The sequence below is a fragment of the Acidobacteriota bacterium genome, assembly GCA_020845575.1.
GTDB lineage: Bacteria > Acidobacteriota > Vicinamibacteria > Vicinamibacterales > Vicinamibacteraceae > Luteitalea.
On sequence record JADLFL010000072.1, the window covers coordinates 115,344 to 166,331 of the forward strand.

Annotated in this window: 39 protein-coding genes (1 of these 39 cut by a window edge); 22 read left to right on the forward strand and 17 right to left on the reverse strand. The window is 68.6% G+C overall.

Going from position 1 to position 50,988, the window contains the following annotated elements:
• Together IT182_18685 and IT182_18690 are read left to right on the forward strand one after the other, a co-directional pair.
• On the forward strand, positions 1-2,107 hold the 3' portion of the coding sequence (locus tag IT182_18685) for a DUF2339 domain-containing protein (protein MCC6165376.1). Its footprint begins 215 nt before the window's first position; only the last 2,107 of its 2,322 coding nucleotides appear in the window; its start codon lies beyond the left edge, outside the window; it ends in the stop codon at positions 2,105-2,107.
• 35 nt (positions 2,108-2,142) lie between these two features.
• Positions 2,143-3,207, forward strand: coding sequence for a response regulator (locus tag IT182_18690; GenBank protein MCC6165377.1), 1,065 nt, complete (start codon positions 2,143-2,145; stop codon positions 3,205-3,207).
• On the opposite strand, the gene IT182_18695 is transcribed toward IT182_18690, so the two are convergent.
• Together IT182_18695 and gltB are read right to left on the reverse strand one after the other, a co-directional pair.
• Positions 3,204-4,628 (reverse strand): glutamate synthase subunit beta, encoded by a 1,425-nt coding sequence (locus IT182_18695; protein ID MCC6165378.1) that lies wholly within the window; start codon positions 4,626-4,628, stop codon positions 3,204-3,206. The two genes, IT182_18690 and IT182_18695, sit on opposite strands and share 4 nt — an antisense overlap.
• Positions 4,628-9,253, reverse strand: coding sequence for a glutamate synthase large subunit (gene gltB / locus IT182_18700; GenBank protein MCC6165379.1), 4,626 nt, complete (start codon positions 9,251-9,253; stop codon positions 4,628-4,630). Before gltB ends, IT182_18695 begins: the two co-directional genes overlap by 1 nt.
• Positions 9,254-9,502: 249 nt before the next feature.
• Between gltB and IT182_18705 the strand changes: the two genes are divergently transcribed.
• From IT182_18705 to IT182_18715, 3 genes are all read left to right on the forward strand, one after another.
• Positions 9,503-11,089 (forward strand): NAD(P)/FAD-dependent oxidoreductase, encoded by a 1,587-nt coding sequence (locus IT182_18705; GenBank protein ID MCC6165380.1) that lies wholly within the window; start codon positions 9,503-9,505, stop codon positions 11,087-11,089.
• Between the two features lie 49 nt (positions 11,090-11,138).
• Positions 11,139-12,224: an SPFH domain-containing protein gene (locus IT182_18710; GenBank protein ID MCC6165381.1), complete on the forward strand. Its 1,086-nt coding sequence runs from the start codon at positions 11,139-11,141 to the stop codon at positions 12,222-12,224.
• Between the two features lie 99 nt (positions 12,225-12,323).
• The gene (locus IT182_18715) at positions 12,324-13,385 is read left to right on the forward strand and encodes a zinc ribbon domain-containing protein (GenBank protein MCC6165382.1); all 1,062 of its coding nucleotides are present in this window, start codon (positions 12,324-12,326) and stop codon (positions 13,383-13,385) included.
• 74 nt (positions 13,386-13,459) lie between these two features.
• On the opposite strand, the gene IT182_18720 is transcribed toward IT182_18715, so the two are convergent.
• Positions 13,460-14,362, reverse strand: coding sequence for a LysR family transcriptional regulator (locus IT182_18720; GenBank protein MCC6165383.1), 903 nt, complete (start codon positions 14,360-14,362; stop codon positions 13,460-13,462).
• Positions 14,363-14,431: 69 nt separating this feature from the next.
• Between IT182_18720 and IT182_18725 the strand changes: the two genes are divergently transcribed.
• Positions 14,432-15,733: an inositol-3-phosphate synthase gene (locus IT182_18725; protein ID MCC6165384.1), complete on the forward strand. Its 1,302-nt coding sequence runs from the start codon at positions 14,432-14,434 to the stop codon at positions 15,731-15,733.
• A 124-nt stretch (positions 15,734-15,857) separates the two neighbouring features.
• Here IT182_18725 and IT182_18730 read toward each other — a convergent pair whose 3' ends face one another.
• The 6 genes from IT182_18730 to IT182_18755 all read right to left on the reverse strand — a co-directional run bounded on the left by IT182_18730 (position 15,858) and on the right by IT182_18755 (position 23,210).
• A complete protein-coding gene (locus IT182_18730; protein MCC6165385.1) occupies positions 15,858-17,075 on the reverse strand; it encodes a beta-ketoacyl-[acyl-carrier-protein] synthase family protein in 1,218 nt (405 codons plus the stop codon).
• Between the two features lie 29 nt (positions 17,076-17,104).
• Complete coding sequence (locus tag IT182_18735) at positions 17,105-19,993, reverse strand: hypothetical protein (GenBank protein MCC6165386.1); 2,889 nt, start codon at positions 19,991-19,993, stop codon at positions 17,105-17,107.
• Positions 19,978-20,814 (reverse strand): polysaccharide deacetylase family protein, encoded by an 837-nt coding sequence (locus IT182_18740; GenBank protein ID MCC6165387.1) that lies wholly within the window; start codon positions 20,812-20,814, stop codon positions 19,978-19,980. The genes IT182_18735 and IT182_18740 overlap by 16 nt, the downstream gene beginning before the upstream one ends.
• Before the next feature lie 13 nt (positions 20,815-20,827).
• The gene (locus IT182_18745) at positions 20,828-21,088 is read right to left on the reverse strand and encodes an acyl carrier protein (protein ID MCC6165388.1); all 261 of its coding nucleotides are present in this window, start codon (positions 21,086-21,088) and stop codon (positions 20,828-20,830) included.
• Between the two features lie 7 nt (positions 21,089-21,095).
• Positions 21,096-21,851 (reverse strand): 3-oxoacyl-ACP reductase FabG, encoded by a 756-nt coding sequence (gene fabG, locus IT182_18750; protein MCC6165389.1) that lies wholly within the window; start codon positions 21,849-21,851, stop codon positions 21,096-21,098.
• Between the two features lie 111 nt (positions 21,852-21,962).
• Positions 21,963-23,210 carry a hypothetical protein gene (locus tag IT182_18755; GenBank protein ID MCC6165390.1) on the reverse strand — a complete coding sequence of 416 codons (1,248 nt, stop codon included), beginning with the start codon at positions 23,208-23,210 and terminating at the stop codon, positions 21,963-21,965.
• Between IT182_18755 and IT182_18760 the strand changes: the two genes are divergently transcribed.
• Genes IT182_18760 through IT182_18780 form a run of 5 tightly spaced genes read left to right on the forward strand, consistent with a single transcriptional unit; the run spans position 23,209 to position 29,101 of the window.
• Positions 23,209-23,904 (forward strand): outer membrane lipoprotein carrier protein LolA, encoded by a 696-nt coding sequence (locus IT182_18760; GenBank protein ID MCC6165391.1) that lies wholly within the window; start codon positions 23,209-23,211, stop codon positions 23,902-23,904. The genes IT182_18755 and IT182_18760 overlap by 2 nt on opposite strands.
• A gap of 24 nt (positions 23,905-23,928) precedes the next feature.
• Positions 23,929-26,388, forward strand: a complete 2,460-nt coding sequence (locus IT182_18765; GenBank protein MCC6165392.1) for an MMPL family transporter — start codon at positions 23,929-23,931, stop codon at positions 26,386-26,388.
• Entirely contained in the window at positions 26,385-27,071 is a 687-nt protein-coding gene (locus tag IT182_18770; GenBank protein MCC6165393.1) for a glycosyltransferase family 2 protein, read from the forward strand. Before IT182_18765 ends, IT182_18770 begins: the two co-directional genes overlap by 4 nt.
• The gene (locus tag IT182_18775; GenBank protein MCC6165394.1) at positions 27,068-28,051 is read left to right on the forward strand and encodes a lysophospholipid acyltransferase family protein; all 984 of its coding nucleotides are present in this window, start codon (positions 27,068-27,070) and stop codon (positions 28,049-28,051) included. The genes IT182_18770 and IT182_18775 overlap by 4 nt, the downstream gene beginning before the upstream one ends.
• Positions 28,052-29,101: a metal-dependent hydrolase gene (locus IT182_18780; protein ID MCC6165395.1), complete on the forward strand. Its 1,050-nt coding sequence runs from the start codon at positions 28,052-28,054 to the stop codon at positions 29,099-29,101.
• A gap of 15 nt (positions 29,102-29,116) precedes the next feature.
• Here the strand turns inward: IT182_18780 and IT182_18785 are convergent, their stop codons facing one another.
• On the reverse strand, positions 29,117-30,277 hold the full coding sequence (locus tag IT182_18785) for a DUF2062 domain-containing protein (GenBank protein ID MCC6165396.1): 1,161 nt from the start codon (positions 30,275-30,277) through the stop codon (positions 29,117-29,119).
• A gap of 57 nt (positions 30,278-30,334) precedes the next feature.
• On the opposite strand from IT182_18785, the gene IT182_18790 reads away from it, so the two are divergent.
• The gene (locus IT182_18790; GenBank protein ID MCC6165397.1) at positions 30,335-31,249 is read left to right on the forward strand and encodes a hypothetical protein; all 915 of its coding nucleotides are present in this window, start codon (positions 30,335-30,337) and stop codon (positions 31,247-31,249) included.
• Positions 31,250-31,282: 33 nt separating this feature from the next.
• Here IT182_18790 and IT182_18795 read toward each other — a convergent pair whose 3' ends face one another.
• A complete protein-coding gene (locus IT182_18795) occupies positions 31,283-31,708 on the reverse strand; it encodes a hypothetical protein (GenBank protein MCC6165398.1) in 426 nt (141 codons plus the stop codon).
• 21 nt (positions 31,709-31,729) lie between these two features.
• Here IT182_18795 and IT182_18800 point away from each other — a divergent pair, with 21 nt between their 5' ends.
• Entirely contained in the window at positions 31,730-33,202 is a 1,473-nt protein-coding gene (locus IT182_18800; GenBank protein MCC6165399.1) for an acyl--CoA ligase, read from the forward strand.
• Between the two features lie 14 nt (positions 33,203-33,216).
• Positions 33,217-33,729, forward strand: a complete 513-nt coding sequence (locus IT182_18805) for a GNAT family N-acetyltransferase (GenBank protein ID MCC6165400.1) — start codon at positions 33,217-33,219, stop codon at positions 33,727-33,729.
• Between the two features lie 4 nt (positions 33,730-33,733).
• Here the strand turns inward: IT182_18805 and IT182_18810 are convergent, their stop codons facing one another.
• The gene (locus tag IT182_18810; protein ID MCC6165401.1) at positions 33,734-35,554 is read right to left on the reverse strand and encodes a M20/M25/M40 family metallo-hydrolase; all 1,821 of its coding nucleotides are present in this window, start codon (positions 35,552-35,554) and stop codon (positions 33,734-33,736) included.
• 7 nt (positions 35,555-35,561) lie between these two features.
• Entirely contained in the window at positions 35,562-36,575 is a 1,014-nt protein-coding gene (locus tag IT182_18815; GenBank protein MCC6165402.1) for a PD40 domain-containing protein, read from the reverse strand.
• A gap of 144 nt (positions 36,576-36,719) precedes the next feature.
• Between IT182_18815 and IT182_18820 the strand changes: the two genes are divergently transcribed.
• Positions 36,720-37,832, forward strand: a complete 1,113-nt coding sequence (locus IT182_18820; GenBank protein ID MCC6165403.1) for an alkaline phosphatase — start codon at positions 36,720-36,722, stop codon at positions 37,830-37,832.
• A gap of 239 nt (positions 37,833-38,071) precedes the next feature.
• Positions 38,072-40,114 carry a TonB-dependent copper receptor gene (locus IT182_18825; GenBank protein MCC6165404.1) on the forward strand — a complete coding sequence of 681 codons (2,043 nt, stop codon included), beginning with the start codon at positions 38,072-38,074 and terminating at the stop codon, positions 40,112-40,114.
• 15 nt (positions 40,115-40,129) lie between these two features.
• On the opposite strand, the gene IT182_18830 is transcribed toward IT182_18825, so the two are convergent.
• The 3 genes from IT182_18830 to IT182_18840 all read right to left on the reverse strand — a co-directional run bounded on the left by IT182_18830 (position 40,130) and on the right by IT182_18840 (position 42,964).
• Positions 40,130-40,690, reverse strand: a complete 561-nt coding sequence (locus IT182_18830; protein ID MCC6165405.1) for a response regulator — start codon at positions 40,688-40,690, stop codon at positions 40,130-40,132.
• Positions 40,687-41,958: a HAMP domain-containing histidine kinase gene (locus IT182_18835; protein ID MCC6165406.1), complete on the reverse strand. Its 1,272-nt coding sequence runs from the start codon at positions 41,956-41,958 to the stop codon at positions 40,687-40,689. Before IT182_18835 ends, IT182_18830 begins: the two co-directional genes overlap by 4 nt.
• A gap of 133 nt (positions 41,959-42,091) precedes the next feature.
• A complete protein-coding gene (locus IT182_18840) occupies positions 42,092-42,964 on the reverse strand; it encodes a helix-turn-helix transcriptional regulator (GenBank protein ID MCC6165407.1) in 873 nt (290 codons plus the stop codon).
• A 69-nt stretch (positions 42,965-43,033) separates the two neighbouring features.
• On the opposite strand from IT182_18840, the gene IT182_18845 reads away from it, so the two are divergent.
• The 6 genes from IT182_18845 (at position 43,034) to IT182_18870 (ending at position 49,739) form a co-directional block, all read left to right on the forward strand.
• Positions 43,034-43,786 (forward strand): sugar isomerase domain-containing protein, encoded by a 753-nt coding sequence (locus IT182_18845; GenBank protein MCC6165408.1) that lies wholly within the window; start codon positions 43,034-43,036, stop codon positions 43,784-43,786.
• 19 nt (positions 43,787-43,805) lie between these two features.
• Positions 43,806-44,834 carry a hypothetical protein gene (locus IT182_18850; GenBank protein MCC6165409.1) on the forward strand — a complete coding sequence of 343 codons (1,029 nt, stop codon included), beginning with the start codon at positions 43,806-43,808 and terminating at the stop codon, positions 44,832-44,834.
• A complete protein-coding gene (locus IT182_18855) occupies positions 44,831-45,826 on the forward strand; it encodes a PmoA family protein (GenBank protein MCC6165410.1) in 996 nt (331 codons plus the stop codon). The genes IT182_18850 and IT182_18855 overlap by 4 nt, the downstream gene beginning before the upstream one ends.
• Before the next feature lie 7 nt (positions 45,827-45,833).
• Positions 45,834-47,165: a Gfo/Idh/MocA family oxidoreductase gene (locus tag IT182_18860; protein ID MCC6165411.1), complete on the forward strand. Its 1,332-nt coding sequence runs from the start codon at positions 45,834-45,836 to the stop codon at positions 47,163-47,165.
• Between the two features lie 4 nt (positions 47,166-47,169).
• Positions 47,170-48,282, forward strand: a complete 1,113-nt coding sequence (locus IT182_18865; protein MCC6165412.1) for a Gfo/Idh/MocA family oxidoreductase — start codon at positions 47,170-47,172, stop codon at positions 48,280-48,282.
• Positions 48,283-48,344: 62 nt separating this feature from the next.
• Positions 48,345-49,739 (forward strand): aminopeptidase P family protein, encoded by a 1,395-nt coding sequence (locus IT182_18870; GenBank protein ID MCC6165413.1) that lies wholly within the window; start codon positions 48,345-48,347, stop codon positions 49,737-49,739.
• 57 nt (positions 49,740-49,796) lie between these two features.
• Here IT182_18870 and IT182_18875 read toward each other — a convergent pair.
• Positions 49,797-50,988, reverse strand: a 1,192-nt coding sequence (locus tag IT182_18875; GenBank protein ID MCC6165414.1) for a hypothetical protein, incomplete at its 5' end; no start/stop codon positions are given.

The following is a 50,988-nucleotide window of genomic DNA, read 5'->3' on the forward strand; positions in this document are numbered from 1 at the left end:
CTCGACTACCGCGGTCGGGCCGGGAGGGCCGACCCTACCTACCCCCGCCGTGGCCGACGATGCCATGGCGGAGGCAGCAGTGCCTCCCATCGCCGACTCCGCCACCGACTCCGTCGTCAACCACACTGCCGATTCCATCCCCGAGTACGCCGCCGTTGTCGAGGCCGAAGGAGTCGATGCGCCGGCGGCTGTCGCGGCAGGCCGCCCCATGGACGGCCTCGAAGAACGCATCGGGGCGCGCTGGCTCCTCTATGCCGGCATCGGGTCGCTGATCCTCGGCGTCTCGTACTTCATCAAGTTCGCATTCGACAACGGCTGGGTGAGCGAACCCTTACGCGTGGCGATCGGTCTCGCCGCCGGAGGCGCCCTCATCGGCGCCGGCCAGCGCTTCGTGCAGCGCGGACTCCGCTTCTTCGGACACACGCTCAGCGGCGGCGGACTCGTCGTGCTGTACGTGGCGATCTACGCGGCGCTGCACGCCTACGACCTGATCGGGCCATCGACGGCGTTCACCGCGATGGTCGCCGTCACCCTGCTCGGCCTGTGGCTGGCCGATCGCCATCGCGTGGAGGTGCTCGGTGCGCTGGCGCTCGTCGGCGGCTTCGTCACGCCGGCGCTCGTCGGAGGAGGCCAAGACCGGCAGATCGTGCTCTTCCTCTACGGCGCGCTGCTCCTTGCGGGTGCGCTGGCGATGGTGGTGCGATACGCGTGGGCCGGCGTCGCGGTCCTGGCCTATGGATGTTCCGTGCTGCTGTCGATCGCATGGGCTGCCGCGCACTATCGAGCCGACGCCGGGCTTCGCACGCTCCTGCTCATCACCATCCACCTCGTGCTGCTGGCCGGCATGGTCGTCGCGTTGCGCCGTCGGCGCGGGGCGTCGGCGCTCGCCGTCCCCGCGTCGTGGGTGCTGCTCACGGCGCCGCTGCTGTACCACGCCGCCGCCCTGTGGCTCATCGGACGCTCGCAGGGCATCTTCCTGGTCTACCTGCTCGTTGCCACGGTGGCCGGACTGTCGGTGTCCTATCACGCCGGCTGGCGGTGGGCGCGCACCATCCTGCTCGCGCTCGTCGCCATCCCGTTCATCGACTGGATGGGCAGCCTCATCGCGCCACGGTGGTACACCGCGGCGTTGGTGGCCGCGATCGCGCTGTACCTGCTGCACCTGGCCGGACAGTGGCGCGACCTCAGCGACGATGACCCCGCGCTGCCGGTCCCTGTCGCCGAGTTCGTCCACACACACGTCACGGGTGTCTTCCTGCCCGTCGCGTTGTATGCGTTTCTCGACGACCACGCGGCGTGGTGGAACGCGCCGATGCTGGCCGCCGTCGCGGGATGGAACCTCGGCGTGGCGTCGGTGGTCCGCGCGCGCATGCCGATCCTCGCGTGGCAGTTCGTCGCGCTGGGGGCGACGACCGGCGCGGTGGCCATCAGCGAGTGGTTCGATGGTCCCGTCGTGGCGATTGGTTGGGCACTCGAGGGCGTGGCCGTCGGCTACGCCGCATTGCGCTCGGGGAATCGATGGCTGGAAGGCGGCGCGCTGGCACTGCTCGGGCTGAGTGCGCTTCGCCTGCTCGAAGCGCTCGGCGCGTCGATGCCCGTGGGCACGTGGCCGATCGTCAACACCCGCACGCTCGCCACGGTCGTGGTCGTCGGCGCGATGGCATGGCTGGCCGCACGCGCCAGGGACATCCCCACGCTCTTCGGCGGACCGTGGGCGCGGCACACGCTGATCGTCGTCGCGAACATGCTGGCCATCGCGTGGGTCTCGGCCGAGATCATCCACGTGTTCGCCGAGCGCGCGCTCGCGGCAAGTACGGCCGATCTGCCGGCGGGCGCAGCACGCGCCGAGCTCGGTCAGCAGGTGGCGCTGTCGGTGGCGTGGGCCCTGTATGCCGTGGGTCTGGTGGCTGCCGGCTTCCGCAGCGGCTACGCGCCGGCGCGCTATCTCGCCATCGCGCTGTTCGGTCTCACCATCGTCAAGGTGATGACCAGGGACGTCGCGGAACTCGATCGCGTGTACCAGATGCTCAGCGTGCTTGGCGTTGGCGTGCTCCTCGTCTCGGCGTCGTACCTGTATCAGCGGATGACGAGAACGCCAGACGTTTGACACCTCCTGGCCGACGGGTCAGTATCGACGCACACATGTCGGAGTTCTCGTGGCCGGAGGCACGCATCCTCGCGGTCGACGACCAGGCGCAGAACGTCAACATCATCGAACGGCTGCTGCGCCGTGCGGGCTTCGAACACGTCTTCACGACAACGGATCCCCAACAGGCGCGGCCGCTCGTCGAGGAACTCAGGCCCGACGTGATCCTGCTCGACCTGCACATGCCGGCGCTCGACGGCTTCGCGGTACTCGATCAACTCGCACCGCTGCTCCCGCCTGACGGCTACCTGCCGATCGTCTTCATCACGGCAGACGCCGACTCGCACCTCAAGAAGCGCGCGCTCTCCATGGGCGCCAAGGACTTCGTCAACAAGCCGTTCGACGCCACCGAGATCGTCCTCCGCATCAGGAACCTGCTCGAAGCCCGCTACCTGTATCTCGCGCTGCAGGCGCAGAACGAGACGCTCGAAGTCCGCGTCCGCGAGCGCACGGAGGAACTCGAACAAGCCCAGCTCGAGATCCTGCACCGCCTCTCGCGCGCGGCCGACTTCCGCGACGACGACACGATGCAGCACACCGAGCGCGTGGGCCGGCTCTCGGCGGCGCTGGCACGCGAGCTCGGCATGGCGAAAGACGAGGTCCAGTTGCTGCGACGCGCGGCGCCGCTCCACGACCTCGGCAAGATCGCGATCCCCGACAGCATCCTCCTGAAAGGCGGCGGCCTCAGTGACGATGAGTTCGGGGAGATGAAGACGCACACGCGAATCGGTGCGCGCCTGCTGTCAGGCAGCACGCACCCGCTGCTGCAGATGGCCGAGCAGATCGCGCTCACGCATCACGAGCAATGGGACGGCTCGGGCTACCTCGAAGGCCTGCACGGCGAAGCCATTCCGCTCGTCAGCCGTATCGTGACGGTGGCTGACGTGTTCGACGCGCTGACGCACGCACGTCCGTACAAGCGGTCGTGGCCGCTCTCGGAAGCCCTCGACGAACTGAAACGACTGAGAGGGCGACAGTTCGATCCCGACGTCGTCAACGCCCTGCTCCGCATCGTCGAGCGCGGCGAGCTCACGCTCGACGGATTGCAGGGGGACGACTAGCTGTCGAGGTACTTCCCGACCTGCTCGGCGGCCTGACGCCCTTCGGCAATCGCCCACACGATCAGTGACGCGCCCCGGCGCGCGTCGCCGGCAACGAAGACGCCCGGGGCCGTCGTCTGGCGCGTGTGCGGGTCGGCCTTCACGCGTCCCGCGGCGTCGCACTCGACGCCGAGCTGATCGAACAGCGGCAGGCGCTCCGGTCCGGTGAATCCCATCGCGAGGAAGATCAGATCGACGTCCTCGCTGAACTCGGTCCCTGGCACGGGCTCGAACGCGAGCTGGCCGTTCTCCTTGCGGACCATCTCGACGCGCACGCCGTGCAGGCGCTTCAGCACGCCGTCCTCGCCTTCGAGGTGCGTCGTCATGATCGCGTACTCGCGATCGCCGCCTTCCTCGTGCGCCGCCGACACGCGGTAGATGTTCGGCCACTGCGGCCACGGATCGGCGGGGCTGCGGCTGTCGGGTGGACGCGGGGCGATCTCGAACTGGCGCACGCTTGCCGCGCCCTGACGGTGCGCGGTCCCGAGGCAGTCGGCACCGGTATCGCCACCGCCGAGGATGATCACGCGCTTGCCGCGCGCGTCGAGCGTCGCGTCGTGGACGACCTCGTCGCCGGCCACCACGCGGTTCTGCTGCTCCAGGTACGTCATCGCGCGGTGCACGCCGCGCAGGTCGGCACCAGGCACGGTGAGCGCGCGCGGCTGCGTCGCACCAACGGCCAGACACACGGCGTCGAAGTCCTGTCGCAGCTGCGCGCCCGTGAGCGAACCGCCCACATCGACGCTCGTCCTGAACTCAACGCCCTCGGCGGCCATCTGCGCGAGACGGCGATCGAGCAGCGCCTTGTCCATCTTGAAGTCTGGAATGCCGTACCGCAGCAGTCCGCCGATGCGATCGGCCCGCTCGAAGAGGACGACGTCGTGCCCCTGACGCGCGAGTTGCTGCGCCGCGGCAAGACCCGCCGGACCGGACCCGACAACGGCTACCTTCCTGCCCGTGCGGACCGATGCGGGTTCGGCGGTCACCCAGCCTTCCGAGAACGCGCGGTCGACAATCGTGACTTCGACCTGCTTGATCGTCACGGGCAGGTCGTTGATGCCGAGTACGCAGGCGGCTTCGCACGGCGCCGGACAGAGCCGCCCCGTGAACTCGGGAAAGTTGTTGGTCGCGTGCAGGCGGGCGGCAGCCTCGCGCCACCGCTCGCGGTAGACGAGATCGTTCCAGTCGGGAATCAGGTTGCCGAGCGGACACCCCTGATGACAGAACGGGATGCCGCAGTCCATGCAGCGACTCGCCTGGCCGCGCAGCGACTCGACGGGGAACGGCTGATAGACCTCCTGCCAGTCGTGGACGCGTTCCTCGACAGGACGCCGCGTCGGCGTTTGTCGCGTGAGCTCGAGAAACCCTGTCGCCTTGCCCATCAGACCGCCACTCCCTGCAGTTCGGCGCGCTGTGCCTCGAGCGCCTTCTTGTACTCGATCGGCATCACGCGCACGAACCGCGCGATCGTCTCCGGCCAGTCGGCGAGCAGCCGATCGGCCAGCGTGCTGTCGGTGACGGCGCGATGGCGCTCCAGCAACTCGTACACGTAACGCTCGTCGTCCTCGTCGAGCCCTTCGAGCAGCACCATCTCCTTGTTGCAGCGTTGCGCGAAGTCGCCGTCCTCGTCGAGCACGTAGGCCACGCCGCCGCTCATGCCGGCGGCGAAGTTGCGGCCCGTGCGCCCGAGCACCGCCACGCGGCCACCGGTCATGTACTCGCAGCCGTGATCGCCGACACCCTCGACCACCGCCACGGCGCCGCTGTTGCGGACCGCGAAACGCTCGCCGACGACACCCCTGATGAACGCCTCACCGCTCGTGGCACCGTAGAGCGCGACGTTGCCGGCAATCACGTTGCGCTCAGCCTTGAACGGCGCGTCGTGAGGCGGACGCACGATCACGCGCCCGCCCGACAATCCCTTGCCGACGTAGTCGTTGGCGTCGCCCTCGAGACGGAGCGTGATGCCGGCGGGCAGGAACGCACCGAAGCTCTGCCCCGCGGATCCGGTGAACGACAGGTCGATGGTGTCGTGCGCGAGGCCCTGACCGCCGTATCGCCGGCTCACTTCGCTGCCGAGCATCGTGCCCACCGACCGATCGACGTTGCGGATCGGCAGCGCCGCCGTCACCTTCTCGCGCCGGTCCAGCGCGGGCTCCGCGAGCGCGATGAGCTGCGCGTCGAGCACCGACGCCAGGTCCACGTCCTGCGGCACCGTGCGGTGCAGGACGGGCGCAGGCGCGCCCTCGACGGCCGACACGTGCGACGTGTCGAGGATGCGCGAGAAGTCGAGGCCACGCGCCTTCCAGTGATCCACGGCGGGACGCACGTCGATCAGGTCGGCGCGACCGATCATCTCCTGGAGCGTGCGGAAGCCGAGCTGCGCCATCGTCTCGCGCACTTCCTGCGCGATGAAGTGGAAGAAGTTGACGACGTGATCGGCCTGCCCGGTGAACTTCGCGCGCAGCGCCGGGTTCTGCGTGGCGATGCCGACGGGACACGTGTCGAGATGACAGACGCGCATCATCACGCAGCCCATCACCACGAGCGGTGCGGTCGAGAAGCCGAACTCCTCGGCACCGAGCAGCGCGCCGATGACCACGTCGCGACCTGTCTTCAACTGGCCGTCCACCTGCACGGTCACGCGATCGCGCAACCTGTTGCCGACGAGCGTCTGCTGCGTCTCGGCCAGACCGAGTTCCCACGGGACGCCCGCGTGCTTGAGCGAGGTCAGCGGACTGGCGCCCGTGCCGCCGTCGTGACCGCTGATGAGCACCACGTCGCTCTTGGCCTTGGCCACCCCGGCCGCCACCGTGCCGACGCCGACCTCCGACACCAGCTTCACGCTGATGCGCGCGCGCGGGTTGGCGTTGCGCAGGTCGTAGATCAGCTGCGCGAGGTCTTCGATCGAGTAGATGTCGTGGTGCGGCGGCGGGCTGATGAGCCCCACGCCCGGCGTGGAGTGCCGCACCTTGGCGACCCACGGGTACACCTTGTTGCCGGGCAGTTGACCGCCCTCGCCGGGCTTGGCGCCCTGCGCCATCTTGATCTGCAATTCGTCGGCGTTGACCAGGTAGTGGCTCGTGACGCCGAAGCGACCGGACGCGACCTGCTTGATGGCGCTGCGCCGGAAGTCGCCGTTGGCATCCGGCGTGAAACGCCGCGGGTCCTCGCCGCCTTCGCCGCTGTTGCTCCGGCCGCCAAGGCGGTTCATCGCGATCGCGAGCGTCTCGTGCGCTTCGGCGCTGATCGAGCCGAAGCTCATCGCACCGCTGGCGAAGCGCTTGACGATCGACTCGACAGGCTCGACCTCGTCGATCGGCACAGCGGGCCGTGTGCCCGTACGCAACGTGAACAGGCCGCGCAACGTCGCCTGCTCGCGCGTCTGGTCGTCGACGGCTCTCGTGTACTCGCGGAAGATGTCGTACCGCTTCGTGCGCGTGGCGTGCTGCAGCTTGAACACCGTCTCCGGGTTGAAGAGGTGCAGTTCGCCATCGCGACGCCACTGGTACTGCCCGCCGGGCACCAGCTCGCGGTCCACCTGCGGCGCCGGTGCGTAGGCGCGCGCGTGATTGCGCAGCGCCTCCTCGGCGACCTCGGTGATGCCGATGCCGCCGATGCGCGAGGGCGTGTTGGTGAAGTAGCGTGCGACCAGGTCCTTGGACAGCCCCACGGCCTCGAAGATCTGTGCCCCGCGATAGCTGGCCACCGTGCTGATGCCCATCTTGGACATCACCTTGACCACGCCCTTCTCCACCGCCTTCAGGTACTTGCTCCGGAGCGCGGCGTCGTCCACCGTCGGCTCGACGAGGCCCATCTCCTTCAACTGCGGCAGCGATTCGAGCGCGAGCCACGGGTTGATGGCGCTCGCACCGTAGCCGATCAACGTGGCGTAGTGGTGGACCTCACGCGCGTCCGCGGTCTCGACGATGAGCGTGACGTGCGTGCGCGTGCGCTCGCGCACGAGATGGTTCTGCAGGCCCGCGACCGCGAGCAGCGCCGGGATGGGGCACTTCTTCGCGGTGACGGCGCGGTCCGACAGCACCAGCACCTTGGCGCCGCCGGCGATGGCCGTGTCTGCCTTCGCGAACATCGCCTTGAGCGCAGGCTCCATGCCTCCTGGCCCGTCGGCCACGGGGAACACCATGTCCAGCACGGTGACGTAGAACGGCTGATCGTCGCGCGAGGTGGGCAGCAGGCGGCCGGCACGGTCGTACCGCTGCAGCGCCTTGAAGCGCGCCATCTGCGAATTGTCGAGGAACGGGCTGTCGCAGAGGATCATCCGGCAGCTCTCGGGCTGCGGATCGAGCAGGTTGCGTTCAGGCCCGATGGCCGTGCCGACCGACGTCACGAGCTTCTCGCGGATCGCGTCGAGCGGCGGATTGGTGACCTGCGCGAAGAGCTGCTGGAAGTAGTCGGGCAGCGGGCGCGACTTGTGGCTCAGCACCGCGAGCGCCGCGTCGTTGCCCATCGAGCCGAGGCCTTCCTCGCCCTTGGTCGCCATCGGCGCCATGAGGATCTTCAGGTCCTCCTGGGTGTAGCCGAAGGCGTGCTGCAAGGTGCGTAGCGCCTCGCCCGTCTGCGGCGCGGGCGTGTCTGCCGGCTGCAGCGCCTCGAGCGGGGTGAGGTGCTGGCTCACCCACTCCTGATAGGGCTTCTCCGTGGCGATGCGCTGCTTGATCTCCTCGTCCGAGACGATGCGGCCCTCGGCGAGATCGACGAGGAACATCTTGCCCGGGTGCAGGCGCCCCTTCTCGATCACCCGCGCCGACGGCACGTCGAGCACGCCCACCTCCGACGCGAGGATCACGTAGTCGTCGTCGGTCACCCAGTACCGCGCCGGTCGCAGGCCGTTGCGATCGAGCACCGCGCCGATCTGCACGCCGTCGGTGAACGTCACGCAGGCGGGACCGTCCCATGGCTCGACGAGACAGGAGTGATACGCGTAGAACGCCTTCTTCTCCGCGCTCATCGTGTCGTGGTGCTCCCACGCTTCGGGCACCAGCATCATCACCGCGTGCGGCAACGAGCGGCCGCCCTGCACGAGCAGTTCGAGCACGCTGTCGAGGCAGGCCGAGTCGCTCAGCCCCTCGCGGACGATGGGGAGGATCTTCGGGAGGTCGTCGCCGAAGAGCGGCGAGGCGAGGCGCGCCTCGCGCGCGCGCATCCAGTTGATGTTGCCGCGCAGCGTGTTGATCTCGCCGTTGTGCGCCACCATGTGGTACGGGTGCGCGAGTTCCCAGCTCGGGAACGTGTTGGTGCTGAAGCGCGAGTGGAACAGCGCCAGCGCGCTCGTGGTGAGCGGGTCGGAGAGATCGGGGAAGTACTCGCGCACCTGCGGCGGCGTGAGCATCCCCTTGTAGGTGAGCGTGCGCGTCGACAGGCTCGGCACGTGGAAGTACTTCGTATCGTCGATCCCGCTCGTGCGGATCGTCGTCTGGAAGCGCTTCCTGATGACGTACAGCTTGCGTTCGAACGTGGCAGGGTCGGGGGTGTCTGGGCCGGGGGCCAGGAACACGTGGTCCATCACCGGCTCGACAGAGCGCGCGGTGTTGCCGAGCGTCCTGTTGTCGGTGGGCACACGCCGCCAGCCGAGGAGCACCTGTCCCTCCTGGCGAGCCACCATCGCGAAGATCAGTCTGGCGAGCGCGGCGGCCTGCGGATCCGGCGACAGGAACACGAGACCGATGGCGTACTGCCCGGCCGGCGGCAGCATCGCCAGCGGCGTGCCCTCGTCTGGCGAGACGATCGCTCCGGCGGCACACTCGCGCGCGAACAGGGCGTGCGGGATCTGGATGAGGATGCCAGCGCCGTCGCCGGTGTTGTGCTCGGCGCCCGTTGCGCCGCGGTGCTCCATCCGCTCGAGCGCGCGGAGGGCCCTGTCGACCAGGTCGTGCGAGGGCGTTCCGCGCAACTGGGCGAGGAAACCGACGCCGCAGGCGTCGTGCTCGAAAGACGGGTCGTACAGGCCGCGTTGCGGCTTCAGGGCCAACTGCGTGTTGTCCATTGGGGCACCCCGCTCACCGGAGTCCGGACGGGCACACCTTCCCGTCCGGCGTAGGGACACCCCTCGTGGATGCCCGCTGGTGAAGCGTGCAGGAAGTGTATGCCATTGCCTCGTAGCATGCGTCTGACGCATGGATGAAATGCGGTGAAGCCGGGCACCGGTGGCCGTTTCCGGCGTTGCGGTACCATCCGCGTGGCAGGACGCAGTCCTCATATCTCGGCGCCCGTGGGCCGGCGCGAAGGATTTCCGATGCTCCGTTCGACCTACGACGTCATCATCGCCGGCGGAGGACTCGCCGGTCTCTGTCTCGCGCGCCAGCTCCGTCAGGAGCACCCGGACATCACCATCCTCGTCGCGGAGCGGAAGAAGCATCCCGTCCCCGAAGCCGCGCACAAGGTCGGCGAGTCGAGCGTCGAAGTCGGGGCGCACTACTTCTCGAAAGTCCTCGGCCTGGACGAGCATCTCCGCGACCGGCAGATGTACAAGCTGGGCCTGCGCTACTTCTTCACGGAGGGCGAGAACCGGGATGTCGCCACGCGCGTCGAGCTCGGCCCGAAGACCTTCCCGCGCGTACCGTCGTTCCAGCTCGATCGCGGCCGCTTCGAGAACTTCCTGCTCGAGGACGACCGCCGCCTGGGCGTCGACGTCCTCGACGGCTGCAAGGTCTCGTCGGTCGAGTTCGGCAACCCGCACCACCGCGTGGAGGTCGACGTCGACGGGCGGACGCACGCGTTCAGCGGCCGCTGGATCGTCGACGGCACCGGCCGCGCCGGCCTCCTGAAGCGCAAGCTCGGACTCGCGCGTCCCGCGTCACACAACGCCAACTCGGTGTGGTTCCGGATGGGCAGCCGCATCAGCATCGACGACTGGTCGTCGAGCGCCGCGTGGCAGGGCTGGATGCCGGCGCGCGAGCGCTGGATGAGCACGGTGCACCTGATGGGCAAGGGCTACTGGACGTGGCTCATCCCCCTCGCCTCGGGCAGTCACAGCATCGGTATCGTGGCCGACGAGGCGCTGCACCCGTACGCGACGATGAACAGGTTCGATCGCGCGATGCAGTGGCTGCACACGCACGAACCGCAATGCGCCGAGGTGCTCGAGGCGCACCGCGGCGAACTCGACGACTTCCTCGGCCTGCAGCACTTCGCGCACTCGTGCGCACAGGTGTGCTCCGCCGATCGCTGGGCGCTCATCGGCGAAGCCGGCGTCTTCACCGATCCCTTCTACTCGCCGGGCTCCGACTTCATCTCCATCTCGAACGACATCGCCGCCGAGCTCATCGCGCGCGACAGGCGGGGCGACGACGTCGCCGAGGCCGCGACGTTCCTCAACCGGATGTACCTGCTGCTGTTCCAGGCCTTCCACAAGCTGTACGACGGCCAGTACCCGATGATGGGCCACGCGCAGGCGATGACGGTGAAGGTGGCGTGGGACAACGCGTGCTACTGGGCGATCTCCGCGCCGCTCTACTTCCGCCGCAAGTACCGCGACGTGGCCTGCATGCGCCAGCTCGAGGGGCTGCTCACGCGCTTCTTCTACCTGCACGCGCGCATGCAGCACACGCTGCGGACATGGAGCGAGACCGACACGGCCAGCTACGGCTACGCGCAGATGTCGCTGCTCGACATGCCGTACCTGAAGCGGCTGCAGGGGCAGCTCGATGACGAGCTGGACGATGCCGCGCTCACGCAGCGGCTGCAGGACAACTTCGTCGAACTGGAACGCTACGCGGACGTGATTCGTCAGATGGCTGCGGGCACGCGTATCGACGCCAACGCCGGCGGCTTCGAGCACGCCAACATCTTCCAGCTTCCGAGAACGACGGTGGCTGTATAGGGCAATGCCCTCGGCATTACAATGTTCCCGCTACGGAGGCAACTGAACGATGGGGATCTTCGACTTCATCAAGGGACAGCTGCTCGAGGTCATCGAGTGGACCGACGACTCTCGCGACACCATCTCGTTCCGGTTCCCGGACGATGACAAGGCGATCAAGAACGGCGCACAGCTGATCGTCCGCGAATCGCAGGCGGCGCAGTTTGTCTACCTGGGTGAGTTCGGCGACACGTTCGGGCCCGGCAAGCACCGGCTCACCACGGACAACATCCCCGTCCTCACGAAGCTGCAGTCGTGGAAGTACGGGTTCGAGTCGCCCTTCAAGGTCGACATCTACTTCGTCAACACGCGCCTGTTCACGGGCAACAAGTGGGGGACCAGCAACCCCATCATGCTCCGCGACAAGGACTTCGGCATTGTCAGGGCGCGGGCGTTCGGGACGTACGACTTCAAGGTCACCGACACGAAGCTGTTCCTGAAGGAAGTGGCGGGCTCGGACCACAACTTCAGGCTCGACGAGTTCGCCGACACGATGCGGTCGCGCGTGGTCAGCATCTTCAGCGACGCGCTCGCGACGTCGGCGGTGCCCGTGCTCGACGTGGCCACGCGCTACAGCGAGCTCGGCGAGGCGCTGCTGCCGCTCATCAACCCGCTCATCAGCGCGAAGTACGGCATCGAGATCCCGTCGTTCATCGTCGAGAACGTGTCGGTGCCGCCCGAGGTGGAAGAGGCGATCGACAAGCGATCGAGCATGGCGGCGATCGGCAACCTCAACGACTTCGTGAAGTACCAGATGGCCAAGGGCTTCGAGTCTGGTGGCGGCGCCGGCGCCGCCGGCATGGCGTCGGAACTGGCCGTGGGCTTCGGCATCGCGCAGCAGATGATGCAGCAGGGACTCGGTGGTGCACCGTCGACACCGGCGGTGGCGGGTGGTGCGGTGGGTGCCGCTGCCGCCGGTGCCGCCGCGGCGCTGCCGACGGTGGACCTGCTCGGCGTGGCCGACGTGGCCACGGTCCTCGGAGTGGGCGAAGCCGACGTGCTCGCGGTCATCGAGTCGGGCGAGTTGAAGGCCAAGAAGATCGGCAGCACGTACCGCATCACGAAGGCGGCGCTCGACTCGTACCTGGCCAGCTGATCTCCGGATCCGCCGCACCACGATCTGCAACGGCCGGGCGTTTCGTCCGGCCGTTGCTCGTCTCGGAGACACTCGTCCGTGTCCACGTCCCAGCCACCCATCCCGCCCGACAACATCACGGCGCTCCAGAAGCACCTGTGCGTGGCGTGCGGCGCGCAGGCGGTGTGGAACGCCGCCCGGCAGCGGCTGGTCTGTCCGTTCTGCGGCACCGAGTCCGCGTACCAGTTCACGGAAGGCGGCGGCCCGATCGCGGAGCTCGATCTCGAGCGCGTGCTCCGCGACACGGGCGCCGAGCATCGCGGCTGGCAAGCCGAGACGCGCAGCGTGCAGTGCCGGAGTTGCAAGGCGGTGATGGTGTACGACGCCGCGCGCGTCGGCCAGAACTGCGAGTTCTGCGGGTCGCCGGCGCTGGTGGACTACGCGGCGATCGCGCCTCCGATCACGCCGTCGAGTCTGCTGCCGTTCCGCGTGAGCGAAGCGCAGGTGCGCGAAACGGTGCGCCACTGGTTCTCGAGCAAGTGGCTCGCCCCCAACGCGTTCAAGCGCAAGGCGCTCGTGGATACGCTGCACGGCCTGTACATCCCGTACTGGACGTTCGACGCGCGCGTGCACTGTCGGTGGCAGGCCGAAGCAGGCAGGTACTACTACGAGCGTCAGGGCAACAACAACGTGCGCCGCGTCAAGTGGTCGCACGCGGCAGGCGTGGTCGATCACTTCTTCGACGATCTGCTGATCCCCGGCACGCGCGGGGTCGAGCGCGGCCTGCTCGCGCAGATCGAGCCCTTTCCCACGCAGGAGCTCGTGCCGTACGACACGGCCTACCTGTCGGGTCACGTCGTCGAGCAGTACCAGGTGCCGCTCGGCGACGCGGCGGAGTCCGGTCAGGATCGGATGTACGCCCGCGTGCGCGAGATGTGCATCGCCGCCATCCCCGGCGACACCTACCAGAACCTGCGCCTGGCGCCCGTCTGGAGCGACCGCACGTTCAAGCACGTGCTCGTCCCGGTGTACGTGATGACTTACATGTACGGACGTACCCCGTACCAGCTCGTGGTCAACGCCTCCAACGGCCGCATGGGCGGCACCTACCCCGTGAGCTGGGTCAAGGTGGCGCTGATCATCATCGGCGTCCTGATCCTGCTGGCGATCCTGAATCGCTGAGGCGACCTCACGAATCGGCGCCGGGACTCAGATGGAGGCCAGGGGCTTCACTTCAGCTGGCTCGGAGGCGGGTTCTACGTTGCCGCCGGACGGCGTGCGCGCGATCGTGTGCGGCGCGGCGAGCCGAGCCGCTCGATCAACAGGTCCACCGCCGCGTCGCGAACGGCACTGGCATGGGTGGCGATCACCAGCCGACGCGTGACGATCGGCCGGCCATGGTCCAGGGGCCTCGCCCCATCTTCGGCCTGGGCGGTGGGCAGGACCGTGAAGCCGGCTCCGAGGCGGACCATCTCGCGGAGCACGTCCGGTTGGTGACTCTCGGCAACCACATCCATCGGAGCACCGAGCTTGCGCAGCTGCGCCGCGACAAGGTTCCGCGTATGCGACCCGGCGGGAAACAGCACCCACGGTCCCCACGTCGCTGGCGGCCCGAGGGGGCGCCCCGGCGGGCCGTACACGGCGAGCGCTTCGGTCAACAGCGGCTGGATCAGAAACTGCGGCGACGCATGCGGGGGCGCAACGCAGACCGCAACGTCGAGGTGTCCGGCCGCCAGCAGCTTGAGCAGCGCTGCCGACGGCGCGATCCGCAGGTGCAGCTCGACGTCGACGTGCGCAGCCCGGAATGCCTGCAGTTGGTCGGGGAAGTGGACGACCGCGGCGACATCGATCATCCCCAGCCGGACGCGTCCAGCCGCGCCGCGTTTGAGGCGGTCGGCCCATTGCGCGAGCGTGGTCGTCAGGCCGAGGACCTGGCGCGCATGCGCCACCACCGGAGCCGACGACGGACGCAGTCGTCGCCGGCGGGTATCGCGGTCGAAGAGCGTGATGCCGATCCGCTTCTCGAGTTCGGCGAGCCCCTGGGAAAGCGCCGAGGGACTGACGCCGACCATCGCGGCGGCCCTGGCCCATGTCGGCGCCTCGTCGACGGCAATCAGGTACTCGAGCTGGCGAATCGTCAGGTCGGGCAACTGTGGCATCGCTGCAGCATAGTTTAGCAATGCTTCACGAACTATACATATGATGAAGCGCTACTTATTGTCGTCAACATGCCTCCACGCTCCATCGCCCCCGCGACCGGCACGCTCGGTATCCTCCTGCCCGGAATGGGCGCCGTCGCTTCCACGTTCATCGCAGGCGTCCTCGCGGCCCGCAAGGGCCTGAAGCCGCCGATTGGATCGCTGACGCAGATGGCGCACATCCGCCTCGGCACTCGCGAGGGCGGTCGCAACCCCCGGATCGCCGACGTCGTCCCGTTGGCCGGACTCGACGACATCGTGTTCGGCGGCTGGGATCCGCTCACGGTCAACGCGCTCGAAGCGTGTCGGACCTCGGGCGTGCTCGACGAGTCCGATCTGGCGCCCATCGCCGCCGACCTGCAAGCCATCGTGCCGATGCCGGCCGTTTTCGACAAGCGATGGGTGTCGCGGCTGGACGGCGTCCGCGTCAAGACGCAGGCATCGAAGTGGGCCCAGGCGCAGGCGCTCGTCGACGACATCGCCGCCTTCAAGGCCGAACACGGCTGCAGCCGCATGGTCATGGTGTGGTGCGGTTCCACCGAGGCCTATCAGGAGGCGTCGGCGGTGCATCAGACGCTGGCGTCGTTCGAGCAGGGCCTCGAGGACGGCGACGCCAACATCTCACCCAGTCAGATCTACGCGTACGCAGCGCTGCGCAGCGGCGTGCCGTATGCCAACGGCGCCCCCAATCTGTCGGTGGATCTGCCGTGCATGATCGAGGCTGCGCGCGTCTACGGCGTGCCGATGGCCGGCAAGGACTTCAAGACCGGGCAGACGTGGATGAAGACCCTTCTGGCGCCTGGCATCAAGGCTCGCATGCTGGGTTTGCGTGGCTGGTACTCGACCAACATCCTCGGCAACCGGGACGGCGAGGTCCTGGACGCCCCGGAGAACTTCAAGGCGAAGGAGGTGTCCAAGCTTGGCGTGCTCGACAGCATCCTGCAGCCCTCGGTCTACCCGGACCTGTATGGCCAACTCGATCACGTCGTCCGCATCAACTACTATCCGCCGCGCGGCGACAACAAGGAGGGCTGGGACAACATCGACATCTTCGGCTGGCTCGGCTATCCGATGCAGATCAAGGTCGACTTCCTGTGTCGCGACTCGATCCTGGCGGCGCCCATCGTCCTCGATCTCGCGTTACTGCTCGACCTCGCGCAGCGCGCGGGAGCGTCCGGCGTGCAGGAGTGGCTCAGCTTCTACCTGAAGTCACCGCAGGCAGCCGGCGCGGCGCCCGCCGAGCACGATCTGTTCATCCAGCAGACCAAACTGAAGAACACGTTGCGCGAGTGGATGGGCGAGGCTCCGGTCACGCACTCGGAGGCCGGATGACCACGCGCGGTTGCCGCAGGGCCTGACCGTCCAACGGCCGTGCGCGTCGCGGGCACGGGCGGTCCGGCGGCCGGCCCGGCTCGCATTCGGCACTCGGCACTCGGCATTCGGCATTCGGCATTCATCATGCGCGCCGCAGCACGAGCGCGGAGTCGTTGCCGCCGAACGCGAGCGACGTGGACACGGCGCACGGCACGGCGACCTCGCGCGGCTCGTTGGCCACGAGATCCACCGCGCAGTCGGGGTCCGGCGTCGCGTGGTTGATGGTCGGCGGAATGACGCCCCTGTCGATGGTCATCGCCAGGGCCGCGGCCTCCATGGCACCGGCGGCGCCGAGGCAGTGGCCGATCATCGCCTTCAATGACGTCACCGGGAGGGAGGATGTTCGATCGCCGAAGACCACGCGCACGCCACGGGCCTCGGCCTTGTCGTTCTGCGGCGTCGCCGTGCCGTGCGTGTTCACGTGCGTCACGTCTGCCGCATCGACCGCCGCATCGGCGAGCGCGGCCCTGATGGTCGAGGCAATCGCACGGCCCTCTGGCTCGGGAGCCGTCGGGTGATGGGCCTCGCAGGTGAATGCGTAACCCGCGAGTTCCGCGTAGACGTGCGCGCCGCGGTGACGCGCTCGATGCCAGTCCTCGAGCACGAGGATGGCGGCGCCCTCGCCGATGTTCATGCCCTGGCGGCCCGCGTCGAACGGACGGCACGGCTGGGGATCCATCAACCGGAGCGCGTTGAATCCCGCGAACGTCAACCGCGACAGCGCGTCTGTGCCACCCGCCAGCACGGCGTCGGCACGTCCGCGCCTGATCGCGTCGACGGCCTGGCCGATGGCGATCGTGCTCGACGAGCACGCGGCCATCAGGCACGAGCGAACGCCCTCGATGCCGAAGTACGCGGCGATGACGTCGACGGGCGTGCTCGAGAAGTGTCCGTGAATCCAGGTGGGCCGCGCGTGGTCGATGCCCTTGCGGCGCATGTCGAAGTAGTACGACTCGTTGCGCACGAGGTCGCCGGTGCCGGCCCCCAGCATCACGCCGATGCGCGTGCGGTCCACACGTCCATCGAGCAGGCCCGCATCGTCCAGCGCGTCCTGCGCGGCCACCACGCCCATCATGTCGCTGCGTGACCATCGCCGGCGCTGATACGGCGTGAACCGCGCCTGTACGTCCGACAGATCCACCTCCGCCGCGATGCGACTGCGGTATCCCTCCGTGTCGAACAGCGAGACAGGGCCGATGCCGCAATGGCCGGCAAGCATGTGGTCCCACACGGCCTGCCGCTGCGTTCCCAGCGCGCAGATCATCCCGATGCCCGTGATGGCCACTCTCGTGTCTGACATGTCCGTCAAGCGTTTCACAAGGCCGTCGATCAGTCGAGCGGCTTCATCAGCATGAGCTGGAACGTCGTCGAACCGAGGCCGTCGTAGCGGCGCGGCAGGAAGCTGTGGCCGATCTCGCCGCGCAGGAACGCGACGCGACGCGGGATGCGCACGTTGAACGCCACGCCCACGCCCGTGAGCGGCTCCCAGGGCACCGCCGCGAGCCCCGTGAGCCCACCACCGCGCGTGCGCCCCCACGCCCGATCGACGAACAGGTCCACGCGGTACTGATCGAGCAGGTTGAACGAATACTGCCCGCGCGCCATCGCGAGCTCGCCATACCGCACGCCCGCCGACGGCACGCCATGGATCTTCGTGTCGTCGAACAACCCGAACTGGTACTGGCTGAAGCGATCGAGATCGCGCCCGCCGAACCACGCGCCATTGACGATGAGCTTGCTGAAGGGACCGAGGTAGAACACCTTGGTGGCCGTTGCCTGGTACTTCACGTACGTCGGCGACGTCTGCACGGGCGCCTCCGGCTCGCCCCACGGCCGCCACGACGCGCGGCGCCACCACGTGCCGTTGGCCGTCACCGCGTAGCCGCCGCGACGGTACTCGTACAAGAGGCCCGCGCCGTTGGTGACGGTGCTCGTCGGCGTGACGTACCCGTCGGCCGTCGTGCTGTCTCGCACGTAGCCGTCGAAGCGGAAGAGATACTGACCCGATACGCGCTGGTACGTCGTCGCCTGCCAGCCGAGATTGAGTCCCGTCGAGAGCGGCCACGTGAGCAGGCTCTCCTCCTTGCGCTCGCCTCCGTTCGTGAAGAGGCGATCTGTCGACGGCGGTGCCATCGCGAAGAAGTCGATCGACGCGTCGATGCGATTGGCGATGGCCTTCGGCCGCTGGATGTTCCCCGCCGCGAGCACGCCCGCGAAGAGCACGGCCACCTGCGTGTCGGGCCGCCCGCGGAAGCGGAAGTTCAGGTAGTTGATACCGCCGATGGGTAGCGGAAACCTGAAGCCGGGGTCCACCGTGACGCCAAGCGCAAGCGCCTTGGCGCGCGTTGTCGCCACGTCGCTCACGACGCGTCCATCACCCTCCTTGACGAAGTACCGCACCCCCACATCGGTGTCCTTGTACATCGTCCGCGATCCGGCGCGGGCCTCGTGACGCTGGCCGGCGAAGTCGGGCGGATCGATGGCGTACGCGTCGAACGTCGTGCGGCGTTCCACGAGCAGGTTGCGGCCGGCGATGAGCATCAACTGCTGCGTGTAGATGCGCGCGGGCAGCCACACTTCCGTGCCGGACGTCGTACGTACCGGTGCGTAGTCCTGCACTTCATCGCTCGAAATCACGGGGGCCGTGAGGGCCGTCTGCGCGGCCTGTTGACGCAGCCGCACGTACGTCTCGCGATCGATCCAGACGGTGCCCTTGTAGAGCGACCGATCGCCGCGCTGCGGTTCGAACGCGACGACCCACGCCGATCGCCCGTCAACGGTGGCCGTGCCCTGCAGCCGATAGCGGTACCTCGCATCGAGTTCGATCGAGAGCGGCGGCGTGAGCACCTTCTCGGGCTGCAGCAACGGGAACGGCGGACGCGGTTCACCGAACTTCGCGCCGTTCACGCTGAACTCGCGCTCCTCCCACTCGGTGCCCTCGACGCGATCGACGAAGAAGCGGTTCTCCGTGATGACGTCGAACCCCGGGTCGGTGACGCTCGGACGGAAGTACTGCTGGATCCGCGCGTTCATCACGTAGCGCGGCGAGGCGTCGCGCTCCACCGCCTGGCGCGCCTGGTGACGCGCCAGGATCTCCTCGACCGACAACTGACGCGCGCCCGTCACGTCTTCGCGCTGCACGAACGCCGTGTCGGCGCCGTGATTGAAGTCCAGCAGCCACGACCCCGGCCCCGGCAGCACCACCGTCGCATGGGTGCGCTGCGCGCGATCGTCTCGCGTGGTCCGCGTGGCGCGGCGATCGCGTCCAGACAGCGGATCGCGCACGACGACGTCGCCGGCCGACGGCAACACGATCGACACGTCGAGGACCTGCTCGCCGGGGGCGTGCGTCTCGATGGCGAGGTACGTGCCGAGCGTGGCGAGGTTGAACAGGAGCCGCGGCGCATGACGTGCCGTCACATCCTCCTCACCCGCGCGCAGCACGAGCGTGTCGCCCGTCGCGGCAACGCCGGACATCTCGCCCGCATATACGTCGCGCAGGCGATCGACGACAGCCATCACCTCCCGGATGTCGGACGCAGACACGCGATAACCGCGCGCGGCGATCGGACTGCCGAGACGCGCGAGTTCGCGCGCCAGGAACGTGCGCGACACGGCCTCGGCTGGGAGCGGCACGTCGAGTTCGACGAGAGACGCGTCCGGATCGCGATCCGCGATCCATGCCGCATCGGCTGTCACGTCGATCGTCGCGCTCGACACGGCGGACGCGTCGACCGACGGCGCCACGTCAGAGGTGAGCACGGCATCGCGCGTCGCGGTGGTCAGTCCGCTCACCACGATCGGCACGGCACTCGACCGCGCGCGAATCTCGACGGCCGCGAGCTTCACGAGGAATGCCGTGCGTCGCGGGTCAGCACCCGTGACCTGCAGTTCCACGGCCGCGAGGGTGGGCACGCCTGTCACGAGTTCACGCACGCGAACGGCCCACGCCTGCGCGTCGACGTCATCAGCGTCGGCTCCGGTGATGGCCAGCCACACGGGCCAGCCGCGCACGAGCGCGAGGCGCGCGTCGCTCGCTCCATCGACGGCCGCAACAGCCACGCGCGCGGCAACAGGCAGGCCTGCGGGCGGCGCGGGCGCCTGCCCGTCGATGTCGAAGACCAGCCTCGGGACGATCGGGCGCGTCTCCTGCGCGACGACCGGCGAGGCCAACAGGCCGGCGAAGACGAGCGCGGCGAGGATCAGCCGTGGAGCCATGCCGCGGCGTCTGGCAGTTCGCACAACGGTCCGAACGTCGCGGTGGCCAGCACCTCGCGAAGCCGCGCGCGGAAGCCGGAGAGACGGTAGTAGTGCGCGAAGGCGAGCGGCGCCGGCAGGCGGACGTGGGGCGGCTGGGGATCGATCTCCCATGGGTGCACGGTAAGGACGGCGGGATCGCCCAGACGGTTGCACTCCGCGATGGCCGCGACGACATCCGACGGATCGGCCTTGCGCAGTCCCCATCCCCATCCGAGCGGCACGGCCTGCCCCGCCAGTCGCCCCACCAGGGGCGGCACTTCGAGCAACGCCCCCGCCATCGTGGCGATGGGATACGGGCGACGCGGGTACGACGGCGATCCCACGCGAGCCACCGGCGCACGGCTCGCATCGAGGCGAATGCCCTCCTCGACGACGATCGGCAGCGCCCACGGCGCACGTTCGTTGAGCGACCATTCCGGTGCGCGGAACGAGACGATGGGGCCGGCGCCTGCGGCCTGGAGGACTGCGATGTTGTCGCGCAGGTCCTGGCGGAACGTGTCTGGTGTCAGTTCGAAGAGGCGACGGTGCCAGAAGCCGTGGAGGCCGATCTCATGGCCGGCATCAGCAATCTCGCGCACGAGGGTCGGATGCCGCTCCGCCACCCAGCCGACGATGAAGAACGTTGCGCGGTGACCGAACTCCGCGAGGTCGTCGAGCACCGCGCGCGTCGTGGGGACGACGCGGCTCTCGAGCGTCTCCCAACTCGACGCGGGCAGGCGGTCATCGACGCCACAGACGTGGAACCACTCCTCGACGTCGACGGTGAAGGCGTTGACCATCGGCCACTCGCCATCAGGCTCCGGCGGCGCGCTGGGCTTCGATGTACTCGGCGATGGCGTCGACAGACTGCAGCACCTTGCCGCCTGTCTCTTCGTCGCCGATCACGACGCCGAACGAGCGTTCGATCTCGAGCACGAGTTCGAGCGCGTCGATGGAGTCGAGGCCGAGGCCCGCTCCGAAGAGGGGGGCGGCGCTGTCGATCGTCTCTGGTGCGATGGGCAGCTTGAGGGCGCGCACGATCGCGACCTTGATGTCGGAGCGGAGATCAGTCATGACTGCCTTACACGAGACCGCCGTCCACGCCAATCACCTGTCCGGTGACGTACGCGGCGGCATCTGAACTCAGGAACGCGACCACCTCGGCCACGTCGGCCGTCGTACCCAGTCGACCGACGGGCACGTTGCGCAGGTGGGCCTCACGCGTCGCCTCTGGAATCGCTGCGGTCATGTCGGTCTCGATGAGTCCCGGCATCACCGCGTTCACCAGCACGCCTCTGGGCGCCAGTTCTCGCGAGAGCGTCTTGGTCAGCCCGATGAGGCCGCCCTTCGACGCCGCGTAGTTGGCCTGCCCGGGCAACCCCGCCACGGCACTCGGCGAGGTCATGTTGACCACGCGCCCCCACCGCCGGACCAGCATTCCGCGCACGACGGCCCGCGTGCAGTAGAAAGCCCCGTCGAGATTGGGCCGCAGCACGGACTCCCACTTCTCGCGGTCCATCATCATGAGGTAGCCGTCGCGCGTGACCCCGGCGTTGTTCACCAGGATGTCGATCGGCCCGAGCGCGGCCGCGGCGTCGGCCACCATCGCCTGCACCTGCGCCTCGTCGGCCACGTCGCACGGGCCCGCCCAGGCCTTGCCGCCGGCTGCCTCGATCGAGGCCACTATCTCATGCGCCAGATCCGCGCGCTGGCGGTAGGTGAACGCCACGGCGGCCCCACGACCAACCAGGATGTCGACGATGGAACGCCCGATCCCGCGCGTCCCCCCGGTGACCAGCGCCACCCGGCCCGTCAAGGCTAGCGATGCGAACGACACACAGGCGGAGAGTCTAGCAGACCGGCAACGGGCAACCGGCAACGGGCAACCGGCAACGGGCAACCGGCAACCGGCAACCGGTCAGGTGTAGCCGCCGGATTCATCCGGCGGTCAGTTGACGCGCAAGACGAGGGAATAACTCGCACCCCCACTCGCGAAGCTGTTGATGAGGATGTAGGGCGATGGCAGGGGGGCGGGGGCGCCGATGACGTACCGCAGCGCGGCGAGGTGGGGATCGGGCGTGGTGAGGCCGGCGGTCTGGACGACGAGGCCGCGTCGGCCGGCCAGGACGGCCGCGACGAGCGACGCCGCGCCCGCCATGCCGCCTTCGCCCACGGCACCCTTGATCGACGTCACGAGCGGAGCGTGGCGGTCGAACACTGTCGCGATCGCATCGGCCTCGATGGTGTCGAAGTCTCCGGCACCGTTTGCAGCAGCGTAGACCGCCCCGACGTCGCCGGGCGTGATGCCCGCCTCGGCCAACGCCAGACGCATCGTGCGAACGAGGGGCTCGCTGTCAGTCGGCCAGGCGTTGACCGCCGTCACCGCTGACGCGGCCCCCACGCCCACGACTTCCCCCAGGATCGGCACCCCGCGATCGGCGGCACGCGCGCCATCTTCGAGTACGACCAGGTACCCGCCCTCACCCAGCACGAACCCGTTACGCGTGACGTCGAACGGCCGCGCGCCCTCGGGATGCCTGTCACTCGACGACAAGACGCCGAACCAGTCGTGTACCTGGAAGTAGAGGTCGTAGATATCCTCCACGCCGCCGGTGACGATCGCGCGAGCGCGCCCATCCCGCACCAGATCGGCGGCGTGCGCAACGGCCGCGAGCCCCGATGCCTCCTTGTAGCTCACCGTCGTGTTCGGACCACGCAGCACCTCTTCGAGCGCGATGAGACTCGCTGCGGCATTGCCGACCGTGTTGCTGAACAGCAGCGCGGGCGCACCCGTCGGTCCGAGGTCGAGCAGTCGGTCGAGGAACTCTCCCGTCGAATGCACGCCGCACGTACACGTCCCCAGCACCACACCCACATCGTCGTAACCGCCGTCGACGCGCGGCAGACCGGCAGACTCCAGCGCGAGACGTGCCGACACCACGGCCAGCGCGCCGACCTCGTCCATCCGGCGCAGCTTCATCGGCGCGATGAACGGCGCTGCGTCGAAGTCGAGCAGTTCGGCAGCGAGCCGCGATCGGCACGCGGACGGATCGAACGTGGTGATGGGACGGATGCCGGATCGGCCGGCCAGCAGTGCGTCGAGGAAGGCAGACGTCTGGCCGAGACTGGAGCAGGCCGCCAGCCCAGTGATTGCGGCCTGTCGTGGCACGACGGGTACGTTACCATTTCGATTCATGGCTCTTCAACGAGCACTTCGACGTGTCTTCGCCATCGCTGCGACCCTCGGGATGGCCGGCGCACTCGTGAGCGCCGCGCCCGGTACCGCCACGCAGCAGGGCACGTCGACATCGCGCGCCGCCACCGATCTGTTCGATGAGATCTACCGTCGTGGCGCGCCGACGGAGGCGACCCTCCAGTCGATCTCGGCCACCTTCGTCGAGACGAACACGTCGACCCTGCTCAAGGCGCCACACATCGCGCGCGGCACGCTCGTGGGGCGCCGCCCGAACCAGGTGCGACTGCAGTACACGGGCGACGACCCGCGCACCGTCATCGTGAACGGCAACGCGCTCTCGATCGACTGGCCTTCGCGCAGCATGAAGGAGACGCGCGACATCCGCGGCACGATGCGCCGCGCCGAGCGGTTCTTCGTGATCTCCTCGCCGGCCGAACTGCGCAAGCACTTCGACATCACGGCCGTCGACGCCGCCGACAAGGCCGGGACGTGGCACGTGACGTTCGTGCCGAAGCGGTCGCAGATGCGCGACGGCGTGTCGCGCGTCAACCTCTGGATCGACAAGGAGAGCCTCGCCCTCAGGGCACTCCGCATGGACTATCCCGGTGGTGACACGCGCCTCATGGAGTTCAGCGACGTCCGCATCAACCCGTCAGTGGACGCCAGCGCGTTTGCCGTCGCGCCCACGCGCTGATCGCTTTCCACCCGTGACGTCGTCGTGACTCGTCTCATTCAGGCCCTGATGACAGGGGCGCGGGCCCGGCGTTGGCTCGTGCTCGCGCTGTCTGCGGTGCTCACGCTCGCGAGCCTCGTGCCCGTGATGCGCATCAGGTTCGGCACCGACGTGCTGCAGTTGATGCCACGTGAAGCGGGTGCGGTCGACGCCTTCGAGACGTACCTCGAACACTTCGGCAGCCTCGACGCCCTGTACGTGTACGTGGAGGCGCCGGAAGACGGGTCCATCGCCGACTACCGCGACTACGTGGACGCGCTGGCCGATGCGCTGCGCGCGTTGCCCGACGTGACGCGCGTGGACACGGGACAACTGGACGACACGCGCGACTGGGCCTACCTCGCCGACAGGCAACTGCTCCTCCTCGATGCGCACGGCTTCGACGAGGCCGTCGCGCGGATGGCACCGGCGCGCATATCGACGGAAGTGGCGCGGACGCGCGATCTGCTGGCGCTGTCGGCACCGGAGATCAAGGCGATGGCGCAACGCGATCCTCTCGGATGGTTCGAGCTGTCGGCGGCGCGCCTGCAGGGCGCCTCAGGCGTCCTGCGCATGAACCCCGGACAGTCCGACGGCTACATCGCCGCTGACGGGCGGGGCCAGTTGCTCGTCGTCCATCCCGCGCAGCCGCCCTTCGACACGGCATTCGCGCGCGAACTGCTGGACCAGATCGCAGCCGCTGAAGCCCGCGTCCGCACGGAAGCCGCGCCCGTGTGGGCCGACGAGGAACTCGCACCGCCACGCATGGACGTCGCGGGCGGCCATCGCACGGCGATCGAAACCGAGGCGCTGATGCGCCGGGAGGCGGTCGACAACACGGTGTGGTCGCTCGTCGGCGTGCTGGGCCTGCTCTACCTCGCATTCAGGAACGTGTGGCTCGTGCTGTTCGGCGCCCTCCCGATCCTGCTCGGCACGCTCCTCACGCTCGCGGTCCACCAGGTGGCGGGCGTGCAGCTCTCGGCTGCCGCGACGGGTGCTTCCGCGATGCTCTTCGGACTCGGAGACGATGGGCTGGTGCTGCTGTTTGTCGCGTATCGCGAACGGCTGGCGCGTGGCCGCACGCCGCTCGAAGCGGTGAGCGATCTCGGCGGCGTGGGGGTGAGCATCGTGCTCGGTGCCGTCACGACGGCGGCGACGTTCCTCGGGCTCTGGTTCATGAACTTCCCGAGCCTGCAGCAGCTCGGACTCGTGGTGGGTCTCGGCATGCTCATCACCGCGTTCCTCACCTTGACGATGCTCGTGGCCGGGCTCCCTGGACGCGCGTGGGTCGAGCACACGCGCGACCTCACGATCCCGAGCTTCGGACCATGGGTCTCGCGACACCGTGTCGTGATTCTGGTGGTCGCGCTCGCGATCACGATCCCTCTCGCGTTCGGACTCCCGAAGCTGCGCCTGGATCCGCGCATCGAGCGCCTGCGTCCGGTCACGGCAGGCCTTGCGCTCGAGACCACGCTCACCGAGCGCTTCGGTCTCGCCAAGGACCTGTATCTCGTGATCAGCCGCGGGCCGGCGCTCGATCCGCTGCTTGCCGCGCACGAGGCCCTCGATCGCGGACTCGGAGACACGCCCGGACTCGCGCACGTCGGCCCCGGCGTCCTGCTGCCATCGGCGGACGTCCAGCACGCACGGCAGGCGTCGATCGCTGCCTTGTCGGCCACGCGCGCGCGGCTCGCCGACGATGTCGATCGCGCGGGTGATGCGCAGGGCTTCGTCGAAGGCACGTTCGAGCCGTTCCGCGAGCGGCTCACGCGCCTGCTCGATCCCGCGCAGGCGATCACGCTCGACGAGCTCGACGCGCGGGGGCTCGGTGACATCGCCGGGCGCTTCGTGCGACACGACGGCGCCGACTTCCTCGTGGCCTCGTATGCAACTGCGGTGACGTCAGACGCCGTCGAACACCTGCGCGCGCAGGTCGCGGCGCAACCCGGCATGGTCCTCACGGGCTTGCCGCTCGTGAACGCCGCGCTCGCCGCGCGTCTTCCGCGCGAACTCGGTGCCGGCCTCGGCGTGGGGGCCTGCGTCGTGATCCTGCTGATCTGGCTCGAGTTCCGCGCGCTGCGACCCACGCTGCTGTCGCTGCTGCCCACGGCGTGCGGCATCATCTGGGGATTGGGGCTGCTTGGCTGGGCCGGCGTGGTGCTCGATCTGTTCAGCGTCTTCGCCGTGCTGATGTTCCTCGGCATCGGCGTGGACTACGGCATCCACCTGCTGCATCCGACGCTCGGCGCCGAAGGAGTCGGCATCTCGGAGGCGCTGTCGCTCGTGGGTCCCGCGCTGCTGCTGGCCGGGGCGACCACCGTGGCTGGATTCGGCACGCTGATGTGGTCATCGTATGGGCCGCTGCAGTCCCTGGGTTTCGTTTCGGTCGCCACCATCTCGTCGGCCATGATTGCGTCGATGCTCGTCCTGCCGGCGTGGATCCTCGGCCGTGAGGCCTCGCGATGAAGGTGTGCGCGCTCGTCCCCGCGTTCAACGAAGCGCGCGCGGTGGGTGATGTCGTGCGTGGAGCCATCGCGCACGTCGATCGCGTGCTGGTGGTCGACGATGGCTCGACGGACGGGACAGGTGACGTCGCTGCCGCCGCGGGCGCCGAGGTGATGCGGCTCGACGCCAACAGCGGCAAGGGAACCGCCATCCGCGCCGGGTTGTCGCGCATCCTGCAGGGCGACGTGACGCACGTGCTGTTCATGGACGGCGACATGCAGCATCGCCCCCAGGAGATCCCCGCGCTGCTGGCGGAGGCGGAACGATCCGGCGCGGCGATGGTCATCGGCGAGCGCGTCTTCGTGCGCGAGGAGATGCCGGCGTCGCGCTACTGGGCGAACGTGATCGGGAGCTGGGCACTGGCCACGTTGATGGGCGTCGACCTCGCAGACACGCAATCGGGCTTCCGCGTGATGCGGACCGACGTGCTGCGACAGATCCCGATCGAAGCGACGGGTTACGAGTTCGAGACGGAGATGATCGTGAAGCTCGCGCGGCGCGGCGCGCGCATCGCACGCGTCCCGATCCGCGCCGTGTACGCGGGACAGTCGAGCAAGATCAGGCCGGTGCGCGACACGACGCGCAACATCGTGCTGGCGCTGGTGTACAGGTTCCTGCGCCCCAGCGGAAAGGACAGGCGATGAACACGCAGGCCCCGGTGCGATGGGTCTCCCACCGTCTCAACGGCACCTTCATCGTCGGCGGCAGCTACCTGGGATCGCGGTATGCGCCGTTGCCGATCTCGTGGCCCGTGGCGCACGCCGGGGCCTGGCTGGTGAGCCGGTTGATGCCGAGCGTGCGCGACGCCATCGTCGACAACCTCCGCGCGGTGTTCCCGCATGAAACGGAGAGGCAGTTGCGGCGGCGCGCGTATCGCACCTGTCACACGTACACCGACGACTGGATGGACTTCATGCGCGCGCTGTCGTGGTCGCGCGAGACGGTGCTCGAACGCTTCTCGTACGAACGATCGGACCGCCTCCGCGACGCGCTGTCGGCCGGACGCGGCGCCATCCTCGTGACGGGACACTTCGGCAACTGGGAAGCGGGCGCCGTGCTGATGAAGGCGCTTGGCGTCCCGTTGTCCGTCGTGGCGATGCCGGAGCCCGATCCCACCGTCAACGCGATCAGGCACCGCGTGCGCGAGGAACTCGAGGCCGACACGATCGAAGTGCGGCAGTCGCTCGACACGCCCCTCCAGATCCGCCGGCGATTGTCGGAAGGGCGCGCTGTGGCGATGTTGATGGACCGTCACGTCGGACGCGATCGCGTGCCTGTGACGATGTTCGGACGGCGCGCCCATTTCCTTGGTGCGCCTGCGCTGCTTGCGTATCTGACCGGCGCGCCGCTCGTCCCCATCTTCCTGGTTCGCGAAGGACGCGGCCGCTTCCGCGCACGCCCGCAGGATCCGATCCTGCTGGATCGCACCGCCGATCGCGACGAGCAGGTGCACCGCGCCGCGCAGCGCATGGCCACGCTGCTCGAACGCGAGATCGCCGCACGCCCCGATTGCTGGTACCAGTTCTACAGGTACTGGGACACGCAGGGCGATGTGCCCGCAGACGACGCACAGGCTGCATCGTCGATCGAAGCCACGCCCACCGCCATGCGAGACGTTCCGTAAGTGGACCCTGTCTCACACCTGTTGTTCGCGCGCATGGTCGCCGCGCTGCGCCCCGCGCGCGACCTGCCGCGCGGCGTGGTGGCCGCGACGGTGCTCGGCGGGATTGCACCGGACGTCGACGCCGCAATCATGGCTGTCGGCTGGGACGTCTACCTGCGGTGGCACGACGCCGGTACGCACGCGCTCGCCGGCACGCCGTTGGTGGCGCTGGCAACTGGCGCGTTCGTGCGGACGTGGGCCCCCTCGACGTCCCTCGTCGGCCTCACCTTCGCCGCATGGCTCGGCGTGCTGAGCCACGTGTTCTTCGACCTCTATTCAGGCGCCGGCATCCGGCTGCTCTGGCCTGTCTCGGATCGACTGATCTCGGCCCCGATCGCAGCGATGGCCGATCCCGGTGCGCTCGTCGTGCTGCTGGTCGGCGCGTTCGCCCTGTGGGTGTGGCCGCGCGTCCCACGCACGGCGGCGGCGCTGGTGATGGCGTTGCTCGCCGTCGTGAGCGCGGCACGGCTCACCACGCGGGCGTGGGCGACCAGCGCGTACGAGCAGGCAGCGAGCGCAGTGGGGGCGGCTACAGACGCCGTGGCCATCGAAGCCGAGTGGGGATCGGTGGCCGGCTGGGCGTTCTTCGACCGCACCACCGATGGACGCATCAGGGCATGGTCGATCGACGGCTGGACCGGAGAAGCACGCCTGCGTTTCGACATCCCACCCGAGCGGCACACGCCGTTCGCGCAGGCCTCGCTCGCTGATTTCGCCACGGCCCACAACTTCGTGCCGACGCATCAGTTCGCGTTCGCGGCCGAGCGGCACAACGAGGATGGGAGCCGCGTGGTCTTCTGGTCCGATGCGCGCTTCTGTTGGGACCCTTCGGAGCGATACGACGCCCAGGAGGACGTGCCGCATCAGGACGTCAGGCCAGCGACAGGCCCCGTCCGCTGCGCGCTCTGGTTCGGTGGCTCGTACGACGCCGATCAGCGTCCCGTCGAAGCGCTCGTGTGGTTGGGCGGGCATCTGCAACGGCGATCGCCACGCCGCTGGATGATGGAGTAGTTACGGGCTCGAGACTCAGGAGCGCGGCGACGCGGTGATCAGGACATTGGCGAACGGCGTGCCTTCGGCCATGGGCTGCACGTGCGGGGTGAAGCCTTCCTCTTCGAGGAGCGCGCGCCATTCGCGCTGCGAGCGGAAGGCGAAGCGCTGGCGCCAGTTGCCTGTCACGAGCGCCTTGAGGGCGTTGCCCAGCCTGACCATCGCGAACCGCCAGCCGGCGTCGGTGTCTGCCTCGCGCACCAGGAGGCGGCCCGTCGGCGCGAGCGTCGCACGCACCGCCCGCAGCAGCGTCCGCTGGTCATCGTCCGGCATCATGTGCAGCACGTCGAACAACAGCACGACGTCGGCGTTCGGCAGGCCGTGATCGCGCGCGTCTGCGCTGGTGATCTCCGCTTCGTGCTCGAGCGCGCGCGCGGCAATCTGCGAAACCCGCCGCCGCGACTCGACGCCGACGAGACGTGAGAACGCGGGAGGCGCCGGCCGCGTCGTATCCCACTCGCCCTGCGCGGCGGTGGCCTGCGCTTCGGCCACCAGTGCCAGCGTGAGTCCTTGTCCGCATCCGATGTCGAGCAGCGTTCCTGTCGCTCCCGAGAATGTCGAGCCGAGAGCCGCGGCGTAGACCGGATCGCCCGAGAGCTTGCCGCGCGCGAATTCCCAGGCGGTGATGCCCGAGTCGAGATACCTGTCGCTGGCCCGCCGGACGAGGACCTGGAGGAAGGGGTCGGAGGCCGGGCGGCGGAGGAGGTATGTCACGAACGCGCCGATGGCGCCCACGATCACTCCAACGACCAGGCTGCCGACCAGGAGGTCTGCGCCGAAGCTCCACACGCGGTCGCGCCCGAGCATGTCCCACGAGAGCGTGAGGGCGCTGCCACGACGGATGACCGCCCCGGCCTGCACTTCCGCATAGAGCAGCGCCGGGATGATCAGGGGGTTGATGACGTTGGCAGCCAGGTACATCTTGAGCCGGTTCAGCCTGAACATCAGGCCGAGCAGCCAGCACAGCGCCAGGTGGATCCCCCAGAACGGGGTGCAGCCGATCGTCAGGCCCAGGCCGACCGCCAGCGACTCCCTGATGCGGGTGTCTCCCTCGGTGCGCAGCGTGTGGAGCGCGCGTTGCAATCGCGACGCACGCGACAGCGCCCGGGAGCTGCCCGCCAACGGAGCCGTGGTCATCTTCAGGTATTATGACGACTCGTCCCGCGTGTCTGCTTGCGGGGTCGCCGTGCAGTGATGCCCAGATTCACGGCCACGACGCCGGTCTCGCTCGCTCCCCTCGCCCCGCACCCGCCCGTCTGGGTAGAGGATCTGCTTGGCCCCGAGCCCATCCGCTCGCACGCGGACACGGCGTCCGGGTCGGTCGAGGTACGCACGGGCCCCGAGTTCACGCACGTCGCCATCTCGATCCCGCGCGCGCATGCGCTGCCGCCCGACGATCTCCACACGTACGTGAAGGACGCCTACCTGTCGGTGGCCGCCACACTCAACGCGCAGCAGCGCCATCCGGTGCGGTTCTGGAACTTCGTCCCGCGTATCCACACGCCCTGCGGGCCAGACCTCGACCGGTACATGGTGTTCAACGGCGGGCGCTTCGCCGCGTTCGAGCACTGGCACGGGTCGCCCAACGCGTTCGATCACACGCTGGCATCTGCATCGGGTGTCGGCGTCCTCGGCGACGACCTCGCCATCCACTGCCTGGCCACCATCGACGCGGGTCAACCCGTGGAGAACCCGCGCCAGGTGCCCGCCTATCGGTACTCGCAGCGCTACGGCCCGCGTCCGCCATGTTTCGCCAGAGCGACGATGCTGGCGCGGCCCGTGCGTGGGATGTGGTGGCTGCTGGTCGCGGGGACAGCCAGTATTCGCGGCGAGTCGACGGTGCACATCGGCGACGTCCACGCGCAGACGCTGGAGACCCTCGAGAATCTCGACGCGCTGCTCGCGGCGGCCGAGACCCGGCGCGGCCAGGAAGGCGCGAAGGCGTACTTCACCAGCCTGCGCGTCTACATCGTGCGGCCCGACGATCACGCCGTCGTGCGCGGCCTCATCGAATCCCGCTTCGGCGACGTGGCCGACATCGAGTTCGCACAGGCCGAAGTCTGCCGCGCCGATCTCCTCGTGGAGATCGAGGGCATCGCCGCGCTCTGACCTTCTCGTAAGGCCGGGCTCGGAGGGCCGGCCCTACCGTCTGACGTCGGCCAACGTCAGACTCCCTCTCGCCACCAGTACGCCGTCGGCTGTCACGGTCCCCTCGATCTTGTAGAGGCCGCCCATGCGTCCCGCCACGCGGGCCGAGGCTTCCAGCGTCACGTCCGCGCCGCATCCTGCCGGGAACCTGAATCCGTCGACCGCCGCCACGCGCAGCGCACAAGGCACGGCAGGCTCACCCGGGTGCGGCGCGCCAGCCGCGAGCCCGCCCGTCTGCGCCAGCAGTTCGATCAGCACGATCGCCGGCACGACGGGGTTGCCGGGGAAATGCCCCTGGAAGAAGAAGTCGTCGGGCTGCGTCCGCCGGCGGCACACCGCCTCCCGTCCCGGGTCGATCGACACGACCTCGTCGACCAGTCGCATCGGCAGCGCGTGGGGCAACAACGAGAGAGGATCCACGGGCTTATCATCGCTCAGCGCATGTCGTCCCTCTCGCCACTCGCCGATGCCTTCGCTGCCGTACTGCGCGACAGGTCCGGCGACACGCTCCTCCTGGCACCAAGCGAATCGCGCACGCTGACGGCGGCGCACATCGATGAACACGCACGCCGAGTGGCGTCGGCGCTGGCCGCGCAGCACCTGACGCGAGGCCACCTCGTGATCGCCTGCATCGGCAACACGTGGGCGATGCCGTCCGTCCTGCTCGCGTGCCTGCGCGAAGGCCTGCCGTTGATGCCGGTGGACAAGAGCACGCCACCGGCGCAACTGCGCGCATTGGCGTCTCGCTGGGACGCCGCGGCGGTACTCGTACCTGATGCGGTCGATCTGCGAGCGCCCGACGATGGTGCGGACGGCGTGACGCTGCGTCGCGACGTGCCCGTCGCCGAGGGTGTCGCCGCGTGGCGCCCTCACGTGATGCCGACTCCCGGCCGCCACGCGCCGGCAGCCGTACTCAAACTCACATCCGGCAGCACAGGCGAACCGCGCGTCACGTGCTCGGAAGAGCGTCATCTCATCGCCGATGTGCAACAGATCGCCGACGCGATGGACATCGGTCCGCGCACGCGACAGCTCGGCGTGATTCCCCTGTCGCATTCCTACGGCTTCAGCAATCTCCTGCTGCCGCTGCTCTGGCAGGGATCACCACTCCTGCTCCGCCAGCAGTTCGTGCCCACGCAGGTCGGCCCCGACATCATCGATGGCGCACTCGCGACGTTGGCCGGCGTGCCGTTCATGTTCGAGCACCTCGCCCGTCACCAGGCGCTGCCCCCGCTCCCGTCGCTGCGACTCGTATTGTCGGCAGGCGCGCGCCTGCCGTTCGAGACAGTCACCGCCTTCCACACGGTCACCGGCCTGAAGGTGCGGTCGTTCTACGGGTCGAGCGAAACGGGCGGTATCTGCTTCGACGCGAACGACGCACTCGATCCGCGCGTGCCCGTCGGACAGGCGATGGGCGACACGCACGTCGAGCTCGTTGCCGATCCCGACGCGCCTGAGGGCTCGGGTCGCGTCCGTGTGTCGGGCCCCGCCGTGATCGATCGCTACGCGGGCGACACGGACGATCGCGTCGACGGCGCGTACCTCACGGGCGACTACGCACGCATGGACGCCGACGGCACGGTGGTCCTCACCGGTCGCCTGCCGTCGTTCGTCAACGTGGCCGGCCGCAAGGTGCAGCCACAAGAAGTGGAAGCCGCAATCCGCGCGCTGCCAGGCGTGCGCGACGCCGTTGCTGTCGGCATCGACGACAGCGTCCGCGGCCAGGCCCTCGCCGCCTGTGTCGAATCAGACCATCCATGGGACGCCCGCACCCTGCGCGAAGCCCTCGCCCCTCATCTCGCGCCGCACAAACTCCCCCGCGTCGTGATCGCCGTGCAACAGTTGCCTCTGACGGACCGAGGCAAGATAGATAGAGCGGCGGTGATCGGCGCACTGTCGAAGACGAATGCGTAAGGCAACAGTATCAGATGGAAATCCGCCGCGCCGTGCCCGATGATGCCGCGTTGCTCTCGCAACTGGCGGCGCGCACGTTCACCGAGACGTTTGGCCACCTCTATCCGCCGGACGACCTGCGGGCGTTCCTCGACGAGGCCTACGCGATAAAGGCACAGCGCGGCATCCTTGCCGATCCTGACTACGCCGTGTGGCTGCTGGAGCACGACGGCGAGGCGGTGGGCCATGCCGCTGCCGGCCCGTGCGGCCTGCCGCATCGGGAGGTCGCGAGCGGCGATGGGGAGCTCAAGCGCCTGTATGTGGTTCGCGGGCTCCAGGGCACCGGACACGGCACCCGCCTGATGCAGACGGCGATGGACTGGCTGCTGCGCGACGGCCCGCGCACGCTGTGGCTCGGCGTGTGGTCCGAGAACGTCGGCGCGCAGCGCTTCTACGCGCGCTACGGCTTCAGCAAGGCCGGCGAGTACCTGTTCCCCGTCGGCCGCACGCGGGATCGGGAGTTCATCCTGCGGCGGGAACCTCAGTAGTCCCTTACTTCCTCGCCGCCGGCGTGAGCGTCGTCTCGTGGCGCTCGCCGCCACGCATGTAGACGAGTTTCACGGGCACGCCGACCTTCAGCACATCGAGCGCATACGTATAGTCGTAGATGTTGGCGATCGTCTGCTCGCCGATCTGGACGAGGAGGTCGCCCTTCTGCAGGCCGGCCTGTTCGGCGGGACCACCACCGACGACGCCGCCGAGCAGCAATCCCTTGGCGTCAGTGGCGTAGTCGGGAATGGTGCCCGTGAAGATGCGCACGCCGGAGCGGCCGCCGGCCTGCTGCGTCTGCTCCACCTTGGCGAATGCGAGCGTCTCGTGCTGCTGTCCCACGCGCGACGCCAGCGTCACGGCGAAGTCGACGATGCGATCGAGATCCTCGTAGTTGATCTTGTCGGCCGTGTCGCTCGGCTTGTGATAGTCCACGTGCGTGCCGGTGAAGAACGCCAGGCTGGGCACGCTGACGGCATTGAAACTGGCCACGTCGGTGGGCTGATACGGATCGTCCTGCAGCACCAGGTCGAACCCCGCGGCAACGTTGGCGCGCTCGAGCGCCGCGCGCCAGCCCGGACTGGTGCCCACCGCCTGCACGGTGAGCTTGTTGTCCTGCATCCGGCCCACCATGTCGAAGTTGAAGTACGCGGCCATCTGCTCCACCGGCACGGGCGGCGTGTTGACGAACGCGTTCGATCCGATGAGACCGATCTCCTCCGCGGACCAGAAGGCCAGCAGCACGTGGCGCGCGCGCTGCGCCTTCGACAGGTCACGCCCCGCCGCGAGCACCGCCGCCGTGCCGGACGCGTTGTCGTCGGCGCCGTGGTGAATCGCACCGGCGGCGTCCTTGGGTGCCAGCGAGTTGCCGTGGCTGCCGCGTCCCAGGTGATCGTAGTGCGCGCCGAGCACCACCCACGGCTTGGGCAGCGCGATGCGTGCCGTGGCCGGCAGATAGCCGGCAACGTTGAAACCTTCCTGCTTCTCGCGTACCACGTTGGTCTTCAGCGTCAGCGTCACGTCAGGCAACGCGAATCCCGTGGTGTGCGGATTGGCCGAATCGAACGACTGCTGGATCTCTTCGAGCGAGCCCTTGCCGGCGCCGGCGAAGAGACCCTTCGCGACGTTGCCCGAGATACTGGCGGCGACAATGCCCGAACCCGCGAGCGCCGTGTCGAAACTCATGGGAATCGTCTCGCCGGCGTTGGGCGAGCGCGGTCCCGTGACAACGAGCAGCGCCTTCGCGCCGCGCTGCCGTGCCTGCATCGCCTTGTAGCGCAGGTCGGCGTAGCGCGCCAGGATCGCGCGCGTTTTCTCGTCGGCGTCCTCGGGGAAGTACCGGAAGACGATGACGATCTTGTCCTTGACGTCGAGCGTGGCGTAACTGTCGTACCCGAAGTTCTGCGACGCGGGGATGACGAGGCCGTACCCCGCGAACACGACGGGGCCGCTCACCTCGCCGTTGTCCGAGAAGGACAACGCCTGCACGTCTGCCGGCGTGTCGAAGGTCTCGGCCGCAACACGTACCGCGGAGCCGCCGTCCTTCACGCCCGCCGTGAAGCTGAATGGCAGCCGGAAGTCCGCCTGCCCGGGCAACGGCTGCGCGCCCATCTTCTTCAGTTCGCTCACCAGGTAGTCGGCGGCCAGGCGTGCCCCTTCGGAGCCTGCCTGTCGTCCTGCCAGACGCTCGGAGGCGAGCACCTCGACGTCGGCGCGCGTGCGCGACGCCGTGGCGACGGCCTGGGCGGTAACCGGAAGGGGAGCAGCAACCAGTGCCGCCGCGACGAGTGACAGGGCGGCGTTGCGCGCGCGCAGGATGTTCATGACGATCTCAGTTCTTTCGTAGGGGGGCGTTGCGAATCGCGTCGAGCGCCTTCTCGTGGTTCCACCGGGCGAGGAAGATCTGCCCGGCGCCGCTGCCGCTGCGCGACGAGGTGAACGCGATCTGCGTGCCGTCGGGTGAGGGCACCGGCAGGCCGTCGAAGCCGTCGGTATAGGTGACGCGCACCGGCTCCTTCGTGCCGGCCGCATCGACGATGAAGATCTCGAAGTTCTCGAATCCGAGCTTGTTCGAGGCAAACAGGATGTACTCGCCTGAGGCGTGCATGTACGGTGCCCAGCTCATCGAGTTGAAGTTCGTGATCTGGCGCTTGTCGCTGCCATCGAGGTTCATCGTCCAGATGTCGGCGACAAGGCCCTGTTCGTCGAAGCGACGCCACAGGATCCTCTTGCCGTCGGGCGTGAAGAAGGGCCCGCCGTCGTACCCCGGCGCCGTTGTCAGCCGGCGCTGGTCCGAGCCGTCGGCCTTCATGATGTAGATCTCGCCGAACCAGCTCGGATCGGTAGCCAGTTGCTTCTGCTCGGTGTCGGACAGTTCGTGGTCGTACGCCGAGCGCGTGGAGGAGAACACGATCCACTGGCCGTCCGGTGAGTAGCCGGCCTCGGCGTCGTAACCGCGGACGTTGGTGAGGCGCGTCAGCGTCTTCGTGCCTTCGCTGTACGCGTAGATGTCCATCTCCGGGTCGTAGTCCCAGGCGTAGCGGCGCTCCTTGCCCGAGGCACGGAAGGCCAGCTCGTCGTCCTGGTACTGCTTCGATTTCGGATCGTGGTGCGTCGAGCCGAACAGGATCTGGTCGCTGCCCGGCCTGAAGAAGGCGCACGTCGTCTTGCCGATGCCGGGCGAGATGCGCGCAGTGTCGCCGGTGGCCAGGTCCATCGTGTAGATCTGGTAGAACGGGTTGCCCGGTTCGCGCTCGCTCTGGAACACGAGGCGCTTCCCGTCGGGCGACCAGTAGCCTTCGCCGGCCCGCCGCCCTTCCACCGTCAGCCGCCTGATGCGGCTCATGAAATCGCGTTCCTGGTAGCCGTCGGGCGCCTGCGCACCTGGAGCGGCGGAGGCCAACAACACGAAAACCAGGAGACGGGTCAGCAGAACTCTGTACACCCGGCCATTCTAGGGCAACGGGAGGGGGGACTACACTTCCCGATCATGCGCATCCTTGTTGTCACGCTTGCCCTGCTGGTCCCGCTCACGCTGTCTGCACAGGACCGCGCGAAGAACGTCGTCCTGTTCCTTGCCGACGCCGGCGGCCTCTCGACGATCGCGTCGGCGAGCCTGCACGCGCACGGCGAGCAGAATCGCCTGTTCCTCCAGCAGCTGCCGTACATCGGCCTGTCCGACACGACCAACGCCTCGTCACTGGTCACCGACTCCTCTGCCGGGATGACGGCCATCGTCACGGGCGTGCGTACGCACAGCGGCGTCGTCGCGCAGGGTGCGGATGCGGTGCGCGGCAAGCAGGATGGCACTCCGCTCAAGACCATCCTCGAATACGCCGAGGAACGCGGCCTGTCGACGGGCGTCATCTCGAACGATTCGTTGACCGGTGCCACGCCGGCATCGACCTACGCGCACGCGAACGACCGCGGCAAGTCTGCGGAGATCTTCCAGCAGGCGTTCGCACCACGCTTCGGCGACGGCGTCGACGTGATGATCGGGTCGGGACGGCCAGGCATCACGAAGGCCCTGTCGGCTGCCGGGCTCGATCTCGACGCACTCGGCCAACGGCACGGTCGGCCCATCCTGTCGTCGCTGGATCAGATCCCGCCAGACGCCAGCCGGACCATCGTGCTGTTCGAGACCAACACGTTCGACGTGATCGCGGCGATCGACGCCGCCCACCGCATCCTGTCGAAGAACCCGAAGGGGTACTTCCTGATGGTCGAGGTCGACACGCACACCAACAACCTGCGTGCGGGCCTGGATCGCATGGTCGTGATGGACAAGGCCGTCGAGCACACGTCGCGGCTCGTCGGCAGCGACACGCTGCTGCTCTTCACCGCCGATCACTCGTTCGACATCCAGGTGCGCGGCGGGCGGGTCGGCAACGAGTTCCTCGCGGGCGCCGATGACGCACAGGCGAAGGCCGCCGAGGAGAAGCGCCGCGACTTCCGCATCGACACGGTGCGCGTGGACAACGCGCACACGGGTGAACCGGTGGTCGTCGCAGCCCGGGGTCCGGGCGCCGCGCGCGTGAAGGGATTCATGAAGAACACCGACCTCTTCCGCGTGATGCTCGACGCCTTCGGCTGGACACCGTAAGGCGCACGCGTCACCCGGCGCCTGCGACATCTTGCCGCATGGTCATGCGAGCGATCGGCCGGTAGGCTGAGACTCACGAGCGCGCCTTCGTGTCGCGTCGCCCGCGAAAGCCGAGGAAGTCGGTGTACGTTCGACGAAAGACCTTCTGGGTCGCGGCCATATGGGCCGTGACCGCCGCCACGACCGCCGCGCAAACCGGGTCCCGGAGCCCCTCCGTTCCGGCACACGCACAGGCTCCGATGTCACCCCCGACGTCGCCGGTCGCCGTCGACGAACACGTGGTCGTCACCGGCACCGCTCCGGTGGCTCCGGTTTCGGTCGCCGTCGATCCTCGACAGCCGCGTCAGCCGATGCCGGCGCATGATGGCGCCGACTATCTCGACACGGTGGCCGGGTTCTCGACAGTCCGCAAGGGCGGTTCGGCCGGCGATCCCGTGTTCCGCGGCATGGCGGGCTCGCGCGTGTCGATTCTCGTGGACGACGCGTTGCTGCTCGGCGGGTGTTCCTCCAGGATGGATACGCCGACGGCGTACGTGTTCCCCGAGACCTTCGATCGCATCACCATCGTCAAGGGACCGCAGACCGTGAAGTACGGGGCGCCCGGCTCTGCGGCGACGGTACGCTTCGAGCGGGAGAGAACGCCCCTGTCTGCGCCGGGCTGGCTTGGTCAGGCCAGCGTGCTCGGAGGGAGCTGGGGCCGGAACGATCAGGTGGCAGACATCCGGGCGGGCACACCACGCTTCTACGTTCGCGCGGCCGGCAGCCGGTCGGCGATGGACGACTACAGCGGCGGCGGCGGAGAACCCGTTCACTCGCACTACCTGCGATGGAACGCCGATGTGGCCGCAGGCTGGACACCCGACGCGCGCACGCTGCTCGAAGTGAGTGCGGCGGGTAGCGATGGACGGGCAGCGTATGCCGACCGGGGCGTCGACGGATCGAAGTTCCTGCGCCAGGGCGTGGGCGTCCGCGGCGAGCGACAGCGGCCCGGCGCAGCCCTCGATCGCATCGAGGCGTCGGCCGCGTACAACTACATCGACCACGTGATGGACAACTACACGCTCCGACCGTTCGTGCCGACGGACATGGCGCCCGGCGGGTCGGCGATGAACCCCGATCGCACGACCTGGGGTGGCCGCGTCAACACGCGGTGGCTGGGCGTGCGTACGACCTGGGAGGTGGGCACGGACCTCCAGGTCAACACGCACTCGAACCGGTCGACGATGCGGCAGGACGTCACACCGTACGACAGTCTCCCGCGCGTCTCCGACGCCCGTTTCACATCAGCGGGAGCCTTCGTGGAAGGCAACCTCCAGGCGCGTCCAACGACAATGGCCGCGTTCGGCGCTCGCGTCGACCGCGCGACCGGTGAAGACCGTCGCGAGCGTCTCACTCTCGGGATGATGGGCCCCATGCTGGACAATCCGACTGCCGGCCTGCGGCGCACCGACACGCTCCCCAGTGCCTTCGGGCGCATCGAGCAGCGACTCGGCACGCTGCCCATCACGGCGTTTGTCGGGCTCGGACACGTCCAGCGCTTTCCCGACTACTGGGAACTCGTCACGCGCGAGTCGATGACTTCGCTCTCGGCCTTCGACATCGAGCCGGAGCGCACCACGCAGGTCGATGCCGGCGTGCAACTCCGGCGCGGACGAACGTCGGCCTGGATTTCGACGTTCGTCAATCGCGTTGATGACTTCATCCTGATCCAGTCAGGCGTCACCAAGGCCACGGCGACGATGTCCATGGGGCAGCCCATGGGGACGGGCACGGCGGCATCGAGCGTCAGGACGACGACCGTGGCGCGCAACATCGAGGCGCGAACGCGCGGGCTCGAGGCCGGGATGACGCACACGCTGGGCCGGCTGACAACGGACGCGTCGATGGCAGCGGTTCGTGGCGACAACCGCACCGATGGCCTCCCGCTCGCGCAGACGCCACCGCTCGACGGACGCGTCAGCCTCGCATGGACGGGCGAACGCCTGTCGATCGGCGGACTCGTGCGCGCCATGGCGGCGCAGCGGCGCGTGGCGCGGGGTCAGGGAACGATCGTCGGCCAGGACATCACCGCGACGCCCGCGTTCGCTGTTGTCTCGGTCAATGCGGGCTGGCGGTTGACGTCGGCCGTAGCGCTTGCAGCGGGAGTGGACAACGCGCTCGATGCGAGCTACGCCGAGCACATCAGCCGGCAGGGAGCGTCGGTACCCGGCTTCGCGCTCCAGACGCGACAGATCCGCGAGCCGGGACGGACGTGGTGGGTGCGACTGAGCGTTCGGAAGTAGCCGACGCGGCGCCGTTCAGCGCGGCATCGGGAACTTCGCCAACTTGCGTTGCAGCGAGCGGCGGTGCAAGCCGAGCACGCGTGCGGCCTCCGATACGTTCCCGTCGCATTCGGTGAGCACGCGGTTGATGTGTTCCCACTCGAGCCGCGCCAACGACATCGGCTTCACGCCGGTGCCGGCATCGTCGTCCAATCCGGTGTCCGTCCCGCCGCCACCGAGCGCCGCGACGACGTCTGCGATCTCGACGGGCTTGGTCAGGTACGACCTTGCTCCGCGGCGCACGGCCTCGACTGCCGTGGCGATGCTCCCATAGCCGGTCAGGACCACTACGACGACCTCTGGACTCCGAGTCCGCAACTCGTCGATGAAGTCGAGCGTCCACACGTTGCCGAGCCGCAGGTCCAGGAGGATGGACGACGGCTGGCATGTGACCAGGGCCTCACGAGCCCCGTCGAGAGTCCCGGCTTCGATGACGTCCATGCCGCGGTCGCGCAGCGCGCGCACGAGGCGTCCGCGAAACGGCTCATCGTCTTCCACGACCAGCGTCGGTGTCCCCGAGCGTCCGGCATCGTTCATGACGCGAACTCCCGCGGGACGACGATCTCCACTTCGGTGCCGGTGCCGGCGACGGAACGGATGTCGAGACGGCCACCGATCATCTCGAGCGTCTGCTTCACGACGAAGAGACCGAGGCCGCGGCCCTGTCCGGGTTTGGTGGTGAAGAATGGCTCGCACGCACGGGCCTGCTCGTCGGCACGCATGCCTCGTCCGCTGTCACGTACCACGAGCGATATGCGGTCACCAACAGCACGACCCGCGATCGTTACGCGACCGTCGTCGGGCGACGCGTCGAACGCATTGCGCACGACGTTGAGGATGGCGCGTGCCAGGCCCTCCACCGGCCAGTATCCGTCGAGACCTGGCGGCACCGCCACGTCGACGCGCGACCGGCGTTCGGCCGGCAGGCCCGCGAGCGCATCGGCGAGCACCGCATCGAGGGTCGTGGTGTGCAGGGCACTGCCGGCAGCCTGTCCCGCACGCCCGGCGAGGTCGTCGAGCAGTCCCCGACAGCGCCGCCCCTCGGACGAAATCAGCCGGAGATCGGCGACCACCGACGCAAGATCGGGAGGCGTTCGTTCGAGATCGCGCTCCAACTCACTCGCCGTGAGGACGATCGTCCCGAGTGGTGTGGCGAGCTCGTGTGCCGCATCGGCGGCCAGCGTCGCCAGGCGCGCCAGCGACGCACTCTCGGCCAGTCGCGCTTCGAGGGCGCGCACGTCGCGGTCGCGTTCCGCGACCGCCGTCGCCAGGCGCGTGACGAACACCGTGACAAGCGCTGCGGTACCGGCGAACGCCCAGAACATGCCCTGGAAGTGCTGAGCGACTTCCGGGTGCATGGCCATCGCGGCCCGCAGTTCCGGCGCGGTGGACACAAACAGCGTGCCATACGCGACCGTCGCGACAACGGCCGCGAGCGCGGCGATGCGCGCGCCGTGGACGAACGCGGCCTGCGTGATGAGCACGAGAAAGTAGATGCTGACGGGATTCAGCGGACCACCGGCAGCCAGCAGGACGACGGCCAGGCCGACCACGTCGACGAGAATCAAGCCGGCCGGCAGGTCGAGACGTCCCGGGCCGCGAGCGCTGCCGCGGCTGGCCCACCACACGTTGCTCGCCAGTGTGACCGCGACGACCAGGCCGACGATCCACCAGCGCACGGAGACGTCGAGGACGAGCGTGGCCATCAGCCCGGCCCCGATCTGCGCGAACGCCGTTGCCCAGCGCGCCGTCGTCAGCCACGGCAGGCCAACGCCCGGAGCGACAGGAGACGTGCGCGAGATCATGCCCACCATTGTCGTCCACTCGCCAGGCAACGACGCCGCCCATGCTGCGGGCTTTCCGTCCGACGCGCGCCGCGGATGGCGCCAGTCAGCGACTGGACGGGCTCTGTCCGGAATCCATCAAAACGGGAAGCGATCACCGCGCCGCGGCCCGGCGGTGCGCGCTTGGCGCGCATCCGACGAGTCGATGGAAGGCCGTCGCGAAGCTCTGCGACGACCCGAATCCCAGGTCGTAGGCGATGCGGGTCACCGACGCTGTCGTGTCGGCAAGACGGCGCTTGGCCTCGTCGATGCGCAACCCGAGGAAGTACTCGGCTGGTCCCGTGCCCGTGACGTCGCGGAAGCGAGCGGTGAAGTGCGAGACCGACAACCCCGCGACGCGAGCGAAGTCCGGCACCTGCCAGTTTCGGTCGAGTTGCGTCCGCATCCTGTGCAGCACCGGGTCCAGCCACTCGTCCGCCCCCCGAATGCGACGACGGCCCGAGGCCCTGACAAGGTCCAGCAGCAGCGCGACGAGCGCGCATCGTCGTGCGATGACGTCGAGCGCGTCTGTGCGACGCGTCCCCGTGAGCAGGGCATCGAGTGCCGCATGGCAGCCGCGCGGCGCACGGAAGTGGCGGGCCGGCAACGTGAGCAGCGCGCGCGTGAGTACTGTCGAATCGGTTGGCGGCAGACCGAGGAAGCGACCGCGTCCCGCGGCGGGTGCCAGGATCAACCAGTACAGGACGCCCCGGTTCTCGGGGTCTGGACCCGTACTGTGCCACTCGCCAGGCATGGTGACCAGCACCTCGCCGCCCTGCAGGTCGTAGCGGCGGCCACTCATCTCATAGCCCTGACGTCCCCTGTGGAGATAGCAGATCTCGATCATCCCGCGATGCCGGTGCGGCGGCAGGGGGGTATGCGGCGTCCGGTATCGATACCGCCCGAGCACGCGGGCGCCCGGCAGGCCCAGGCCGGCGAGATCGCGGATCTCACGCTCCGGCGTCGTCTCCAGATCGAGGGTCGTCATGTGTGAAATCGTCTGACCGCACATCCTGCGAAGTCAAATGCGTATCCGTGCGGCAGCATGTGCCGCATCATGTCCTACGACGCGCGCTTCCTCGAGACGTTCAACGCGCTGGCCACCCGGTTCGAAGAGGAACAGCGCGCGCCCCTCGCCACGGCGGCCGGCTGGATGGCCGATGCGGTGGCCGACGACCGCCTGATCTATCTCTTCGGCGGCGGCGGCCATACGTGCCTCGTCATGCAGGAGCTCTTCTGGCGTGCCGGCGGCCTCGCCAATCTCTGCCCGATGATCGACTTCTCGATCCATCCGGTGACACCCGCGTACATGTATCTGTCGCACGAACGGATGCACGGCGTGGGCGACGCGCTGGTGGACTACTACGGCCTGGGCGAGGGCGACCTCCTGCTGTGTTTCCACAGCTACGGATTCAACCCGCCGACCATCGACTGCGCGCTGCGCGCGAAAGAGAAGGGCGCACGCGTCGTGGGGATCTCGTCGAGTGAATGGGATCGGTGTACGCCGCGGGACTTTCCCCTGCGGCATCGAAGCGGCAAGCACCTCTTCGACGTCGCCGACGTCGCCATCGAGGACTACGTGCCCTTCGGCGACACGGTGATCCAGATCGAGGGCTTCCCGCAGCCGATCAGCGGGATCTCGAGCACCATCGACTTCTACATCGCGCACCGTCTCGAGATCGAGTGCGTCAAGGCGTGCGTGGCGCGGGGTATCTCGCCGCCGGTCTGGCGCAGTGCGAACGTGGCAGGCGGCGATGCCTGCAACGCCGCGCTGCGCGCCAGGTACAACCCGCGCGTCAAGTTCCTGTAACGCACCGGAGGATCACGTCGTGGCCGTCCAGGAAACCGGCGTCAGCTACTACGGCATCTCGTATCCCGAGCACGCGGGGCGCGACTTCGAGGAGATGAAGGCGCATCACTGCACCGCGGTGCTGCTCGCGCTCACGGAGTTCGACATCTTCTTCTGGACGCACAACATCCCGCGGATCGTGGACGAGGCAAAGAAGGCCGGGCTCACCGTGTACCTGAACACGTGGGGCATCGGCAAGTTCTTCGGGGGCGAAGCGCCGAGCCGCTTCCTGCAGGAGTGCCACCCGCACGACCGGCAGTGGACCGCGGTGACGGGCGAGCCACTGGCCGCGGCCTCGCCCTCGTCGCCGGCATTCCGCGAGTACGTCTGGGAGATCGTGGACCGCCTGGCGCGCGACTGCGACGCCGACGGCTTCTTCTGGGACGAGCCGCACTACGCCATGCCCATCGATCCCGTCGGCTATCAGAGCACCGCGGACTGGTCGTGCCGAAGCCCTCTCACGCAGGAGATCTTCCGGCGCAGATACGGGTACGAGATGCCGAAGACCCTCACCGAGACCGTCAGGCGCTTCCGTCACGACCAGGCCAACGAACTGCTGTCGGAGGCGGGGCGCATCGCCAAGGCGCGCAATCCCCGCCTGCGCATCACGCAGTGCAGCCTGCCGGCGGAGAACAACTACTACGTCTCGTACCAGCGTGGCTTCGACGACTGGGAACGCATCGCCGCGAACCCGCTGTACGACATCTTCTCCACGTCGATCGTGGTGAGCTACGACGTGTCGCTCGACGTACACCGACGGCTCGCAGAGAAGACCGTCAGCCTCGCACGGCGGCACGGCAAGGTGCCGCAGCGCTGGATCATGAGCTACTTCGACAGCCCGCGTCCCGTCACCGTGATCAAGGACATCGCGCGCTGTTACGCCGAGGCCGGCATCGAGTCGATCTTCTCGTGGACGTATCGTGCCGGCAAGGGCACGTTCCTCGAAGCCCCCGACCCCGATCTCGCCTGGGCCACGCTTGGCGAGGCCTTCGCCGAGGTGAGACGATGACCGGCCCGGCCCGATTCGATCGACGCACCTGGCTCACGCACGCGTCCACGCTGCTCGCAGCCGGCTTGGCCGCGCCGCTCACCGCTCAGGGTGCGCCCCTGACGGTGCGCGACGAAGGCGAGAACGGACTGACAGTTCGAGAGGGTGAGGCACTCGTCCTGCGGTACCACTACGCGACGGTGCCCGTACCCGAGTCCCTGCGTCGCGGGCTCGGCGCACGCGAGGCCGAGAGCATGCGCCGGTACGGCCATCCGCGCAGCGACTACATCCACCCGCTGTACGGCCTCGATGGCATCGCGATGACCGACGACTGGTCGAAGGACCACCCGCATCATCGCGGCATCTACTGGGCCTGGCCCGAAGTGACGTACAAGGGCGACCTGGGTGACCTGCACGCGTTGCAACGCGTGTTCGCGCGGCCCACCGGTCGATTCACCATGACGACGGGCGACGCCGTTGCGACCATCGAGGCCGAGAACGAGTGGCGCTGGGACGATGTGACGCCGATCGTGCGGGAGCATGCGCGACTCGACGTACACCGCCGTGGAGCGCACGGCAGGTTCATCGATCTGCAGTTCACGTTCGCGGCGCTGGCCGAGAGCGTCACCATCGCGCGACGCGGCACCAACGCCTACGGCGGGTTGAACACGCGACTCGCACCGGTGAGCGACCTGCGTCTGTCGCATCACGCCGACGATCCCGGCACACCCGTGCGCATGGCCTGGCAGACGGCTGCGGGCAGGTGGCGTGGGGCGTCAGCCCCTGCGTCGCTCACGATCTTCGAACGTGCCGACAACCCGGGCTATCCCGGCGACTACATCCAGTTCCCGGATTTGCCGTGGCTGCAGCCCACGTTTCCTGCCGCAGGGACGCGCTATCCGCTCGAACGCGACACACCGCTGGTGCTGCGGTACCGGCTGTGGGTGCGCGCGGGCGATTCGCCGCTGGATGCCGAGTACCGGACGCAATGGCTCGCGTTCCAGAAAGGGTGAGCCCTTCATGAAGACGACCTCTACCACCTCGCGACGCCAGTTCCTCCAGTCATCAGCCGCCGTCGTGGCGGCGCCATACATCGTTCCCGCGTCAGCGCTGGGACGCGGACAGGCGCCACCGCCGAGCGACAGGATCAATCTGGGCATCATCGGCGTCAACGGCATGGGCACCTCGAACCTGCGCAACTGCGCGATCCATCCCGACGTGCAGGTGACCGCCGTTTGCGACGTCTGGCAGAAGCGGGTCGATGCGATCCTTGCGACACATCCGTCGGCGCGCGGGTACCGTGACCATCGCGAGTTGCTGGCGCGCAGCGACGTGGACGCCGTGATCGTCGCATCGCCGCCGCACTGGCACACGCTGATGGCCATCCATGCCCTCGAGGCGGGCAAGGACGTCTATCTGCAGAAGCCGATGACGCTGTACCCGGACGAGACGCTCGCCGTCCGCAACGCCGTCAGGCGGCACAAGCGCGTCTGCCAGATCGGCACGCAGATCCACGCGAGCGACAACTATCGACGCGTGGTGGAGCGGATTCGCTCCGGACAACTCGGACCGATCGGCGTGGTGCGTACGCTGAACGTGCTGAACCAGGGGCCGGATGGCATCGGGACGGCACCGGTCGGGCCCGCGCCGGCCGATCTCGACTGGGACCGCTGGCTGGGTCCAGGACCGGCGATCCCCTACAACGCCCTGCTGGCCGCCGACAGCTACAACCACTGCTCGTTCTTTGCCTACTCCGGCGGCTGGACGCCCGGAATGGCGCCGCACATCATCGACCTGCCCGTGTGGGCGCTCGACCTCGGCGTCCCGCTCGTGACCACGTGTTCGGGCGGACGCTACATGGTCGGCGGCGACGGCGACGCGCCAGACGTGCAGGAAGTGGTCTGGCAGTATCCGAAGCTGACCATGACCTGGACGATGAGCATGTGCAACAGCTTCGCGTTCGACTTCGGACGCGGCGTGCCCGATCGACGGCTCGGCATCTACTTCCACGGCCTGCGCGGGACGCTCTTCAGCAATTACACGAAGCACGAGGTCGTTGGCGAGGGCGATCTCCTGCGTGATGGAGCGCCGCCGCCGGAGTCGATTCCACCGTCGCCCGGCCACGAGCGCGAGTGGCTCGACTGCGTGAAGTCACGAGCCACGCCGAGTTGCAGTCCGGACTACCACTACAGGGTGGACCTCGCGCTCACGCTGGCCAACCTGTCGTATCGTCTGGGCCGCTCGGTGCGATTCGACCCGCGCACCGAACGGATCGTGGGCGATCCGGAAGCCGCACGACTGGCGCGTCCCGAGTACCGCGCGCCGTGGACGTTCCCGGCGCAGTATCTGTAAGCCGATGTCGACCGTTTCGAGTCAGGCGCCCCGATTCGGCGTCCTGGTGCACGGCGCGGGCTGGGTCGCCGGCCAGCACCTGGCGGCGTGTGCCGCCCATGCCCTCACGCGCGTGGTCGCGGTGTCGAGCCGTACCGTCGACAGCGCGCGGCAGCGGGTCGCGGCGGCCGGCCTCGACGATGTGCCCTGCTATGCCGACCTGTCCCGCGCGCTGGCGCATCCCGGCGTGGACATCGTCTGTATCTGCACGCCGCAGCATCTGCACGCCGAGAACGTCGTGGCGGCTGCCCGTGCCGGCAAGCATCTCGTCATCGAGAAGCCGGTGGCCAACAGTCTCGCCGACATGCGCCGGATGCAGCGGGCCGTGCGCGACGCCGGAGTGCGAACGGTGGTCAGCTTCGTGCTGCGATGGAACCCGCTCTTCCGCGAGATGAAGCGACGCATGCACGCGGGGGTGATAGGGCGGCCGTACTACGTCGAAGCCGACTACCTCAGTCACAACGGCAGCTGGTGGTCCGGGTGGGACGACGCGCGCACAGTGGAGGGCGGCGTCAGCGCCATGCTCGTCGGCGGCTGTCATGCCGTGGACGCTCTCAGGTGGTTCGCGTCCGACGGCGAGTTCACTGCCGCAAGGCCTGTCGAGGTGTTCGCGGTGCGTGGCGGGTATCGGAAGGGCACGACGCGCGAGTACAGCCCCGTGACGCACACATGGTCGGACGATGCGCCGTCGATGGAGTACGACGGACTCGAAGTGGCGCTGGTGACGTTCGACAACGGCGTCGTCGGCAAGATCAGCGTGAACGCCGACTGCATCATGCCGTATCGGTTCCCTGTTCGCGTGTTCGGCGACCGCGGCACGTTCCTCGACAATCGCGTGTGGTCGCCCGGCACGCCCCCTGCGCCCGGGTGGGAGCCCCTCTCAGGTACTCCCCCCGACTCGAGCGACGTGAGCCATCATCCGTTTCGGGCACAACTCGATCACTTCGTCGAGTGCCTCACGCAGGGCGTCGACTCCCACTGCAACCTCGACGATGCCGCACTGACGCACGAAGTCGTGTTCGCGGCGCAGGCGTGTTACCGCGATGCGCAACCGGTGCGTCTGGCCTCGCTGAGGTGACACATGGCCCGTGGCCTCCTGAACCACGCGCACGCAACGGGTGGCGCGATAGGATTGCGCGCATGACGGTGCTGATTCGATGGATGGTCGCGTGTGTCGTCGTGAGCCCGCTTGCCTGCGTGTCCGCGTGGGCGCAATCGCCCGATCGCCCGTTCGGCACGCTGCGTGAGCAGGCGGTCCTGCAGCAGCAGTGGCTCCAGGCGCGGCTCGACACGTTCCTGCCGGGACTCCTGCGCAAGCACGGCATCGACATGTGGGTGGTGTCGATGCGCGAGTACAACGAAGATCCGGTCTTCAAGGCGATCGTCGGCCCGGAGACGTTCGCCGCGCGGCGCCGCACCATCTACGTCTTCTTCGACAGGTGCGCCGCCACCAACGCACCGCCCGCGCCGGCGTGCGTGGAACGCATCGCGCTCGGCGGATCGTCGCAGGGCGGCGTCTTCCAGGCACGCCGATCGACGACGAAGGCCGCCGGCGACGTGGGGCGCGGCGTCCAGGCCGAGTTGTGGGGCGACCAGCAATGGCAGGTGCTCGCGCGCGTGATCGAGGAGCGGCAGCCGCGCGTCATCGGCATCAACAGATCGACGGTGTTCGCCTTCGCCGACGGCCTGTCGAGCGGCGAGTTGCAGGGGATGTCCGCCGCGCTCGGCAGCACGTGGACGACACGATTGCGCGACGCCGGGGGATTGCCCGTCGAATTGCTGGCGGTACGACTTCCCGAGGAAGAGGCGTTCTTCGAGCGAATGCAGGTACTCGTCTGGTCGCTCACGCAGGAGATGTTCTCGTCGAAGACCATCACGCCCGGCACGACGCGCACGAGCGATCTCGTCTGGTGGTGGCGGCAGCGTGTGAACGACCTCGGCCTCGGCACGTGGTTCCAGCCGAGCGTCAGTGTCCAGCGCAAGGGCGCGTCGGCCGCGCAGCTCGGCGCCGATCCCGTGATCGAGCGGGGCGACGTCCTGCATTGCGACGTGGGCATCACGTCCGCGCGCCTCAACACCGACACGCAGCACAACGCGTACGTCTTGCGTGCCGGAGAGACGGCCGCACCAGCGGGTCTCGTCCGTGCACTCGCCAATGGCAACGCCATGCAGAACATCCTCATGGAGGAGATTCGCCCGGGCCGCACCGGCAACGAGATCCTCTCGAGCGCCCGGCAGCGGATGCAGCAGCGCGGCATCGACGGCACGTTCTACGCACACGCCATCGGCCTGCACGGTCATGGCGCCGGTCCGCTCATCGGCCTCTGGGACTACCAGGACGGCGTCCCCGGCAATGGCGACGCGCGCGTCATTCCGTCCATGTGGTACTCGATCGAGTTGCAGGCGACGACGCCGGTCGCGGAGTGGGACGGTCAACCGGTGCGCATGGCACTCGAAGAGGACGCCATCATCGATGCGAGCGGCCGGATCCGTTGGGCCCTGCGTCGCCAGGACGCGCTCTTCCTCGTGCACTGAGCATCGCGACTGCCTGGCCAGTCCGAACGTGTGCGGCGCGATCAACGCGCCTCAGGACTACGGCTCGAGCTCGTAGACGCGGAATCGCCCGTCGCGGTGGAGTTCCCGGAGCGGCAGGTCACGGTCGATGACCAGCACGTCGAGATCGAACCGGCGGGCGAGGTCGCGGGCCTCGACGGCATCGAGGTCCGAGAAGTCGCCGATGGCGTCGATGCGGGCCTGGACGCGCGTGGCCACGTCGCGATCGTACAGGGACACCGCCGCGTCCTTCACACCCTCGACGAGGACATCGCGCCGCGCCGTCAACCGCATGCTGTGGCCGAACTTCCAGTCGTGGTCGGGATCGGCGAGCACGTACGTGTCCACCGGCGTGCGGGCGGCGATCCAGCCGCCGATGCGCACCCACGCGGTGTCCTCGAGCCGGGCCTGCACGAACGACCGCTCGGGATGCTCGACGAGCATGATGTAGGTGCCGCGCGCCGCGGATGCGACAAGCAGCGTCACCGCCACCGCGGCCGGCCGCCAGCCGGCCATCGCGGACGGCCCCCCGAACGGGCTTCCCACAGGCCTCCCGGGGGCGGCCGTGGCGCCTCGCCCTCCCTCGGCTACGAACCACGTCACAGCGAGGACGGCAAACAGGTCGAGCACCCAGAAGATCCGCGACGTCTGCAACTGGACGGCGAGCGCGAGTCTGCCCGCAATCAGCGGCAGCGACGCGAGGAACAGCGCGGTGAGCGCGACGGTCCCGGCCGCCATGCCCGTTTCCCAGCGCGCGGCGATGCCTATCCGCCGCCGCCACGCAACGACGCCAACGATGACGACGGGCAGGAGGAGGTTGACAAGCCACGCCGACGCCGGCCATGCGGTCGGGAAGACGTAGTCCTTGGCGGCAAACGGCCGCACCCATGCGGCGTCCATGACCCGCAGGCCCTCTGCCAGGGGCGTGAGCCACAGCGCGGCGACGGCCGCCAGGCCTGCGGCCGTCCCTGCTGCCATCAAGCGCGCGCGGTAGCGCGGCAGCAGGACGAGTGCCGCCGTCGACAGCCACACCGCCCACCACAACCCCGTCGTCGGATGCAGCACCATGGCCAGCGCGACGAGCGCGCAGGCCGCACCGAGTCGCTCGCGCGCCCACGCCGCCGCGGCGGCGACGCAGCGCACGCCGGCCAGGTGCCAGTCCGGCCGGCCGGCGGCGAAGCGGTCTTCGACGACCCAGTCGAGGTACGGCTCGGCGGGCACCGGCCAGGCA

What these genes read in the sequence shown, in the direction of transcription:
- IT182_18695 (MCC6165378.1), bottom strand. Translation starts at nt 4,628, where the DNA reads ATGGGCAAGGCGACAGGGTTTCTCGAGCTCACGCGACAAACGCCGACG.
- IT182_18810 (MCC6165401.1), bottom strand. Translation starts at nt 35,554, where the DNA reads ATGAACATCCTGCGCGCGCGCAACGCCGCCCTGTCACTCGTCGCGGCG.
- IT182_18730 (MCC6165385.1), bottom strand. Translation starts at nt 17,075, where the DNA reads ATGTCAGACACGAGAGTGGCCATCACGGGCATCGGGATGATCTGCGCG.
- IT182_18855 (MCC6165410.1), top strand. Translation starts at nt 44,831, where the DNA reads ATGACCGGCCCGGCCCGATTCGATCGACGCACCTGGCTCACGCACGCG.
- IT182_18840 (MCC6165407.1), bottom strand. Translation starts at nt 42,964, where the DNA reads ATGACGACCCTCGATCTGGAGACGACGCCGGAGCGTGAGATCCGCGAT.
- IT182_18725 (MCC6165384.1), top strand. Translation starts at nt 14,432, where the DNA reads ATGCCTCCACGCTCCATCGCCCCCGCGACCGGCACGCTCGGTATCCTC.
- IT182_18775 (MCC6165394.1), top strand. Translation starts at nt 27,068, where the DNA reads ATGAACACGCAGGCCCCGGTGCGATGGGTCTCCCACCGTCTCAACGGC.
- IT182_18760 (MCC6165391.1), top strand. Translation starts at nt 23,209, where the DNA reads ATGGCTCTTCAACGAGCACTTCGACGTGTCTTCGCCATCGCTGCGACC.
- IT182_18860 (MCC6165411.1), top strand. Translation starts at nt 45,834, where the DNA reads ATGAAGACGACCTCTACCACCTCGCGACGCCAGTTCCTCCAGTCATCA.
- IT182_18800 (MCC6165399.1), top strand. Translation starts at nt 31,730, where the DNA reads ATGTCGTCCCTCTCGCCACTCGCCGATGCCTTCGCTGCCGTACTGCGC.
- IT182_18745 (MCC6165388.1), bottom strand. Translation starts at nt 21,088, where the DNA reads ATGACTGATCTCCGCTCCGACATCAAGGTCGCGATCGTGCGCGCCCTC.
- IT182_18870 (MCC6165413.1), top strand. Translation starts at nt 48,345, where the DNA reads ATGACGGTGCTGATTCGATGGATGGTCGCGTGTGTCGTCGTGAGCCCG.
- IT182_18740 (MCC6165387.1), bottom strand. Translation starts at nt 20,814, where the DNA reads ATGGTCAACGCCTTCACCGTCGACGTCGAGGAGTGGTTCCACGTCTGT.
- IT182_18770 (MCC6165393.1), top strand. Translation starts at nt 26,385, where the DNA reads ATGAAGGTGTGCGCGCTCGTCCCCGCGTTCAACGAAGCGCGCGCGGTG.
- IT182_18705 (MCC6165380.1), top strand. Translation starts at nt 9,503, where the DNA reads ATGCTCCGTTCGACCTACGACGTCATCATCGCCGGCGGAGGACTCGCC.
- IT182_18825 (MCC6165404.1), top strand. Translation starts at nt 38,072, where the DNA reads ATGTCACCCCCGACGTCGCCGGTCGCCGTCGACGAACACGTGGTCGTC.
- IT182_18805 (MCC6165400.1), top strand. Translation starts at nt 33,217, where the DNA reads ATGGAAATCCGCCGCGCCGTGCCCGATGATGCCGCGTTGCTCTCGCAA.
- gltB (MCC6165379.1), bottom strand. Translation starts at nt 9,253, where the DNA reads ATGGACAACACGCAGTTGGCCCTGAAGCCGCAACGCGGCCTGTACGAC.
- IT182_18830 (MCC6165405.1), bottom strand. Translation starts at nt 40,690, where the DNA reads ATGAACGATGCCGGACGCTCGGGGACACCGACGCTGGTCGTGGAAGAC.
- IT182_18735 (MCC6165386.1), bottom strand. Translation starts at nt 19,993, where the DNA reads ATGGCTCCACGGCTGATCCTCGCCGCGCTCGTCTTCGCCGGCCTGTTG.
- IT182_18690 (MCC6165377.1), top strand. Translation starts at nt 2,143, where the DNA reads ATGTCGGAGTTCTCGTGGCCGGAGGCACGCATCCTCGCGGTCGACGAC.
- IT182_18755 (MCC6165390.1), bottom strand. Translation starts at nt 23,210, where the DNA reads ATGAATCGAAATGGTAACGTACCCGTCGTGCCACGACAGGCCGCAATC.
- IT182_18790 (MCC6165397.1), top strand. Translation starts at nt 30,335, where the DNA reads ATGCCCAGATTCACGGCCACGACGCCGGTCTCGCTCGCTCCCCTCGCC.
- IT182_18710 (MCC6165381.1), top strand. Translation starts at nt 11,139, where the DNA reads ATGGGGATCTTCGACTTCATCAAGGGACAGCTGCTCGAGGTCATCGAG.
- IT182_18785 (MCC6165396.1), bottom strand. Translation starts at nt 30,277, where the DNA reads ATGACCACGGCTCCGTTGGCGGGCAGCTCCCGGGCGCTGTCGCGTGCG.
- IT182_18720 (MCC6165383.1), bottom strand. Translation starts at nt 14,362, where the DNA reads ATGCCACAGTTGCCCGACCTGACGATTCGCCAGCTCGAGTACCTGATT.
- IT182_18815 (MCC6165402.1), bottom strand. Translation starts at nt 36,575, where the DNA reads ATGAGCCGCATCAGGCGGCTGACGGTGGAAGGGCGGCGGGCCGGCGAA.
- IT182_18820 (MCC6165403.1), top strand. Translation starts at nt 36,720, where the DNA reads ATGCGCATCCTTGTTGTCACGCTTGCCCTGCTGGTCCCGCTCACGCTG.
- IT182_18845 (MCC6165408.1), top strand. Translation starts at nt 43,034, where the DNA reads ATGTCCTACGACGCGCGCTTCCTCGAGACGTTCAACGCGCTGGCCACC.
- IT182_18835 (MCC6165406.1), bottom strand. Translation starts at nt 41,958, where the DNA reads ATGATCTCGCGCACGTCTCCTGTCGCTCCGGGCGTTGGCCTGCCGTGG.
- IT182_18865 (MCC6165412.1), top strand. Translation starts at nt 47,170, where the DNA reads ATGTCGACCGTTTCGAGTCAGGCGCCCCGATTCGGCGTCCTGGTGCAC.